General features: G+C 42.4%; 52 protein-coding genes and 2 pseudogenes (2 of these 54 cut by a window edge). 47 read left to right on the forward strand and 7 right to left on the reverse strand.

Annotation, left to right across the window (positions count from 1 at the left end; genetic code table 11):
• Window positions 1-87, forward strand: the 3' end of a protein-coding gene (locus tag QFZ77_RS09215; protein ID WP_307438716.1) for a hypothetical protein. It extends 1,017 nt beyond the left edge of the window; 87 of the gene's 1,104 nt are visible here — the last part of the coding sequence; its start codon lies off the left edge, out of view; its stop codon occupies window positions 85-87.
• Between the two features lie 596 nt (window positions 88-683).
• Here the strand turns inward: QFZ77_RS09215 and QFZ77_RS09220 are convergent.
• A complete protein-coding gene (locus QFZ77_RS09220; protein WP_307438718.1) occupies window positions 684-1,304 on the reverse strand; it encodes a GntR family transcriptional regulator in 621 nt (206 codons plus the stop codon).
• Window positions 1,305-1,607: 303 nt separating this feature from the next.
• On the opposite strand from QFZ77_RS09220, the gene garR reads away from it, so the two are divergent.
• The 5 genes from garR to glpX are packed head-to-tail and all read left to right on the forward strand — an operon-like array spanning window position 1,608 to window position 7,199.
• Window positions 1,608-2,501, forward strand: coding sequence for a 2-hydroxy-3-oxopropionate reductase (garR, locus tag QFZ77_RS09225; RefSeq protein WP_307438720.1), 894 nt, complete (start codon window positions 1,608-1,610; stop codon window positions 2,499-2,501).
• Between the two features lie 3 nt (window positions 2,502-2,504).
• Window positions 2,505-3,935: a four-carbon acid sugar kinase family protein gene (locus QFZ77_RS09230; RefSeq protein ID WP_307438721.1), complete on the forward strand. Its 1,431-nt coding sequence runs from the start codon at window positions 2,505-2,507 to the stop codon at window positions 3,933-3,935.
• A gap of 42 nt (window positions 3,936-3,977) precedes the next feature.
• Window positions 3,978-4,811 carry a class II fructose-bisphosphate aldolase gene (locus QFZ77_RS09235; RefSeq protein WP_307438723.1) on the forward strand — a complete coding sequence of 278 codons (834 nt, stop codon included), beginning with the start codon at window positions 3,978-3,980 and terminating at the stop codon, window positions 4,809-4,811.
• 47 nt (window positions 4,812-4,858) lie between these two features.
• Window positions 4,859-6,217, forward strand: a complete 1,359-nt coding sequence (locus QFZ77_RS09240; RefSeq protein ID WP_307438728.1) for a GntT/GntP/DsdX family permease — start codon at window positions 4,859-4,861, stop codon at window positions 6,215-6,217.
• Window positions 6,218-6,230: 13 nt separating this feature from the next.
• Window positions 6,231-7,199 carry a class II fructose-bisphosphatase gene (glpX, locus tag QFZ77_RS09245; protein ID WP_307449353.1) on the forward strand — a complete coding sequence of 323 codons (969 nt, stop codon included), beginning with the start codon at window positions 6,231-6,233 and terminating at the stop codon, window positions 7,197-7,199.
• 69 nt (window positions 7,200-7,268) lie between these two features.
• Here the strand turns inward: glpX and QFZ77_RS09250 are convergent, their stop codons facing one another.
• A complete protein-coding gene (locus QFZ77_RS09250) occupies window positions 7,269-9,221 on the reverse strand; it encodes an ABC-F family ATP-binding cassette domain-containing protein (protein WP_307438730.1) in 1,953 nt (650 codons plus the stop codon).
• 151 nt (window positions 9,222-9,372) lie between these two features.
• Between QFZ77_RS09250 and QFZ77_RS09255 the strand changes: the two genes are divergently transcribed.
• From QFZ77_RS09255 to groL, 9 genes are all read left to right on the forward strand, one after another.
• Window positions 9,373-10,212 carry an endonuclease/exonuclease/phosphatase family protein gene (locus tag QFZ77_RS09255; protein WP_307438732.1) on the forward strand — a complete coding sequence of 280 codons (840 nt, stop codon included), beginning with the start codon at window positions 9,373-9,375 and terminating at the stop codon, window positions 10,210-10,212.
• 65 nt (window positions 10,213-10,277) lie between these two features.
• The gene (locus QFZ77_RS09260) at window positions 10,278-10,907 is read left to right on the forward strand and encodes a 5-formyltetrahydrofolate cyclo-ligase (RefSeq protein WP_307438734.1); all 630 of its coding nucleotides are present in this window, start codon (window positions 10,278-10,280) and stop codon (window positions 10,905-10,907) included.
• A gap of 16 nt (window positions 10,908-10,923) precedes the next feature.
• Complete coding sequence (gene moaC, locus QFZ77_RS09265) at window positions 10,924-11,412, forward strand: cyclic pyranopterin monophosphate synthase MoaC (RefSeq protein WP_307438737.1); 489 nt, start codon at window positions 10,924-10,926, stop codon at window positions 11,410-11,412.
• 111 nt (window positions 11,413-11,523) lie between these two features.
• The gene (locus tag QFZ77_RS09270; protein WP_029197035.1) at window positions 11,524-12,015 is read left to right on the forward strand and encodes a MogA/MoaB family molybdenum cofactor biosynthesis protein; all 492 of its coding nucleotides are present in this window, start codon (window positions 11,524-11,526) and stop codon (window positions 12,013-12,015) included.
• Between the two features lie 14 nt (window positions 12,016-12,029).
• Complete coding sequence (locus tag QFZ77_RS09275) at window positions 12,030-13,025, forward strand: molybdopterin-binding protein (RefSeq protein WP_307449356.1); 996 nt, start codon at window positions 12,030-12,032, stop codon at window positions 13,023-13,025.
• 216 nt (window positions 13,026-13,241) lie between these two features.
• On the forward strand, window positions 13,242-13,802 hold the full coding sequence (tatA, locus tag QFZ77_RS09280; protein WP_307438747.1) for a twin-arginine translocase TatA/TatE family subunit: 561 nt from the start codon (window positions 13,242-13,244) through the stop codon (window positions 13,800-13,802).
• 70 nt (window positions 13,803-13,872) lie between these two features.
• On the forward strand, window positions 13,873-14,631 hold the full coding sequence (gene tatC, locus QFZ77_RS09285; RefSeq protein WP_307438749.1) for a twin-arginine translocase subunit TatC: 759 nt from the start codon (window positions 13,873-13,875) through the stop codon (window positions 14,629-14,631).
• Window positions 14,632-14,858: 227 nt separating this feature from the next.
• A complete protein-coding gene (gene groES / locus QFZ77_RS09290; RefSeq protein WP_028553854.1) occupies window positions 14,859-15,140 on the forward strand; it encodes a co-chaperone GroES in 282 nt (93 codons plus the stop codon).
• Window positions 15,141-15,234: 94 nt separating this feature from the next.
• Entirely contained in the window at window positions 15,235-16,863 is a 1,629-nt protein-coding gene (groL, locus tag QFZ77_RS09295; RefSeq protein ID WP_056830967.1) for a chaperonin GroEL, read from the forward strand.
• A gap of 245 nt (window positions 16,864-17,108) precedes the next feature.
• Here the strand turns inward: groL and QFZ77_RS09300 are convergent, their stop codons facing one another.
• Together QFZ77_RS09300 and QFZ77_RS09305 are read right to left on the reverse strand one after the other, a co-directional pair.
• Window positions 17,109-17,327: a hypothetical protein gene (locus tag QFZ77_RS09300; protein WP_307438757.1), complete on the reverse strand. Its 219-nt coding sequence runs from the start codon at window positions 17,325-17,327 to the stop codon at window positions 17,109-17,111.
• A gap of 108 nt (window positions 17,328-17,435) precedes the next feature.
• The gene (locus QFZ77_RS09305; RefSeq protein ID WP_307438759.1) at window positions 17,436-21,671 is read right to left on the reverse strand and encodes a GGDEF domain-containing protein; all 4,236 of its coding nucleotides are present in this window, start codon (window positions 21,669-21,671) and stop codon (window positions 17,436-17,438) included.
• Window positions 21,672-21,941: 270 nt separating this feature from the next.
• Between QFZ77_RS09305 and QFZ77_RS09310 the strand changes: the two genes are divergently transcribed.
• The 31 genes and pseudogenes from QFZ77_RS09310 to QFZ77_RS09460 all read left to right on the forward strand — a co-directional run bounded on the left by QFZ77_RS09310 (window position 21,942) and on the right by QFZ77_RS09460 (window position 54,952).
• The gene (locus tag QFZ77_RS09310; RefSeq protein WP_307438761.1) at window positions 21,942-22,259 is read left to right on the forward strand and encodes a hypothetical protein; all 318 of its coding nucleotides are present in this window, start codon (window positions 21,942-21,944) and stop codon (window positions 22,257-22,259) included.
• A gap of 133 nt (window positions 22,260-22,392) precedes the next feature.
• Window positions 22,393-22,851, forward strand: a complete 459-nt coding sequence (locus QFZ77_RS09315) for an SWIM zinc finger family protein (RefSeq protein ID WP_307438763.1) — start codon at window positions 22,393-22,395, stop codon at window positions 22,849-22,851.
• Window positions 22,852-23,297: 446 nt separating this feature from the next.
• Entirely contained in the window at window positions 23,298-23,504 is a 207-nt protein-coding gene (locus QFZ77_RS09320) for a hypothetical protein (protein ID WP_307438765.1), read from the forward strand.
• Between the two features lie 38 nt (window positions 23,505-23,542).
• Window positions 23,543-23,923: a hypothetical protein gene (locus tag QFZ77_RS09325; protein WP_307438767.1), complete on the forward strand. Its 381-nt coding sequence runs from the start codon at window positions 23,543-23,545 to the stop codon at window positions 23,921-23,923.
• Window positions 23,920-26,953, forward strand: a pseudogene (locus tag QFZ77_RS38140) (DEAD/DEAH box helicase). The gene QFZ77_RS09325 and the pseudogene QFZ77_RS38140 overlap by 4 nt, the downstream one beginning before the upstream one ends.
• Before the next feature lie 565 nt (window positions 26,954-27,518).
• Window positions 27,519-27,740 (forward strand): Wzz/FepE/Etk N-terminal domain-containing protein, encoded by a 222-nt coding sequence (locus QFZ77_RS37750; RefSeq protein ID WP_373462579.1) that lies wholly within the window; start codon window positions 27,519-27,521, stop codon window positions 27,738-27,740.
• Window positions 27,741-28,059: 319 nt separating this feature from the next.
• A complete protein-coding gene (locus QFZ77_RS09340; protein WP_307438774.1) occupies window positions 28,060-28,458 on the forward strand; it encodes a hypothetical protein in 399 nt (132 codons plus the stop codon).
• A 160-nt stretch (window positions 28,459-28,618) separates the two neighbouring features.
• Window positions 28,619-30,529, forward strand: coding sequence for a polysaccharide biosynthesis protein (locus QFZ77_RS09345; protein ID WP_307438776.1), 1,911 nt, complete (start codon window positions 28,619-28,621; stop codon window positions 30,527-30,529).
• Window positions 30,530-30,557: 28 nt separating this feature from the next.
• Entirely contained in the window at window positions 30,558-32,954 is a 2,397-nt protein-coding gene (locus QFZ77_RS09350) for an O-antigen ligase family protein (RefSeq protein WP_307438778.1), read from the forward strand.
• 171 nt (window positions 32,955-33,125) lie between these two features.
• Window positions 33,126-34,238: a DegT/DnrJ/EryC1/StrS family aminotransferase gene (locus QFZ77_RS09355; RefSeq protein ID WP_307438780.1), complete on the forward strand. Its 1,113-nt coding sequence runs from the start codon at window positions 33,126-33,128 to the stop codon at window positions 34,236-34,238.
• Between the two features lies 1 nt (window position 34,239).
• Window positions 34,240-34,872 carry a sugar transferase gene (locus QFZ77_RS09360; RefSeq protein ID WP_307438782.1) on the forward strand — a complete coding sequence of 211 codons (633 nt, stop codon included), beginning with the start codon at window positions 34,240-34,242 and terminating at the stop codon, window positions 34,870-34,872.
• Window positions 34,873-34,876: 4 nt separating this feature from the next.
• Entirely contained in the window at window positions 34,877-35,500 is a 624-nt protein-coding gene (locus QFZ77_RS09365; protein ID WP_307449358.1) for an acetyltransferase, read from the forward strand.
• Window positions 35,497-36,729 (forward strand): glycosyltransferase family 4 protein, encoded by a 1,233-nt coding sequence (locus QFZ77_RS09370; protein WP_307438785.1) that lies wholly within the window; start codon window positions 35,497-35,499, stop codon window positions 36,727-36,729. Before QFZ77_RS09365 ends, QFZ77_RS09370 begins: the two co-directional genes overlap by 4 nt.
• A complete protein-coding gene (locus tag QFZ77_RS09375; protein WP_307438787.1) occupies window positions 36,730-37,752 on the forward strand; it encodes a polysaccharide biosynthesis protein in 1,023 nt (340 codons plus the stop codon).
• On the forward strand, window positions 37,749-38,858 hold the full coding sequence (locus QFZ77_RS09380; protein ID WP_307438789.1) for a capsular polysaccharide biosynthesis protein CapF: 1,110 nt from the start codon (window positions 37,749-37,751) through the stop codon (window positions 38,856-38,858). The genes QFZ77_RS09375 and QFZ77_RS09380 overlap by 4 nt, the downstream gene beginning before the upstream one ends.
• A 3-nt stretch (window positions 38,859-38,861) precedes the next feature.
• A complete protein-coding gene (wecB, locus tag QFZ77_RS09385; RefSeq protein WP_307438792.1) occupies window positions 38,862-39,989 on the forward strand; it encodes a non-hydrolyzing UDP-N-acetylglucosamine 2-epimerase in 1,128 nt (375 codons plus the stop codon).
• 86 nt (window positions 39,990-40,075) lie between these two features.
• Window positions 40,076-41,608: a murein biosynthesis integral membrane protein MurJ gene (murJ, locus tag QFZ77_RS09390; RefSeq protein WP_307438794.1), complete on the forward strand. Its 1,533-nt coding sequence runs from the start codon at window positions 40,076-40,078 to the stop codon at window positions 41,606-41,608.
• An 83-nt stretch (window positions 41,609-41,691) separates the two neighbouring features.
• Window positions 41,692-41,952: a hypothetical protein gene (locus QFZ77_RS09395; RefSeq protein WP_307438797.1), complete on the forward strand. Its 261-nt coding sequence runs from the start codon at window positions 41,692-41,694 to the stop codon at window positions 41,950-41,952.
• A gap of 88 nt (window positions 41,953-42,040) precedes the next feature.
• Window positions 42,041-42,913: a glycosyltransferase gene (locus QFZ77_RS09400; protein WP_307438798.1), complete on the forward strand. Its 873-nt coding sequence runs from the start codon at window positions 42,041-42,043 to the stop codon at window positions 42,911-42,913.
• A gap of 342 nt (window positions 42,914-43,255) precedes the next feature.
• Entirely contained in the window at window positions 43,256-44,341 is a 1,086-nt protein-coding gene (locus tag QFZ77_RS09405) for an O-antigen ligase family protein (RefSeq protein ID WP_307438799.1), read from the forward strand.
• A 234-nt stretch (window positions 44,342-44,575) separates the two neighbouring features.
• Window positions 44,576-45,569 (forward strand): annotated as a pseudogene (locus QFZ77_RS09410) (undecaprenyl-phosphate glucose phosphotransferase); the annotation flags it as partial.
• A gap of 82 nt (window positions 45,570-45,651) precedes the next feature.
• Window positions 45,652-45,777: a hypothetical protein gene (locus tag QFZ77_RS09415; RefSeq protein WP_307438800.1), complete on the forward strand. Its 126-nt coding sequence runs from the start codon at window positions 45,652-45,654 to the stop codon at window positions 45,775-45,777.
• Window positions 45,778-45,958: 181 nt separating this feature from the next.
• Window positions 45,959-46,504 (forward strand): dTDP-4-dehydrorhamnose 3,5-epimerase, encoded by a 546-nt coding sequence (gene rfbC / locus QFZ77_RS09420; RefSeq protein WP_307438801.1) that lies wholly within the window; start codon window positions 45,959-45,961, stop codon window positions 46,502-46,504.
• Between the two features lie 153 nt (window positions 46,505-46,657).
• Window positions 46,658-47,845 (forward strand): outer membrane lipoprotein-sorting protein, encoded by a 1,188-nt coding sequence (locus QFZ77_RS09425; RefSeq protein WP_307438804.1) that lies wholly within the window; start codon window positions 46,658-46,660, stop codon window positions 47,843-47,845.
• Between the two features lie 121 nt (window positions 47,846-47,966).
• Window positions 47,967-48,497 (forward strand): DUF6036 family nucleotidyltransferase, encoded by a 531-nt coding sequence (locus QFZ77_RS09430; protein WP_307438806.1) that lies wholly within the window; start codon window positions 47,967-47,969, stop codon window positions 48,495-48,497.
• Between the two features lie 11 nt (window positions 48,498-48,508).
• Window positions 48,509-48,967 (forward strand): hypothetical protein, encoded by a 459-nt coding sequence (locus tag QFZ77_RS09435; protein WP_307438809.1) that lies wholly within the window; start codon window positions 48,509-48,511, stop codon window positions 48,965-48,967.
• 85 nt (window positions 48,968-49,052) lie between these two features.
• On the forward strand, window positions 49,053-50,417 hold the full coding sequence (locus QFZ77_RS09440) for a YecA family protein (RefSeq protein ID WP_307438813.1): 1,365 nt from the start codon (window positions 49,053-49,055) through the stop codon (window positions 50,415-50,417).
• Between the two features lie 82 nt (window positions 50,418-50,499).
• Window positions 50,500-51,690, forward strand: coding sequence for an alanine racemase (gene alr, locus QFZ77_RS09445; protein WP_307438815.1), 1,191 nt, complete (start codon window positions 50,500-50,502; stop codon window positions 51,688-51,690).
• 232 nt (window positions 51,691-51,922) lie between these two features.
• A complete protein-coding gene (locus QFZ77_RS09450; protein WP_028553892.1) occupies window positions 51,923-52,204 on the forward strand; it encodes a CopG family ribbon-helix-helix protein in 282 nt (93 codons plus the stop codon).
• 3 nt (window positions 52,205-52,207) lie between these two features.
• Window positions 52,208-52,558, forward strand: coding sequence for a type II toxin-antitoxin system PemK/MazF family toxin (locus QFZ77_RS09455; RefSeq protein WP_028553893.1), 351 nt, complete (start codon window positions 52,208-52,210; stop codon window positions 52,556-52,558).
• Between the two features lie 135 nt (window positions 52,559-52,693).
• Window positions 52,694-54,952: a Tex family protein gene (locus QFZ77_RS09460; RefSeq protein ID WP_307449362.1), complete on the forward strand. Its 2,259-nt coding sequence runs from the start codon at window positions 52,694-52,696 to the stop codon at window positions 54,950-54,952.
• Between the two features lie 717 nt (window positions 54,953-55,669).
• On the opposite strand, the gene QFZ77_RS09465 is transcribed toward QFZ77_RS09460, so the two are convergent.
• From QFZ77_RS09465 to QFZ77_RS09475, 3 genes are all read right to left on the reverse strand, one after another.
• Window positions 55,670-56,299: a hypothetical protein gene (locus tag QFZ77_RS09465; protein WP_307438821.1), complete on the reverse strand. Its 630-nt coding sequence runs from the start codon at window positions 56,297-56,299 to the stop codon at window positions 55,670-55,672.
• A gap of 293 nt (window positions 56,300-56,592) precedes the next feature.
• Entirely contained in the window at window positions 56,593-56,757 is a 165-nt protein-coding gene (gene cmpA / locus QFZ77_RS09470; protein WP_090818813.1) for a cortex morphogenetic protein CmpA, read from the reverse strand.
• A 119-nt stretch (window positions 56,758-56,876) separates the two neighbouring features.
• Window positions 56,877-57,230 carry a hydrolase/acyltransferase gene (locus QFZ77_RS09475; protein WP_307438824.1) on the reverse strand — a complete coding sequence of 118 codons (354 nt, stop codon included), beginning with the start codon at window positions 57,228-57,230 and terminating at the stop codon, window positions 56,877-56,879.
• Window positions 57,231-57,344: 114 nt separating this feature from the next.
• On the opposite strand from QFZ77_RS09475, the gene QFZ77_RS09480 reads away from it, so the two are divergent.
• Window positions 57,345-57,671, forward strand: partial view of a SprT family protein gene (locus tag QFZ77_RS09480; protein WP_307438826.1) — the 5' portion only. The gene runs 147 nt beyond the window's last position; the window shows 327 of its 474 coding nt (coding positions 1-327); it begins with the start codon at window positions 57,345-57,347; its stop codon lies beyond the right edge, outside the window.

Here is a 57,671-nt window from a genome sequence, read left to right on the forward strand (position 1 = left end):
TCCGGCATTGTTGCAGCGGCGACGTTGATCATCTTCGTCGCTGTACCAATGCAGCTCCTGAGATTGCAGGAGCTCGAAGCTTCTTAACGTCTTCATGATAAATCTCATTGGATCGGCCGGAGTAAGGCTCACACATTTGAAAATAAGAGCCCCTAGAAGCTTCTATTTCAACAAAAAGCGGCTAATTGTGGGCAATAAGAGTCTCCAGAGACTCTTATTTGATGCCGAACACAGCAATACGGAGCATTCCGCGCAAATAAGAGCCCCTAGAAGCTTCTATTTCAACAAAAAGCGGCTAATTGTGGGCAATAAGAGTCTCCAGAGACTCTTATTTGATGCCGAACACAGCGCATACGGAGCATTCCGCGCAAATAAGAGCCCCTAGAAGCTTCTATTTCAACAAAAAGCGGCTAATTGTGGGAAATAAGAGTCTCCAGAGACTCTTATTTGATGCCGAATACAGCGCAAACGGAGCACTCCGCGCAAATAAGAGCCTCTAGAAGCTTCTATTTCGACAAAAACTGGTTAATCGATGGGCAATAAGAGCCTCCAGAAGCTTCTATTTCAACAAAAAGTGGAAGAAGCGGCCGGAACCCCATACCCAATCTCCTCCCCCCTGCTCCAAAAGTATGCAATAGACAAATGGACCTGAGGCAAAGCCTCAGGTCATTTACAATGATTTATTAGCAAATTAAGTGCAAGCAAAAATCTAAATCCGCTTGTAAATGTTGTTTCATCAAAACTTCTGCTTGGTCTCCATCTCTTGCTTTAATGGCCTCATAGATATTCTCATGTTCATCAATTAAGAAGGGCCGGTTGTAGTAGACAACGGTACGACGAAAAAGATAGATGATGGATTGCATACGATCAATAATATCAATCATGAACGGATTGTTACTTGCCTGTACGATGATCTCGTGAAATTTCTCATTAGCCTTCATAATGTCTTCCAATGCCCCTGTACGGCCAATCCTGACACACTCAAGAAGAGACTGTAATTCGCTTTCGGGAAGATAAGTTGCAGCACTTCGAGCAGAGTATCCTTCTAACAACATACGTACCTGAAACGTATTTCTCAAATCCTTCTCAGAAGGATTAATGACCATTTTATTTGCTATAAGTCCTTCTTGCTCCAATTTACGTATGGATTCCCGTATCGGGGTCCGGCTAACTCCTAATTCAGAAGCAAGCTTTTCCTCAACAATTTTGGTTCCGCGAGGAATTTCGCCTTTTAAGATCATATCACGAATAATTTCATAGGATTGGTTGTAAGCAGGACGAGATTTTTCATTGTTCTTGGCCAAATTGTCCACCTCTTCGCAGGCCCAAAATCTTAAACTAAAATAATTACTATACAACTTTTTTTCGAAAAAGTATAGACTAGCACTTTATTTAAAATAATATTAAGATATTCGTATCCGAAATAAACAAAATTGTATACAATTTATAAATCAATTGAATACATTCGGTGTTGCATGACAGGTTAACCCGTTGCATCTGTTAAGGAATATAGCTTTGATTTTTATCATAAACACATGTTCGTCAAAACATTCATGAGAAGCTATGCGGCAGACATGTGAAAGCGTAATCAAATAGGAGGAATAGAAATGAGTAAAAAAATTGGGTTTATAGGCTTAGGCATCATGGGAAAACCAATGGCTATCAATCTTTTGAAAGCCGGATACGATGTAACTGTAACCGATTTAAATAAAGAGGCTGTAGAACAAGTTGTTAAGTCCGGTGCTGTTGCTGCTGCAACTCCCCAAGAGGTAGCGGAGAATGTTGACGTAATTATTACCATGCTTCCGAATGCGAACATTGTCAAAGGTGTTATTTTTGGAGAAAACGGCATTCATAAAGGTGCAAAAGTAGGAACGGTAGTGATTGATATGAGTTCCATCTCTCCCGTAGTTTCCAATGAAATTGCAAGTGAACTGGCTAAACAAGGGATTGAAATGTTAGATGCGCCTGTAAGCGGAGGAGAACCTAAAGCTGTAGACGGTACCTTGGCCATTATGGTAGGCGGTAAGGAAGAAGTTTATGAAAGCGTGAAAGATGTGCTTTTCAGCATGGGAAGCGCTGTAACCTTAGTAGGCGGAAACGGATGCGGCTCTACAGCTAAATTAGCTAATCAAATTATCGTAAATCTCAATATTGCTGCTATGTCGGAAGCGCTTGTTTTGGCTGCAAAAGCCGGAATTGATATCGATAAAATGTATCAAGCGATCAGAGGCGGGCTTGCTGGAAGCGCTGTACTGGATGCAAAAGTTCCGTTGATCCTCGATAGAAATTTTGTTGCCGGAGGCAGAATCGATATTAATCTTAAGGATATTACCAATGTCATGGAAACAGCGCACGCAATTGGTGTTCCACTGCCGCTATCCAGCCAGCTTCTTGAAATTTTCCACGCGTTGAAAGTCGATGGCAAAGCCAGTCATGATCATGGCGGTATTGTTCAGTATTATGAAAAACTTGCACAAGTTGAAGTAAGGAGGGCGTAAGAGATGAGTACGAGTATAATAAGTGTCTCATTCCTTGAATCGCAATTGCCCCCGGAATGGAAAGGCAGCGATCTTCGTGGGCAAATCAATCAAATCAATCAATCCTGCAACAAGAAGATTATCGTGCTGGACGATGATCCGACAGGAGTTCAAACGGTACACGACATTGACGTATTGACGCAGTGGGACAAGGAATTATTACGTGAAGCTTTTAATAATCCGGAAACAGTTTTCTATATATTAACCAACACACGCGCCTATCAAGCGGCCGAAGCGGAAAGGATCAATCGTGAAATTGCCCAAAATGTACAGGCTGTAGCAAGTGAGACGGGAATCGACTTCGTCTTCGTCAGCAGAGGCGACTCTACATTGCGCGGGTATTATCCATTGGAAACCGATACGCTAACTGATGAGATTCGTCGAATGACAGGACTTGAATATGATGGGCATTTGATTATCCCGGCTTTTTTTGAAGCAGGCCGTATGACTTATCACAACACCCACTACCTAAAAGAAGGCGACGCGCTGCTTCCTGTTCACGAGACAGAGTTTGCCAAAGATAAGGTCTTTGGCTATGAGCATAGTGATTTAACGCAGTGGGTTGCAGAAAAAACGAATGGACGAATTAAGCCTGAAGATTGCGTAGTGATCACGCTCGAACAGGTGCGCCGCGGGCCGGATGCAGTTGAAGAAATGCTGTTACAGGTTAATGGGAATGTTCCGGTTATTGTAGATTGTTTATCCTACGCTGATCTGGATGTCCTATCCTTAGCGCTATTGCAAGCTGAGAACAAAGGCAAGAAGTACATTTTTCGAACGGCAGCCTCTTTTGTAAAATCTTACGGGGGCATAGCAGATCAAGATATTTTACCGAAAGAAAAGCTTGTGGCCAAAGGGCAAGAATCACACGGAGGACTTGTGGTGGTCGGCTCCCATGTGCAAAAGACAACACGCCAATTGGAGAAATTGCTTGCAGGTACTGATATTATTTCACTGGAAATGGATGTAAATAAAATTTTAAATCCGACTGAAAAAGCAGATGAATCGAAGCGGCTCATTTCGAAAGTGAATGAACACATTGCCAGAGGACAAAATGTGGTTGTATTCAGTAGCCGCAAACTGGTTGCCGCCCAAACCTCGGATGGAAATTTAAACATCAGCCAAACTGTATCTGAATCACTGGTTAAAATTGTGAGTTCCTTAGATATTGTACCTAAATTCATCATTGCAAAAGGAGGAATCACCTCAAGCGATGTCGCCACCAAAGGACTTGGCATTCGTAAAGCGAGAGTCATTGGACAGGCTGCAGCGGGGATTCCAGTTTGGCTCACGGGTGAAGAAGCTAAATTCTCAGGCATTCCATATATCGTGTTTCCGGGTAACGTAGGAAGCGATACAACACTGCTGGAGACTGTTCTGAAAATTGAAGGCTAGCATTTGTGGGGGCGTATATTGAAATGAAAGGGGTCTATAAAGATGCTTGTGAATACCAAAGATGTATTAAAAGAAGCCCAAAGTAAAAAGTATGCTGTGGCCGCTTTTAATGTATTTAATCTGGAAACCGTTCAAGCCGCTATACAGGTAGCAGAACGTGAACATCAGCCAGTTATTATCGCATTGGGGGAACGCTATTTTCCAACCGTAGATGTTGAAGGATTCGCTGCGATGGTTCGAGCACTAGCTTCCAAAGCTAGCGTGTCTGTTTCGCTTCATTTAGATCACGCTTATGAGAAGGAATCTATTATCCGGGCGATTGAGAATGGTTTTACATCGGTGATGTATGATGGATCCAAATACGATCTTAATGAAAATATTTTACGGACAAAAGAAATCGTAGACCTTGCTCATCAGGCAGGCGTATCGGTGGAAGCTGAGATTGGATCCTTGGCAAGAGGCGCTTTTTCGGACGAAGAAGAAGGAGATGGAACCCTGACAGATCCGCAATCCGCGAAAGAATTCGTCGCAGCAACAGGAGTGGATTTCTTGGCAGCGGCGATTGGCACGGTACACGGTATGTATCAAGGGGAGCCTAATATTAACCTTCCGCTTTTGGAGAAAATTCGTGAAGTTGTTGAAATTCCGCTTGTCCTTCACGGGGGGTCTGGAACACCCGATGAAATGATCAGGCAAACGATAAAAAGAGGCATTTGCAAAATTAATGTCAACACGGAAGTATCGATGGCGGCAGTTAGCTATTTGCAAAATGTGTCTGATAACCAATCAATGGTACATCTTTCTTCCATAATGTCAGAGTTGCAAGCTTCCATGGAGCCTGTGATGACGAAATTCGTCAAATTATTCGCTAACTAAGATGCTTCAATTGGTAATCGCTTACAAATGAAAAGGGGGCAAAAAAAATGGTTTCTTTGTTTGGATTAAGTCACGACACTAGTTTATTGCTATATGCTTTGATTTCCATTGTAGGTTTAATTGTATTGATTGCAAAGTTTAAAACAAACCCATTTATCGCACTGATCGTCGCTGCGTTGTTTATGGGATTGATTTCGGGAATGAAGCTGCCCGACATTGTTAAGTCCTTTCAAGATGGGGTTGCCGGCACGTTAGGTTTTATTGCCATCGTTATCGGACTCGGAACGATGCTCGGGAAGATGATGGCCGAATCAGGGGGAGCTGAACGTATCGCCCGTACGCTTATACGCGTTTTTGGCGAGAAGAATGTCCACTGGGCGATGATGGTAGTGGCTGTCATTTGCGGAATTCCTGTATTTTTCCAGGTTGGGGTTGTCTTGTTGATTCCGCTTGTATTCGTGATTGCCAAGCATACAGGTACTTCGCTAGTCAAAATCGGTCTTTCTTTAGTTGCCGGACTTGCCGTTGTCCACAGTCTTGTTCCGCCGCACCCGGCTGCGATGCTGGCGGTTGGTATTTTTCACGCAGATTTGGGTAAGACTATCCTGTTATCTATTTTTGTAGCGTTTCCTGCTGCTGCGGTAGCGGGTCCGATATATGGCTCGTACATTGCCAAGAAAGTTCTTGTAGAACCAACAGGTGAACTGGTTGAGCAATTCACCAAGGCTCAGCAAAAGGAACTGCCTGGTTTTGGCATCACGCTCTTTACTATTTTACTTCCAGTTATTTTAATGCTGCTTGCTACCCTCGTGGATGTCACGCTACCTGCTACGAGCGGATTACGCATCGTCGTTGATTTTATTGGAAGTCCGGTCGTAGCACTTCTAATTTCGCTGATATTTGCTTTTTATTCATTTGGCTTTGCCCGCGGCTATGATAAAAACGACCTTCTAAAGTTTACAAATGATTGTCTGGGACCTGTCGCTTCCATTATACTAATCATAGGAGCAGGCGGCGGCTTCAATAAAATATTGATTTCAAGCGGAGTGAGCGACGCGATTGCTAAACTGGCTACAGGCGCACATATTTCGCCTCTTGTATTGGCCTTTGTAATCGCCGGTATCATTCGAGCTGCTGTTGGATCTGCCACTGTCGCTATGACAACATCAGCAGGCATCGTTGCCCCGCTTGCCGCTACTATACCCGGTACTAGCCCGGAACTGTTAGTGCTCGCAGTAGGAGCAGGTTCTATCATGCTTTCTCATGTGAATGACTCTGGATTCTGGTTGATTAAAGAGTTCTTTAACATGTCGGTAGCCCAGACGTTAAAAACGTGGACCGTCATGGAAACCATCTTGTCCTTCGTAGCTTTTGGCATTGTTTTGCTCCTCAGTCTAGTTATATAAGGGAGGGATCCATATCGAAAGAGAACTTGCATTAGAAATCGTTAGGGTCACAGAGCTTGCCGCATTGGCAGCTTCCAGATGGATGGGAAGAGGCGATAAGCATAATGCGGACGAGGCTGCCACTTCGGCAATGAGGGCTATGTTCGACTCCGTATCTATCAAAGGCACGGTCGTTATCGGAGAAGGGGAAATGGACGAAGCTCCTATGTTATATATTGGGGAGCAGGTAGGCAATCAGGACGGTCCCGAAGTTGATATCGCAGTCGATCCTTTGGAAGGAACGGAACTAGTGGCGAAGGGAATTAACAACGCTTTGGCTGTTGTCGCTGTTGCGAGCAAGGGGAATTTGCTGCATGCTCCGGATATTTATATGGAGAAACTGGCTTGCGGACCTCTGTTAAAAGGACGGCTTCGATTATCAGAGCCATTAGAAACAACATTGCTCAAGGCTTCCCAAGTTTTAAATAAATCGATATCAGAGTTAACAGTTTCTATTTTGGATCGGGAAAGACATGCCGCACATATGGAGACGCTGCGTCGTTTAGGAGTTCGCATTAAGCTTCTCAGTGACGGAGACGTTGCCGGAGCTATGGCACCGGCCTTTCCTGAGTCAGGCGTTGATCTATATGTAGGCTCCGGGGGTGCGCCGGAGGGAGTGCTTGCCGCAGCAGCATTATCATGTCTCGGCGGTGAAATTCAAGGCCGATTAATGCCGTCTTCTCCGGAAGAAGAGCAGCGTTGCCGGGAAATGGGGCTGCATGATCCGCTAAAGATATTATCGATGGAAGAAATGGTCGGGGACGGCGATGTCATTTTCGCAGCAACGGGCATAACACCCGGAGATTTTTTGGGCGGGGTGCTTTTTTTACCTGGACATCGTGCCGAAACACAATCTATCGTCATGCGGGCAAAAACAAAAACGATTCGCCATATCCGAACCAGTCACTTCTTGCCCAATAAACCGTTTCTAAACCATGTCTGATTTTATTGATCGCAGATACAAAAAAAAGTTTGGTTGAATTCTCAACCAAACTTTTTTTGCGTACCCGCTCTATGCGAGGAGCGCCTCCCACTCCTCATAACAAGCAGCGAGCGCACTCTTCCGCTCATCAACCGCAGCGGTCTTCTCCTGAACGAGCACATAGTTGTTGTACACAGCTGGGTCAGCAAGCTCCGCCTCCAAGGCGGACACTTCGTCTTCCAGACGAGCGATGTCAAGCTCAAGCTGCTCAAGCTTACGCTGGCGGCTGCGTTCTTCGCGTTTCGCCAGCTTGTCCGCTTCATACCCACCACCGCTTGCGGGATCACTCTTTCCAGCACCGGCGCTGCTGCCTCCAGCGGCCTTCTTCTCCGCTTCTTTGGCCAGACGCTTCGCTTCCATCTCGGCAAGCTCGGCCTTTTTCTCCACATAATCGTCGTAGTTACCGAGATAGCTCGTAAGCCCATCCTTCTGCAGATCAAGCATGCTCTCAGCCATCTTGTTCAGGAAGTAACGGTCATGGGAGATGAAGAGTAGAGTACCCTCGTAATCCATCAATGCCGACTCCAAAACCTCTTTGCTGTACAAATCCAAATGGTTGGTAGGCTCATCGAGGATCAAAACATTCGCTTTTTGCAGCATCAGCTTGGCTAAGGCTACTCGGGCTTTTTCACCGCCGCTTAAGGCAGCGACCTTCTTGAATACATCTTCGCCGCTAAAAAGAAAGCTCCCGAGCACCGTACGAATGCGTGCTTCTTCCAGATGCGGGTACGTGTTCCACACTTCCTCCAGCACATTGTTGGTCGGGGTCAGTCCTGTTTGCTCCTGATCATAATAGCCAATCGTGACGCCAGCACCCCATTTGAAGGTGCCTGCGTCTTGTTTGTGCTGACCAATTAATGTTTTGAGCAAGGTGGATTTACCTACACCATTGGGTCCAATGAGTGCAGCGGTTTCCGAACGACGAAGCTGGAAGGAGACGCCACCCAGCAATCGGTTCTTTCCATCATAGGAAAGCGCCAAACGGTCAACCTGCAGCACTTCCTTGCCGGAGGTCTGCTCGATTTCAAAAGAAAACGAAGCCCGCTTCAAATCCCCCATCGGCTTGTCGAGTCGATCCATTTTTTCCAGCTGCTTGCGGCGGCTCTGCGCTCTCTTCGTCGTGGAAGCACGCACAATGTTGCGCTGAACAAAATCCTCCAGCTTGGCAATTTCATCCTGCTGCTTTTCGAACTGCTTCATTTCGATCTCATAATTAGCTTCTTTAATTTCGATGAATCGGGAGTAGTTCCCGGTATATCGTTTGGAAGCATTTCGCTCAATTTCATAAATGGAAGTCACTAAAGCATCCAGGAAAAAACGGTCATGAGATACGACCAGAATAGCGCCCGGATAACCGCGTAAATACCCTTCCAGCCAAGTTAGTGTAGGGATGTCTAAATGGTTCGTAGGCTCATCGAGCATGAGTAGATCAGGTTCTTCGAGCAGCATTTTGGCAAGGGCAAGCCTTGTTTTCTGACCGCCGCTAAGCGTTTTAACTAACGTATCCGGAGGAAACTGTCCAAAGCCCATCCCGTGCAAAATGCCGCGGATTTTCGCTTCAATTTCATAGCCCCCATGTTCACGGAACCATTCGGAGCGCTGAGCATAACGATTCATCGTGGTTTCGTACTTTTTTTCATCCGAGATTAGATCAGGATCTGCCATTAACGCTTCAAGCTCACGAAGCTCTCGTTCTGTCTCCAGTAAGGAACTAAACACGCTGAGCAGCTCGTTCCAGATAGACTTGTCCGTTTGCAATCCGCTGTTTTGCTTCAAATAGCCGATTTTCGTTTCCTTCGCCTTGAATAAGTCGCCGCTGTCATAGGACATCTCGCCGGCTATAATTTGGAGCAATGTCGATTTACCCGCGCCATTCACGCCAACTAAACCGATCCGTTCCCTGTTTTCGATCTGTAGCGTTATATTGGAGAGTACGGAACGTACCCCATAGCTTTTTGAAATGTTAGAAACCTGTAATAGCATCTGCTGCTACCTCCTGCTTATTAATGAAAGGACCTGATCTTGACCGCCCTTTCGTTGGCTTATAAATCCCATCAATTCACTAGTATACACCATGCGAGGCGGCATCGTATGCTTAATTTTGCATAGATCAGAATAGGTGGGGGATGGGTAAATGGTACTTTTGAGGCATGCTAAGCATGTAGTCTATACGTTCTTGCCCCTGCTTCTATTGATATTTCTATGTAAAGGAGTAACAAGCTCATCAGACATTGGGAAGCAGGCCATATCTGCAATTCCTGCATCTATTTCAACCACTTCCCCAGCAGCATTCACGATTATGACGTTTAATATCCACCACGGTGAAGGTTTAGATGGTAGAGTAAATATAAAACGTATTGCTGATCTCATTCAAAATGAAAAAGCCGACGTCATCGCCTTGCAAGAAGTGGATCAGTATCGCTGGCGCAGCGGGTATGTGGATCAAGCGAAGGAATTGGCCGAGCTTCTTGGGATGGATATGCGTTTTGCACCTAGTTTAACCTATACGGCCGGGCAATATGGCAATGCGATTCTGAGCCGGTATCCCATTGAGGACAGCAGCTACACGCTGCTTCCAGGCAATAAGGAAACTAGAAGTCTGTTAGAGGTAAAAATCAAAGTTAATTCTGAAACTGTTCGGATAGCCACCACGCATTTGGGACTGTCCAAAGAGGAGCGAAGCCTTCAACTTGCTCGCATTTCAGAAATGGTAACAAACTATGATGACCCACTTGTTGTCGCGGGGGACTTTAATATGGAATTAGACGCCTTTCGGTTCAAAATAGACACAGATCAGCTCACCAATGTGCCATTACGAGCGGGTGTGAAATCGACATTTGTGGATGGAAAAAGGATCGATCACATCTTCACGAATAGGAAAAATGTCCAATCTTCATGGGCGATTCCGACGATATTCTCGGACCATTTCCCCGTAATAACGCGCATTCGACTGGGGTCACCAGTGCAAGTATAGTTTTTTTCCTTGTTTATGTTAAAATGGGGGAAACCACTCCTCGTTAGGGAAGGGCTGAAGCTAGTATGAACATCCGAGAGCGGAAAATCGAATTACGCAAAGAAATGGAAGAACTGCGCTCCTCCATCATGTCTGAAAAACGTGAAGAGAAGCAGCAGCGCATAAATGAAAGATTGAAAAAACTATGCAGCGATAGGCTTCTTGGGCATGGACAGAATGAAACGTCCGCTCCGCCTACGATCATGAGTTATATGCCTTTTCGGTCTGAGCCGGATGTTGCCCCTCTGATGGAATGGTGTTGGCAGCAGGGAATTCGTGTGCTTGTGCCGAAGGTTGTAGCAGATACGAAGACAATGAATTTACATGTCATAAGCAGCTATGAAGATGTGGAAAGCGGGGCATGGGGCATCAGAGAACCTCGCAGCGAGGTGCCGATTGAGCACGATTTGTCCACTTTATCTATGATCTTAGTGCCTGGGCTTGCTTTTGATTTGGATTTCGGAAGACTGGGCTATGGGGGCGGTTTTTATGATCGCTTCATGCAGCTATTTGCAGCGCGTGGGCTTAAGAGACCATTTGCGGTTGCGGCCGCTTTTGATAATCAATTGATTCCTGCAGTCCCTTCATCCTGGCATGATTTCCGAGTTGACGGGATCGTCACCGAGAGCAAAATGGTCTTCAAATCAGAATCCTAAAATAGAGGTGAGTGCTTTGCCCGATTCTTCCCCATTAACCCATTTTAATGAGCAGGGACGAGCACGAATGGTCGACATTTCGGACAAAGTAGAGACGAAGCGTACGGCTACCGCGCGTTCCACTTTAATTATGAAGAGCGAGACGCTCGATTTAATTAAGCAGGGTAAAATGAAAAAAGGCGACGTCCTCGCCGTTGCGCAAGTGGCTGGCATCATGGCCGCCAAAAAAACGTCAGACTGGATTCCGATGTGTCATCCGATTGCGCTGACGGGCATTGATATTCAGTTTGCTGATAATGGCAACAATGAACTATACATAGAAGCAACTGTCCGGACGACGGGTCCGACTGGCGTTGAGATGGAGGCTTTAACAGCCGTATCCGCCGCTGCTCTAACCGTCTACGACATGTGCAAAGCAGTAGAGAAGGATATGATTATCAGCTCCACGCTGCTTGTCCTCAAAACAGGCGGCAAAAACGGGGATTTTCACAGACAAGATAGTTGACAGTGACGCGACCAGACAGATAAAGCAGTTTTTTTCATAGAAATGAAAGTCGACGATCACTCAGGTTAGTGGGGTTATCTCATTCAGTTAACAAGGGAGAGGTGACGAAGGATGCACTGGAAAGTTGCGATTTTGACAGCCAGTGACCGCGGTTACCGAGGAGAACGAGAAGACACTAGCGCTCAGGTAATCCGCGAGCTGATTGAAGAGGAAATTCAAGGCGAGATCATCGAATACCGTGTTGTTCCGGATGAGATGGATGAAATCATGGCTTCATTAATAGAAATGACGGATTATTATCAGGCAGATTTGATTTTAACGACTGGCGGTACGGGACTAGCCCCCCGAGATGTGACACCGGAAGCAACGCTCAATGTGATTGATCGGGTAGCACCGGGGTTTGCAGAAGCCATGCGGATGATTTCGATGCAAAAAACACGGAAAGCGATGCTTTCCAGAGCGGTATCCGGCATTCGCGGGCGCACGTTGATCATTAATTTGCCGGGCAGCCCCAAGGGCGTGCAGGAGAATCTGATGGCGATTATCGATCAGCTCCCGCATGCGCTGGGGATTCTGACAGGCAAAGAAGGTGACCATGGGTGAGCGAACGTGAATCGATGCTACGTGAAGTCAAAGTCGAAGATGCCATCGGCATGATTTTGCCTCATGATCTGACTCAGATTTTGCCCGGTGAGTTCAAAGGGCGCCTGTTTCGCAAAGGCCATCAGGTGACTGAGGCCGATATTCCTGCGCTTCTGAGCATCGGCAAAGAGCATATCTATGTGATAGAGCTGCAGCCTGGCTACCTGCATGAGGATGAAGCTGCGCTGCGCATGGCAAATGCGATAGCTGGAGAGCACCTCACGCTGACAGAGCCGCATGAGGGCAAAGTGAACGTGAAATCGGCGATTCACGGCTTGGTCAAGATCGATAAGGCGTTCGTTGACAGTGTGAACGCCATCGATGAGGTCGTGTTGTCGACAATTCGCAGCAACACGGTCGTTCAGGCAGGCGCTTCGTTAGTCGGCACGCGGGTGATCCCGCTGATTGTTGACGAAGCGAAGGTTGCGGAGGTCGAGCGCCTAGCTGCCGCTCGCCGTGAGGAGGGCTTCACCTTGCTTGAGGTGAAGCCGTTTCGCAAGCTGCGCGTCGGCGTTATTACGACGGGCAGCGAGGTCTTCAAGGGCCGAATTAAGGATAAATTCGGCCCGGTTGTGAAGGAGAAGCTTGCGCAGCTCGGCTCCGAGATCATAGACCAACGCTTCGTGCTCGATGACAGCGAAGCGATTGTGGGTGAGATCCACGCGCTGCTAGCGCTGGGCGTGGATCTGGTTTTGGTCACGGGCGGCATGTCCGTGGACCCGGATGATCGCACACCGGGTGCGATCAAGCAGGCCGGCGCCCGCGTGGTCAGCTACGGCACGCCGATGCTGCCGGGCTCGATGCTGATGATCGCCTATCTGGGCGATGTGCCGATCATGGGCTTGCCGGGTTGCGTGATGCACGACCCGTACACGTCCTTTGATGTGCTGCTCCCGCGGATTTGCGCGGGCGAGACCATCGTGCGCAGCGACATTACGGAGATGGGGTACGGTGGGTTTTTTCAGTGCTAGCTGGTGCTGCTACTAGCGGTAGCAGTAGCAGTAGTTGATGAGAGATTGCAAGGTATGTATCATTTTCGATTATGGATTTGGTTCCTTTATCAGCGATATGATTGTACGAGGTTTAGTGTTTGATTTTGTTGTGTGAGTTGTTTTAAAGGTTGCAAAACTGATTTTGCTTTTTAAAGCATATTCGGACATTTTGCTGCATTTTGTGCAGGAAATTAGATGAATTTACTACGCAGCTTGCAATTTACTGCAAAATCTGCAATGACGCAACAAATGATGGAGATGAAGTCCATGTTTCAAAATATCGGTTTCACCGAGCTCTTATTAATAGCAATCGTTGCTCTTGTGCTATTTGGACCGCAGAAGCTGCCCGAAATTGGCCGCGTGCTGGGGCGCACGATCAGGGATTTTAAGAAAGGCGCTCACGCCCTGCTGAACGATGAGCCTGAAGAAACGCCGAAGCCGGCAGCCCAGGTCAAACCGGCTCCGCAGGTTTCGACGCAAGGCAGAGCTGCCTCGTCAAACGCTGTCGAAGCAGGTGCTCCTTCCGAGAGACCGGCAGTGGAGTTTGTATCGGCAGCAGTCTCTGCTGTGGAAGAACCGTCCGTCACTCCGACGGCACCCGCTCGGGCAGACGCACAATCTGCCTCTCCGGCAGCAGTCTCCGCTGTGGAAGAACCGTCCGTCACTCCGACGGCACCCGCTCGAACGGACGCACCACCTGCCTCCTCGGCAGCGCCTATCGCGCCGCTTAGCAACACGCGGCGTCTACCGGACTAGCCGCTTTCTTTTCAGCATAACAAGTGCTTCAGCCGTATAGGTTTGATCCACTAGATCAGGTTGGTGAAATATGACAACGAACGAAGAAATGTCACTCGTAGAGCACCTTGGTGAGCTGCGCAAACGAATCATGTGGGTATTGGTCGTCCTGGTCATAGGGATGGTAGGCGGACTAATCTGCGCGAAGCCGATCATTCGTTACCTCAAAAACATTCCGCCCGCTGATACCATCAGTTGGAACGTTTTTTCCCCGTGGGATGCCCTGCGCTTGTATATGAATTTTGGATTGGCCGTAGGTATTCTTATTACCCTGCCGGTTATTCTTTATCATATATGGGCGTTTGTTAAGCCTGGCTTGCGTGAGGCTGAGCAGAAGGCTTCGATTATTTATATTCCTTATGCATTTTTGCTATTTTTGGGAGGTCTTTCGTTCGGTTATTGGGTTGTTTTTCCGATGGCCTTTTACTTTACTTCCTCCATTAGCCGGAGTCTAGAAATCACGGAGATGTATGGCGCGGCGCAATATTTTACATTCATGTTCAACATCATTCTTCCACTGGCTATTGTGTTTGAGATGCCGATTGTCGTGATGTTCCTCACGAAGATTCGCCTTTTGAATCCGAAGCGTCTGCACAAGTTCAGAAGGTATGCTTACATGCTGCTCGTTATTTTATCTACGGTTATCACGCCGCCGGATGCGATATCGGCTATCTTAGTGGCTTTGCCGCTTATTGTTTTGTATGAGTTTAGCGTATTTATGTCGGGATTCATCTATCGCAAACAGTTGGCGAAGGATGCTGAGTGGGAGCGGGAGTTCGGTCCTAAATGATAAAACAGTCTGCGTAATGTGCAGGCTGTTTTTCTTTTTTTAAAGGGAATATTTGTTTTTCATTTGGGTAGAATGAGGGGGGTGTCCAAAAGTATGAAAAATGTGTAAAAGGACTTGCAAATTACTCCCAGAATGAGTATCATAAGAATTGTTGTTAGCACTAAACACATTCGAGTGCTAATAATCGACAAAACCATTACCAATTTTCTAAAGGAGGCTATTTTTCCATGATCAGACCGTTAGGTGATCGAGTAATCATTGAAGCCGTTGCGAAAGAGGAGACTACAGCAAGTGGCATCGTGCTGCCAGATACAGCTAAAGAAAAACCACAAGAAGGTAAAGTTGTAGCCGTAGGCGCAGGCGCGTTGAAAGATGGCGTACGTGTTCCGCTTGAAGTAAGCGAAGGCGACCGCATCATTTTCTCCAAATACGCTGGAACTGAAGTGAAATACGAAGGCCGCGAACTGTTGATCTTGCGCGAAAGCGACATTCTCGCTGTATTAGCCTAAATTTAGCAGGATATAGATCGGCAACAAGCATACTTAGTTTTTCCGTTTTACTACTTACTATGTACAGGTTCTAAATTAGAGGAGGTTTCCTATCATGGCAAAAGAAATTAAGTTCAGTGAAGACGCACGCCGCGCGATGCTTCGTGGGGTAGATGCTTTAGCTAATGCTGTAAAAGTAACCCTCGGTCCTAAAGGCCGTAACGTTGTTCTTGAGAAAAAATTTGGCAGCCCGTTGATCACAAATGACGGTGTTACTATCGCGAAAGAAATCGAGCTTGAAGATGCTTTCGAAAACATGGGAGCACAACTTGTTAAAGAAGTTGCTACCAAAACAAACGATGTTGCTGGTGACGGTACGACAACTGCAACGGTTCTAGCTCAAGCTATGATCCGCGAAGGTCTGAAAAACGTAACTGCAGGCGCTAACCCAATGGTTATCCGCAAAGGTATCGAGAAAGCTGTTAAAGCGGCTGTAGAAGAGCTTCAAGCTATCGCGAAGCCAATCGAAGGCAAACAATCCATCGCACAAGTAGCGGCAATCTCTGCTGCTGACGAAGAAGTAGGCGAATTGATCGCTGAAGCTATGGAAAAAGTAGGTAAAGACGGTGTTATCACAGTTGAAGAATCCAAAGGATTCCTTACTGAACTAGAAGTTGTAGAAGGTATGCAATTCGACCGTGGTTACACTTCCCCATACATGATCACTGACACGGATAAAATGGAAGCTGTCCTTGACAACCCATACATCCTGATCACTGACAAAAAAATCTCGAACATCCAAGAAATCTTGCCTGTTCTTGAAAAAGTGGTTCAATCCGGTAAACAACTTCTGATCATTGCTGAAGATGTTGAAGGCGAAGCACAAGCAACGCTTGTTGTAAACAGACTTCGTGGCACATTCACTTGCGTAGCTGTTAAAGCTCCAGGTTTCGGTGACCGTCGTAAAGCTATGCTTGGCGATATCGCTGCTCTAACTGGTGGTCAAGTGATCACTGAAGAGCTTGGTTTGGATCTGAAATCCACGACTCCTGACCAATTGGGTAGCGCGCGTCAAATCCGCGTAACCAAAGAGAACACAATCATCGTTGATGGCGCTGGCGACAAAAAAGACATCGGCGCACGTGTTACTCAAATTCGCGCACAATTGGAAGAAACAACTTCCGATTTCGATAAAGAAAAACTTCAAGAGCGTTTGGCTAAACTTTCTGGCGGCGTAGCTGTTATCAAAGTTGGCGCAGCGACTGAAACTGAGCTGAAAGAGCGCAAACTTCGTATCGAAGATGCTCTGAACGCAACTCGTGCAGCTGTTGAAGAAGGTATCGTTTCTGGCGGTGGTACAGCCCTCGTTAACGTGTACAACGCAGTAGCTAAAGTAGTAGCTGTTGGCGATGAGCAAACAGGCGTAAACATCATCCTGCGCTCCCTAGAAGAGCCAGTTCGCACAATCGCAGCTAACGCTGGTCAAGAAGGCTCCGTAATCGTTGAGCGCCTCAAGAACGAAAAAGTAGGCATCGGCTATAACGCAGCAACTGGCCAATGGGTGAACATGTTCGAAGCAGGTATCGTTGACCCTGCTAAAGTAACTCGTTCCGCACTGCAAAACGCAGCGTCCGTAGCAGCTATGTTCCTAACAACAGAAGCTGTTATCGCTGACAAACCAGAAAAAGACAAACCAGGCATGCCTGACATGGGCGGCATGGGTGGAATGGGCGGCATGATGTAATAAAGGTTAAAAACCCTTATATATCAAGGGTTTAGAGTGAGTCATATACCAATTTGACCTCATTCTGACCGCATCGCTCTGAAAATAGAGGTTTTTCAGGAGTTCTCCGAACTTTTGAGAGACCTCTTTTTTCTATCTTATGGTGACATGCAAGATAGATGTAATTGGTCGTGTCATCCTCCTATTATCTATGTTCGGATATTATTATTTTCAAAAAAAAAGCCCATCTGGGCTTATTGTGAAGGTTAATGTTTTTGTTTTAAAAGATAAATTTCTTCCTCAGTCTTTGAAATCTTATCACGTTGGAAGTCAAGACGCTCATTTGTGGTCTGGATCGCTTCAAGTAACTTATTGTCGGTTTCGATGTTCTCAACATGGTGTGCATCTAAGGTTTGTTGGATTCGGTCGATCTTCAAATCCATCACTTCTAATTTAGTTAATATCTGCTTTAACAATTCTTCCATAGCATTCACCTCAGTGAACATTATAACATTTTTCTACTTTTTATTTATTAAAATATGTAGATTTATACTTATTTATATCTTATCTACAGTTATAACTTTTTCATAACTTCAAAGCTCCCAAGCCGCAACAACCTTATTCTTCCCCGTCAGCTTCGCAGTAATCTCCGCCGTATCGGCCTGTTCAATCAATTCCTCTATCGAAGTTGGACTACAGAGCTCTAGGGAAGATACGCCCACACTGATGGTGATTTGGTAAGGGCGCCCGAAGGCAAATTCTCTTTCAATTTCGCCTCGCAGTTGATGGGCAATCTTGAGGGCTTCTTTCCCGTCCGTTTTAGGTAAAATTAGAATAAGTTCCTCACCGCCATATCGTCCAGCGATATCGCTTTTTCTTAAATTAAACCGGAAAATATCTGCGATTTCTCGTAAAACGCGGTCCCCTTCCGGGTGTCCGAACTCATTGACCCTGCGGAAATTATCCACATCGATCATGATCACGGATAAGTCGAGGTTATAACGTCTAGAGAGCTCGAATTCTTCCCTCAGCTTTTCCATGAAATAACCGCGTAAATAAAAGCCGGTTAGGTTATCAATCACCATCTCTCTATGCAAGAGAACGTTGATAATATGCGGTTTGATGAAAGAAAGAAAATGCTCCATATGTTGAAGCTTTGTTTTGGTCATACCATCTACATAAACCTGGAGCGTAATAGCTTGATCACCTCGCTGAAAGAGAGTGAAAGTGTGGGCCCAGCTATCTTCACTTCGGCTTTGGTAGGCAATCAATTCATCGTGGTCTCTGAGTCCGGAAGCCGTAACGAAAACCTTTTGCTTATAATGCAGCAGTTTGTAGGTGATGGCCAGTTGAATAACTGGAAAGTAGTCAAAAAGTGCCTTGGTCAACCGCTGCATCGTTGTCATTAGATCCAAAGTTTCGGTAACCTGTTCACTGAGCTCGATGATGATTTGTAAATCCAAGGAGAGAAGCAACCATTGCTCGCGGTCCGCAATCATTTTTTGAACAAAATCATCCTGCATGATAGCGGGTGATGCCGGGGCAAAGGTGGGTCGAATAACCCGTTCCATGCAAGCGGTCAAGTAGGGACGCCAAGTTTCCTTTTGAATAATCTGATAACCATTTAACGCCCGTCGCAAATACAGCATCGCATTTTGTACATCGCCCTCATACATGGACCTCTCAGCCGAAAGTCTATAATAATCTGGCCAAAAGATATCAAAAGAGCATCGTTTGAGATAAGCTTCAAAGTTTTCGAACCAAATCCCCGTATTCTCCGAGCGAAGCTCTAAGAGGAGCGTAAGCAATTCTCGATAAGCCCAACCAGCGTACATCCCTGAGTTATTTTTCGAAATAAATTGTTCAAAAAGCTTGCAGGCTAGCTCCAGATTTCCCTCTCTAGTTTGGAACAGTGCCTCCAAGAAGAATGAGGTGTTCTCATATTTCAAGAAGCCCGGGACGGTGATAGGTTGATTTTGACGGAAAGCGACATAACCTTGAAAAACGGACAATAAAGCCATACTCGACTCTGTGATTTGCTGCTCGAACAGTTGGGTTTCTAATTCTTGAAACAGTTCCCACTGCCCCCATTCAAGTGCGTATAACAACTGATTCGTTAAATAAGTCTCGGCCAAATCCTTCCGCCGCAATTCGTCAACCTGCAGGACACGTTCTTTATGAAAGTGGAAGCTGGCCAAGTCTCCTTGATTTAATGAAAACTCCATGGCGTTCAGATGGCCTACTTGTTCCTTGATCGTGTAGCCAGAGCGCTTGGCACCTTCAATCCCGCGATATACATACGTATTGATCAGCTTATTATTACTCTGATAGGAATATAAATCATAGAGACGGAGCATGAGGTCCGTATGAGGTGACGTTTCCAGAAGCGGCTCTAACTTAGCTGCAATGGATAAAGCCCACTCCTCGGTTTCAGGAAAATGAATCAACATATTAATCGTATAATAGTTCGTAATCTCCGCAAAATGGCGAAGTGAAAGCAAATTTCTCTTTGGATAGACGACATCGGTATAGAAGTCATGAAGCTTACGCACCTCTTCATCCTGTAGAGGGAAACAGAGATTGCTGGTGTTGAGTAAAAAGGCAGCCCGTACCCGGTCTTCTAATGCCTGACTTTCGTCGAAAATAAAGGGGAACAGCTGCTCACGTAAAATATAAACATCCAAATCATTTTGCAAGATGCGGATATACATCCACCCGAAGCGATCCGTCACTTTGCTTGTTCGTTCGTATACAGTTAGTGCCAATTGTTCGGAAAGAGCAAATTGATTAAGCAGTAGATACATTCTACTTAGCAGCCTGTCTAGGAAAATAAGATAAGGCCTTTCTAATTTTTCATATAAATATTTGATGCGTTCTAATAATTCAACCTTTTGCCCATATGAGAGAAGGGAACGGATCTGTTTATAATATTTTAAAAGCAAATAATATTCGACTTTATACTCACTCGCTTGACTGGACAGTGTAATGAGTTGAGGTAAACCGAGTGGACGGAATTGATACTGGTAATTCAATGCTGTTTGGTAGTAAGACATTAGTTGAACGGCCGGCAGCTGCTGTAAGACCAATTCGGTAATTTCAGTTGAGATAAATAAGCTATCGTTGTGACTGACATGAACAAGGCCAAGCTCTGCCAGCTTCGTAACCGAAGAGAGGATGATTCCTACATCCATTTCATTAGCCTTAAACAGGGAAAACACGCTTATTGGCATAGGCAAACAACATAGGAGCCGTAATAGCTCTATTTCCTCATTGTCCAAAAGGGAGATGCGCTTAGAAAACAAGTGAAGAGAGTGGAGCTTTTCATAATCAAGATGGAATGCAGTTGTTTTGTGCCAGCCCTTGTTGGTTAGATGAATACTTCCAGATTGAATAAGCTCCTCTAAAATGATGCGGCAGTGACTAAAGTTGATCTTGTGCTCATAAAACCAATTTTTCAATTCGGATATTAACGTGGAATCGGCTCGTCCAAATTGTGAAGACAACAGCTGTTCGTAGATCGCTTGGTCCGAATGATGGATTTCAAGCGTTTGAAAGGATATGCCAGTAAATTGAGAAGGTATCTGGCTGCCGCTGAAAATAATATGCAAACCAATCATCTCATGACCATGCTCTCTCCAAAAATTGAGGAGAATATGCTGGGAATCTTCATCAAAGTTTTCGCTGTTTTCAAAAATATAGAAAATGTTTTGAATAGGGAACATCGGGATAATGGAAGAGAAAAATTGATACAACCAATCGGTTAGCAAATAAAGGATATCGTCGCCTTCATAGTGCTTTTTAAGAAGCTGGTCAAATTTACGAGAAAGATTCCGCAGCATGGTGATTGATTCAGGAAATAAGCCATAAGCGAGATGTAAGGTTCGGGAGACCACTTCACGCAAAGTTGAGTAAGGAAGTCCTTGAGAGACAATCTTGAAGAAATAGCCTCTTTCTAACATCTCATTGACATGCTGTGTATAAACATCAAATCGAATAGCCTCATCCTCACAAACGAGCCCTAATAAACGTTTCTCATTTGACTGTAAAAAATTTCGAAAAAGCTTTTGATACTCTTGCGTAATTGGCGCAGCGGCAGGGTGCAGCCATTGTGGGCTGCTATGGGAAATAAGCGGTTGCACCTGCTCAGGCAGTTGAAAGGATGCTCGAATGATATCGGCAATTTCATCTGCGAATAACATAGTTTCTGGCTCAGTACGAAGACGCTCTGATAATTGCACCAGGTTATTTGGCACGGAGTCGGAGCCATATATCGTATGAATCAGCAGATGGATAGCTTCAAAATCAGCAGCTCGGGAAAGAAGAAATCGCCGTGCATAACGCGGAAATGAAGTGAATGAAAAGTCCGTTAATAAATGATTAATAAATTCGATAGCGGAAGGGAATGGTTGGACATCGATGATAATGGCTAACGTTTTTGGATCGAAAAAAAGCTGCTCTGGCAGTAAAAAGCCCATATAAAACTGCTCTTCATGCAGAATGGAAAGTGCTCTACAAATGGAGATCAGCAATTTTCCTTTGGATTCATCACTTAAATCTGCTTTTTCTATATGTAAAAACGGCAAATAGCCTTCTGGTAATGGAGAAAGCTGAACGACGAGATTGCCCTCAACAAGCTTCCAATCCAGCAGCTGACGGAAACAATCTCCTTTAGCGGCTTTGGTCCAAGAGCGCAAACGATTCTCGATTTGTTTTTCGTGGAAATAATTCCAAAGCTTGTGATGGAGATGCATCTCAGAATAATCAGGAGCATGAGAGTATATTAAATGACGAAAGTCGGATTTCGTGTTTTGAGTTGTATGATTCATCATACTCCCTCCTCCTTCTAAGGTATGGGAATTCAAGACGCAGGGGATGGATGACACCATCAAAATACTTCATTTCTCAATTGTAACAAATATATGGAGCAAAAGGGAGAGGCATCATTGTTCTGTTAGCCTGCCTTTTTGGGGCCTGCTTGGACATTTAACCTGCTTGGCTCACAAAATCCGCCTAATTATTGGATAAATAGGCATTGGTACATTCATTGGACTAGGGATAAACGTATATTAACATAAACCTATAGAGGAGTTGACCCATCAATGGATCATTACAAACCTAACCAACTCAGCCCGCTTAGCCAACCGTTCCAACCTAGTCAAATCAGCCCGTTTAGCCAACCTAGCCAACCTGGCCCAGGCAAACCATATCAATGTCCACCGACTGACCCGATCATGACAAGTCCAGAAAGAATAGTAAGAGACTTCTACCACCCACAGAAAGTTCAAGTTATTCATCCTATTCAAATCGTTAACCGCCACCACTGCGTTCCTGTCTATGAGCATGTGTACACTTGTTCTGAGGAAGATGAGTATTGCGGCACTCACCCGCATCCGCATCAGGGTATGCTGCGCGACTAGTTGATAAAAGAGCCCCTGGAATGAATCATTGATGATTCTTTCGGGGGTTATTTTATATGGTGTGGTGTTCCTTAACCAAGGTATTTAGTATAATTGAACAGAATAAATTGTCGATACACGGAGGACCACATATATGTTGGAGTTAAAGATAGACTGGGACCATTGGACGGAGCGGATTCGGTCCTATTTTGACGAGACGATTCTCCAAAGAGGTTGGGAATATTATACGATTGGCGTCGTAAGGGAAGTTTCAACAGAAGGGACGTCTGTCATTCATGCGCGAGTTATGGGATCGAAAATCTACAAGGTACATATAGATCTGAAAGCTTTTACTCGGAGCAGCTGCAGCTGCCCATATGGCTCTTATTGTAAGCATATGGCTTCCGTTCTTTTTGAGGTTGCGAAGCAAGAAGGTTATAACACAAAGGAATTGTTAACTCCTAGCAAGGCTAAAGTTTTGACACATCCTAAATTTGATTTAACGCCAAAAAAAGCAGTAAAGCTACCCAAAGCGACGGATACCTGTGAAGAGTGGCGGATCTATTTGAAAAGCAATACGCGAATTCCAAGGTTTATAATGCATTTAGTGTAGAGGAAGTGTACGCGCGTGCTTGGGGGCAGCTGAATAAGCTGGCGGATGACTGGGAACCGACAATCAGGGGCATTTATGACATTCAGGTCGTGCTGTATTTTATGCTGCTTTGTGATGCTTGGCGGAATCGAAGTCAGGTATGTATGATTTCTTTTATAATGGTGCGTACTATTTCTCTATAATAGCGAAAAACAGCTGGGGACAGCTCGCTTCTGCATTGCGGGAGATCGATAATGAAAAAGCGCAGATGAAATACCTAAGGCATTTGAAGGAACAATTCACATATGAATTGGGCTGAGGTCAAGAAGCTGCTGTGGACAGGGCTGCTGTATGAAAAGAGTCTGGTAGCGGACGAGCTTGCTAAATTGTAGCTAATTGCTGCCGATCAAAGCAGGAAAAGCGATGCTCCTGAAGCAGCGGTTATAAGGTTAGCGCATTTTGACATTATGAGTGAAAATCACGAGAATGCTTGGGAGCGGGTTACAACTGGGGTTGATGTGATCGAACCGGAGGATTGGTTTGGCTATTTGCATACCTTTGTTGTGGAAGAGCAATGGGATCGGTTATTGAAATGGCTCCGCTGGCTTGGGCCCGAGGTACGCAAAGATGCATGCTTTATGCGAGTGATTACCTTATTTTATGGAAAGAAGTAGCTGGGCATTTAGAAGTTGAAAAAGAACATAGGGAGGCCATGGTAATACTTTTACCGGCAAGTTATCGGGATTATTCTAGCTTCCTGCTGGAAAAAGAGGAATACAAAGCATGGGCTGACTTATGTTTGCTGTTAAATTTATCACCGATTCATATTGCATCCTCCGAGTTAAAAATAGTCGAAAAAGCTGATGTACGTGTGCTGCTTCCGATCTATCACTATGCGGCTGAGGAATGTATTCATAGTAAAAATCGCGACGCTTATAGACAAGCTATCAAATTGCTTAAAAAGCTGGCGGCTGCCTATAAAAAGCTGAAGCAAACGCCTCGTTTCGAGGACTATGTTCAGCAGCTAAGTAAACAATATTCGCGCTACCGCGCGTTTCAAGAGGAATTGCGGAAAGGGAAGCTAATTACATGATCAGCTTGTCACAGATACATATCAGAGTACAGAGACTCCCTTCGGGGAGCTTTGTCTGTTACGGAGAAAACGAACAGGCTAACGAGGTTCCTGGGTATATGCTTAGAAAGCTGCTTTTTGCTTGGCATGAGCGGTCCTATTATGGGACGCAGATCGAAAGCATTCAGTCCGAATACGGGGAGGGCTTAGTTCTAACTCCATATATGGCGATGGATTATTTGGCTGCGCCGGGTATTTTATTGCATGGGAAATTATCGTGGGATGAGGATGTACGATTGCTGCAGCGAGGGGCCGCTTTATATAAAGAGGCGTTGGCTTATGGGTGGTATTTACCCTCGTATGAACATTGGTGCTCAGGGAAGATGGGTTGGAAGCTGCAGCTTCCTGAGGAGAAGCAGGAGGAGTTTCAGCGACTTGCAGAGGGCAATCGGCTGGACGAAGCTTTTTGGCAGGAATGGTTCAATGCAGTTATCGGGGAGTTGCTGGTTCTTGATCCTGCTTCGGAAATAAGTACGGCCTGGAATCGATTGCTAGAAGGGAATGTGCTGCTTCGGGTGGATGACGAAAAGTCTGCGGCGGCAAGGGCCAATTTAAGCTGGATGCAAGAAGAGGATTGGCTTCTGGCGATTGGCTGGAAGCAGGACGATGCTCCGTACCGCATATGTGTGCAGTTGGTGGAGCCCTATGCGGAGACGTATGTAGATGGGACGACGACTGCCAAAGATGATGGGGCAGATTGGCGGCTTAGATTCATTGTGCAGGATCGTAAGGATACCAATCGATTCGTGGAGTTTAGTACGACGGGCAACTGTTTAACTGGTCAAATTCCTATGGCTTGGCAGGAAGGAATTTGGGAAAGGATACAGGAGCAAACAGATCGCATTCTGCGTATTTTACCTTTATTGGAAAGCGAATATCAGAAGAGGAAGATTATGGAGAAGTTGTCTGATGATCAGGCGTGGGAGTTTCTCACTGAAATGAGTTTGCAGCTTGTTACGGCTGGCATTTCTGTCTTCTTACCATCTTGGTGGGAGGAGCTTCAACGTCTGCGCCCGCAGCTTCGGGCCAAGTTGCGAAGCTCAGTTGGTACTTCGCGTAAGTCCATGTTTGGGATGGATCAGATTATCAAATTCGACTGGAGGGTCGCCTTAGGCGGGCTGGATCTGTCCGAGGAAGAATTCCACCAATTGGCGGCGCAGAAGAAGCGGCTGATCTACATTCGGGGCAAATGGGTGCAGCTTGATCCCGCCTACTTGGAGCAGATCAGGGCCGCGATGCGGCAGGTGGAGAGGAAGAAGGGACTTTCTTTCCGGGATGTTTTAGAGATGCATCTGTTAGAGGGTGGCGGAGAAGAGGATCTAGGGGCTGCTGAGGATGGGAAGTCGAGAGCTGAGGAAGAAAAGCTGAAATGTAAGGATGAAAAGAAAGAAACACTTAAGATCCGCGTGGAGCTGAACAGCAGCTTGCGGACCTTGATGAAGCAGTTGAATCAGACGAAGTCCATTCCACTTGTTGAACGGATTGACGGCCTAGAGGCCGATCTAAGGCATTATCAGGTTGAGGGTGTGTCCGTAGTTCCTTTTTCTGCGTGAGATGGGTCTGGGCGGGTGTCTGGCGGATGATATGGGACTTGGGAAGACGGTTCAGTTTATTGCTTATTTGTTGGCTGCAAGTTCAAGGTCAGTAGGGAAGGATTCGGTACCATCCCTGCTGGTTTGTCCAACCTCCGTACTTGGGAACTGGCAAAAAGAGCTCGCGCGTTTCACGCCATCTCTTAAGGTGCATCTCCATTACGGGGCGCAGCGTGCAAAAGGGGAAGAATTCCAGACTTCTATTCAAGGGACAGACCTGGTGATGGCATCATATAACATCGCTCAGCTGGACGAAGAAGAGTTATCAGGCGTGACCTGGAACGCGCTTTGTTTGGACGAAGCGCAAAATATTAAAAATGCTTACACGAAGCAGTCCCAAGCTATTCGGGGTTTAAATGCTCGCCAACGCGTTGCTTTGACAGGGACGCCGATTGAGAATCGTTTGACCGAGCTGTGGTCGATTTTTGACTTTATTAATCCAGGGTACCTAGGGACCCTGAGTCATTTCAATCATCAATATGTGGGACCCATTGAGAAAAGCAGCGATGGCTCGCCGGAATTGACCTCCCGTGTACAGCGTTTGGTTCGTCCGTTCCTTTTGCGACGAGTAAAGAAAGATCCGGCCATTCAGCTTGATTTGCCAGATAAGTATGAGTCTAAAGCATATGTTGCTTTGACCCCTGAGCAGGGGGCGCTGTACGAGAACGTCGTGCAAAGCTTGATGAAGAAGATTGATAGCCTCAGCGGCATGGAGAAAAAAGGATTGATTCTGGCTTCGCTTATGAAGCTGAAGCAGATCTGTGATCATCCTTCATTGTTTCTGAAGGATGGGGATGGAACGGGGGCAGTTAGTGCCGCCCCCGCTGTGGAGAGAGCAGTGCGCTCAGCCAAGCTGGAGCGACTGCTTGAAATGATCGACGAACTAAGGAGCGAAGGAGGCAGCTGCCTCATCTTCACCCAGTTCGTAGAGATGGGCCACCTCCTGCAGGCTGTGATCTCGCAGGAGCGGGGTGAACCCGTGCAGTTTTTGCACGGGGGACTGACTAAGGCGAAGCGCGATGATATGATCGCGCGCTTCCAAGATGACGCGCTCCCGAATGCGGAGCGCTGCAGGATCTTCATCCTCTCGCTGAAAGCAGGAGGAACCGGTCTCAACCTCACCGCGGCGAACCATGTTTTCCACTTCGACCGCTGGTGGAATCCCGCCGTGGAGAACCAGGCAACGGATCGCGCCTTCCGCATCGGCCAAACCCGCGATGTGCAGGTGCACAAGTTCGTCACCCTTGGCACGCTAGAAGAGCGCATCGACGAGATGATCGAGCGCAAAAAGGGACTCAGCGACCAAATTGTCGGCACCGGCGAGAACTGGGTCACCGAGATGTCCTCGGGCGAGCTTCGTGAGTTGTTCGCTTTGAGGCAGGAGTGGATGGAGAAGTGAATGTGAGTTAGTGCAGGTGCTTACTTTGGTTGTAGGGATACCTCCATTTTACCATTTCTCACATAGGTGCATTTTTGTTTTTTATCCGATTTTATGAGCTTTTTGAAAAGGCTCTAATAGGGCGATTTGACATTGAGCCTCTGCGGGAATGATTTCAAGCTAAAGGGGCGAACCCTTGTGGTTTCGTAGTCTACTTTATCTATTCAGAGTAGCGATCAAGAAAATTCTGGAATACCGACCTTTCACATGACGACAATGCTCCGTGATTCCTATTCCTTTAAAGATTTACCCTCATGGTCCAGCTTCTAAGCAACGCTATTCCTTAGTTTTGTCAAGATCAATCTGGCATGGTTATCGCCGAAACTATCAATAGCATGCCGCACATCCTCCAGGTTACCGATACGACTTCAAGTGGGAGTTTTCGACACCTTGCCTCCGATCAACTATCTATGTATACTAATTACTATAAAATAATAGTAGGATTCTGTCGTAAAACGTTGAAAGCACATCATGAAAATACATACAAACAAGAAGGAGAGCGGTCAGTGTACAAGAAGAAATTAGTTTGAGGGAGATACTTGAAGCCTTTTGGAGCGGAAAAAGGATTATTTCAGTGATAACTATATTATCAATCTTAATTGGTGTTGTATTTACTTTTTTCATGCAACCAACCATCTATGAAACGACTGCAATGGTTCGAATCAATGACAATAATAGGATTACAAAGAAAAAAATAATAATCTTAAAGCAATCAATTCCTCTAATGAATCCACTAAGACAGATGTAGTATTGAATCGCATGATTCAGGAATTGAACTTAGATAAAAATATTTATTATGCAAGTAGCTTACGTGATGATATTAAAATAGCCTAGGTGAAAGATTCAAATATAGTTAAGTTTCAAGTAAAAGATACTGAGCCAACACTAATTACTGAAATCGCCATTTTTATGCCATTTGAAATGGGAACCAAAATCGAGATTTCCGATCATTTTGATACGATTGTAAACTTTTAATATAAATATACTAAAATTTGGATGATGGTATTTCTGTAGTATAAACAGAGATCAACGAGGCCAAGAAACAGTTAGAAACGTCTCCTGAGAAATTGATTACAAAGAAATCACTTGCAGATGACCCGAATCTTCAGTCTGTTTTATCTGACAGTGGAAGCAAAAGCAATAAACAACTCGGAACGCTACAGTTAACAAATGAGGAGATTAATCCAGTAAGCACGAGTCTTCAAACTAAAGTTTCGGAAAAAAATCTCACATTGTCTAAGCTGAATGGGTCTAAAACAGTTGAAAATAATAAAATTACAGCAATTGATACGATTTTTGCTGATTTGGAAAAGCGACTTAATAATGAAAGTATCGACTCCAGTGAATCTCGACGACTGCTAGATGGTTTGCATGCTAGTTTCGTTATACTAGCGCTAGAGCTTTTTGAACCGATAAGTCCAAAGAAGGCGCTGAATCTTGCTTTATCATTTGTTATTGGCTGCTAGTGTGTTTCGTTGTGTTCTTTGAGTGTTATTGGAAGAAAGCCAGGCTCCAAGACACCAATATATAAATCAGTATAGAACATTAGAAGCTCATAATTACCCAATATCTGGATGATTGTGTAATGAGTTTTTTTAATGAGGATTAGGTACAGGGGGTTTCCGTATGAGTAGAGTTGTTAGAACTTTAATACTAATGCTTGTAGATACTATTTTAATATGTTCTTCCATTTATTTGGCGTATTTGTTGCGGTTTGATTTTGATATTAAGCCTGTTTATGCCGACAAAATACCATATGTGATGATTTTGACCGCCATACTCGTGCTTAATAGTCTATATTATTTCAAAGTTTATAGAAAGCTTTGGCAGTATGCAAGTATAGGTGACCTTATATCTATAATTAAAGGAGTAAACGTTGGCTCCATTCTCTTCTTTACGATTCATCATCTTGGTGTTCTTTATTATTATCCTGAACTTGTTGTTCCAAGAAGCATTTATGCATTATCTGCTCTAATTATGATGTTGAGTATAGGGGGGTCAAGATTTGTATGGAGAATACTTCACGACAACTACATTAAAATTCAACCACATCATCGACGGACTCTAATTGTTGGAGCCGGCAGTGCAGGGACTATGATCGTGAAGGAGTTAAAGCATTCAAATTCGGAATATTATCCTGTTGCTTTTATAGATGATGATGCGAATAAAACGACATTAGAAGTGCTGGGTGTACCTATTGTTGGAAATCGTATGGATATCCCGAAAATAGTAGAGAAATATCATATTCAAGATATTATTATAGCTCTCCCTTCTTTATCGAAAGCAGAAACGGCAGAAATATTAGCTATATGCAAAGAAACACATTGTATGATCAAAATTATACCTAAGATGAAAGATTTAATTAATGGTAAAGTTGCTATAAAAAAAATTCGGGATGTAGGTGTGGAAGACTTATTAGGCAGAGATCCAGTGAAGGTTGATTTAGTGGAAATGTCTAATTATTTATCGGGACATACGGTTCTCGTTACAGGTGCTGGAGGATCAATCGGCTCAGAGTTGTGCCTCCAATTGGCAACGTTTTCCCCTAAAAAACTTATACTACTAGGTCATGGGGAAAATAGCATCTATGAAATTGAATTGGAATTAAGGAATAAATTCCCTGATTTACAAATCGAAGCAGTAATCGCGGATATCCAAGATAAGTATCGTTTGAATCAGGTTTTTGATATTCAAAGACCAGAAGTGGTCTTTCATGCCGCCGCGCATAAGCATGTGCCATTAATGGAACATAATCCGATCGAAGCAATCAAGAACAACGTTATTGGAACGAAGAATGTTGCAGAATGTTCTCATGAGTATAAGTCTTTAAGATTTGTTATGATATCAACAGATAAAGCAGTCAATCCTACGAATGTCATGGGGGCATGTAAACGTATTGCCGAAATGATTGTGCAGAGTCTTGATAAAATTAGTGAAACGCAGTTTGCTGCTGTACGATTTGGCAATGTATTGGGTAGCAGAGGCAGCGTAATTCCTATTTTCAAAAAACAAATTGAACAAGGTGGTCCAGTCACGGTTACTCATCCGGATATGATTCGGTATTTCATGACGATTCCCGAAGCGGTTCAACTTGTTATTCAAACAGGTGCTTTAGCTCGGGGGGGAGAAATTTTTATCTTGGATATGGGGAATCCAGTGAAAATCTCAGATTTGGCTAAAGATTTAATACAACTTTCAGGCTTTGAACCAGGCAAGGATATTAAGGTAGAGTATACAGGGATTCGTCCAGGAGAAAAGTTGTTTGAAGAAATATTAACACGCGAAGAAGGTGCGGTTGCAACGAAGCATAACCGAATCTATGTAGGACAAGCATCGGGTATGAGTTATGATGAGGTAATCAATAATGTTCGAAAACTAGAGCATCTTATGAAACTGTCACCTAGTGTAGCAGAAGTTAAACAAGTGTTGAAGGAAGTTGTGCCAACATATCAATGCAATGAACAAATTGGAGTTCAAGCAGTCAAAGAGTCTGTACGTGCGTCGCTCGAAATGGTAGCTACTATTGGGACGAAATAAATGGATAAATTTGTGGGAGATGGTAAGGTTGTCTAATAAAGGTTATAAAGAACATTTATTAAAGAAGCAAACGATTCCTGTGTTGTATTGGACAATAATAAGTATTGTTAGTCTAATTTTATTTATTACTCCATATTTTAAAGGACTTTTTAATGGTGGAAGTATTACGTTTCAACTTCCAATAAATATTACCTTAATAAGTTGTATGGTTTTGTTAATGTTAGTTTCAGTTTTTTTCTATAAAAATTGGAAGTTAGAAAGTTTGCGAGACATATTTAGCTTATTTATTTGGCTGATCCCTTTATCATATTTACTCTCACAAATAAATGCAGCCTCACCTTTTCAAGCAAAATTTTCATTTTACATTAGCATTTCTTATGTTGTAATGTTTCTAGTTGGGGCATATTTTAGTAATACCAATAAAAGCTTACAGTTTATTAATTATAGTATTCTATTTTCTGGTTATATAATTGTATTGTTTGGTTTATTAAACTGGTTCGGACAAGTTCATTATCAGGATTCTGTACTAGATCTTCGTTTGTCAAATGTATTTCAGTATGCGAATGCATATGCTGCATTTTTACTAGCATTAATTGTATTAACAATTTTTAATATTTTAGTGTCAAAAAAGCTACTCTGGCGCATGTTGCATTCATTCATGCTTGTGCCCGTCTTATTGTCATTTCTTTTAACGTTATCCCGAGCAGGATACATACTTCTGCCAATATTAATATTGTTATGTTTGCCTTTATTTACATTATTTCAACAAATAAAGTTAATAGTTAATTTATTAATGGGTATTGTTCTATCGATTTCTATTTATAACAAAGTTTGGCAAATTGGTTTGGCTATGAATAAGAAATTTTCACTCTATGAAAGTCTCCAAGGCTGGGCATTTATAGGGATAGCTTGCTTAGTAGGTGCGGCATTAATTTTATTAATTCAAAAAGTATATGACTGGTACGAGGGAAAATACATCATTGGTTCTGAACATAAAATGTATAAAAATTTCATAATACCAGCAATATTGCTGGTATTAGGTCTTTTTCTGATTTGGTTTATATTTAATAATTCTAATTCCGATCTTAGTCGGTATAAGTTTTTGCCTGATTTGCTAATACAAAGAATAAATAGTATAAGTTCTGGTGACTCAAGTTTTTCGTATCGACTTTGGTATTATGGAGATGCAATACAAGTAGTAAAAGATTATCCGTTTTTTGGCGCCGGTGGTAATGGATGGTCTGGTCTATACGAATTGTATCAGACGGCTCCTTATACAAGTAGACAAGTTCATAATTTTTACGTTCAATATTTGGTTGAAACAGGTTTGTTTGGTACTTGCATTTTACTTGTGCTGTTGTTTGGAGTATATAGTTTTTTTCTCATCAATCACTTTAAAAGAAATGAAAATTATAACTATAGGATTCCTTCGTTTATTGTTGTTACAGCTATACTTGTGCACAGCATGTTTGATTTTGATATGAGTTTCCTTTATTTGGCCATGTTGGTGTTTCTAGGTTTAGGTATAATGGTTTCTGAGAGTAGAAACATGCTTCTTAAAAACAAATTGAGCAATATTTTATCGAAATTTTCCAGAGCTAATGCGATCATTCTAAGTATAGCTGTTTTAATACTATTCTTTAATTCTATTAAATTATTGAGAGCAAATACTATGTTTGAGAATGCGCAAAATGAACTAAAAGAGCAAAAAAGATTTTCGGTTATAATGGAAAATTTAAATAAAGCTATAAGTTTAGAACCAAAGCAATTAGAGTATGTATTGTTAAAGATTAATCTTTTGAAATCCATATATTCCCAAACGAGAGACGAGAAATATTACATTGAGGCATCTAATACTGTTTCTCAATATTTAAGTCATGAACCACAGAACAGTGCTATGCTTGAACAACAATATTCACTCTATATTGCAAAGTCTGATCTTCAAAAAGCATTACAAAATGTTATAAATCAATTGGAATACAGGCCATGGAATATATCGTTGTTTGAAAGAGCAATCGTACTTTATAATGAATTGGGTAATGCACAAATGAAGCAGGGGCATCTGCACAATAGTTTTTGGGAGTCCGCTTTAGATTTGTATAATAATACATTATTGATGAAAATCAACGAATTTAACAACATGCCGGCAGGCATCCGTAGTGGAACTTCTTTTGTGATAACTTCACAGATATATTTTGCTATAGGGAAGATTGAATTTTTTAATAAAGATTTTGAAAAAGCTACTGAATTGTTAAGGGCTAGTGTAAGCAGCAGCAGCGATGAAAAATTGCAAAGCGAAATGTATCGATGGTACATAGCTTCATTGATAAAAGCTGAGAAGCCATATAAAGAGCTAATGGATTCATTTGTGTTGAAGTATCCTGAGGCGAAAGCACAAATTGAAGAAATAGTATCTACTCCTTAAGTAACTTACTTTTCAGCTAGGTCAGCACGAGAGCGAATAAGTGGTCTGTGTCGGTAATCGCAATGGTTTTCAGCTATTGCCGTGGTTAAAAGAATCGACTGATGTACCTCATTCTATTGGCGATACATTTGTAACCCGTTTATATAACATTGATTAGGGGAAGTGAAAAATATGGCTGAGAAAATTTGGTTGGCCTCACCTCATATGAGCGACGAGGGATATGAAATCCAGTATGTACAAGAAGCGTTTGATACTAACTGGGTAGCACCACTTGGACCGAATGTTACTGGCTTTGAAAATGAACTTGCGGCAAAAGTTGGGGCAAAAGCAGCTTCGGCAACTACTACTGGAACTGCAGCTATCCATTTGGCACTTAAATCAGTGGGTGTAACAGAAGGGGACATCGTGTTTTGTCAGTCTTTGACCTTTTCAGCTACCGCTAATCCGATAATTTATGAAAAGGCGATACCAGTATTTATCGATAGTAATTTTGAAACTTGGAATATGAATCCGGATGCTCTTGAAACAGCCTTTAAGAAGTATCCAAATGTAAAGGCTGTTATCGTAGTTCATTTATACGGGCTTTCTGCGGACTTGGACAGAATCGTAGAAATCTGCAAGAAGCACAATGTACCACTAATTGAAGATGCAGCAGAATCGCTTGGAACTTACTATAAAGGAAAATATACAGGAACTTTTGGGGAATTTGGAATATTTTCATTTAACGGAAACAAAATCATTACCACTTCAGGCGGTGGTATGCTAGTATCAGACGATGAGAAAAAAATTATTAAGACTAGATATTGGGCAACGCAGTCTCGAGACCAAGCAAGACACTACCAACATAGTGAGTTAGGGTTCAATTACCGGATGAGCAATGTTGTTGCTGGCATTGGTAGAGGACAGCTAAAAGTACTTGATCAGAGAGTTGATAAAAAGAAATATATCTTTGAGTATTATAAAAGAGCGCTAAGTGAGCTGGAAGGTGTTCAGTTCATGCCAATTAACGAATGGAATGAGCCGAATTATTGGCTTTCATGTATGATGCTTGGTGGAAAAGTTAGACCATTAGATGTCATGATCAGGCTTGAGAAAGAAAACATTGAAGCAAGACCTGTCTGGAAACCAATGCACATGCAGCCTTTCTTTGAGGAATTTGATTACATTGGTGAAAATGTTAGTGAAATATTGTTTGAGAATGGTGTATGTCTACCATCTGATACGAAGATGACAGATGAGGATTTGGATAGAGTTTGCAAAATAATTAAGGGGCTCTGGCAGTAGGATGAAGCATAAAAAAGGATTTTATGTAAATTATATTAAAAGACCTCAAGATTTGATTCTTACTTTGATAGCTCTTATTATTATTAGTCCGATACTTTTGGTTGTTGCTATTATGGTGCGATTTAAACTAGGAAGTCCAGTATTATTTACCCAAGAACGACCGGGAATGAATGGGGAAATATTCAAAATATATAAATTTAGAACTATGACTGATGAGAAAGATGAAAATGGAGAGCTATTTCCAGATTCGATAAGACTTACTAAGTTTGGTAGGTTTTTAAGATCTACAAGTCTTGATGAACTTCCTGAACTCTGGAATATAATTCGTGGAGAAATGGCGATAGTTGGGCCGAGACCTTTATTAAATCAATATCTGCCTTTGTATAGTGAATATCAAAAGAGAAGACATGAAATGAGACCTGGTCTATCTGGACATGCTCAGATTAACGGACGTAATGCAATAAGTTGGGATGACAAGTTTAAACTAGATGTTGATTATGTAAACAATGTGAGTTTTATTGGAGATTGGAAGATCATTTTCCTTACGTTTAAAATGGTATTCATGAGAGAAGGAATTAGTTCAAATACATCAGTTACAATGGAGCCTTTTAAGGGTTCACAACAGGAAGTTTGAGATGATGAACAAAATACTATTGATTATCGGTGCCAGTGGACATGGGAAAGTTGTCGCTGACATTGCGATAAAAATGAATAATTGGCAAAGCATCGCATTCCTTGATGATAACGAGTCTATTAGGACATGTGTTGGTTTAGGAGTCATCGGTAAGTCTGATGATGCTTTTAGATTCAAAGATGATGCCGAATTCTTTGTTGCTATTGGGAACAATAGCACAAGAAAGAAGATTCAAGAGAAGCTAGAAACAGATGGCGCTTCGGTGGTGTCACTGGTTCATCCTCGTGCTGTGATTGGAACTGATGTTGAGATTGGAGCCGGTACTGTTGTTATGGCTGGTGTTGTAATAAATAGTTCTACGAAAATAGGTAAAGGATGCATCATAAACACATGTAGCAGTTTGGATCACGATAATGTTATGGAGGATTATGTGCATATTTCTCCAGGTGTGACGACTGCAGGTAGTGTGATAGTCGGGCATGGTTCGTGGTTAGGTATTGGAAGTACAGTAATCAATAATATAACCATCTGCAGTGCTTGCATAGTAGGTGCAGGGGCTGTGGTGGTTAAGGATATTACTGAGTCTGGGACTTTTGTGGGGGTGCCAGCAAGGAGAGTAGACTCTTGAATGTATTGTTTTTAACGTTGTTAGATTTTTCTTCTATTGATGAGAGAGGAATTTATACTGATTTAATGAGGGAATTTGTCAAAGCTAATCATAACATTTACATTATCTCGCCTACAGAAAAAAGGAAAAAAGAGCCAACAAGATTACTTGACAGCGTGAAAGTCAAAATATTAAAACTGCAAATTGGAAATATTCAAAAAACAAATTTGATTGAAAAGGGCATATCAACCTTAACACTCGAATCAAAATTTAGAGAAGGAATATCTCAATTTTTCAATGACGTAGCGTTTGATTTGGTTTTATATTCAACCCCACCTATTACACTGCAGAAAGCTGTTGAATTTGTTAAAAATAGAGATAATGCAAAAACATATTTATTGTTGAAAGATATTTTTCCGCAAAATGCAGTTGATTTAGGGTTACTTAAGAAAACTGGAGTAAAGGGTTTAATTTACAAATATTTTCGGTCAAAAGAAGAAAGACTTTATAGGATATCTGACTACATTGGATGTATGTCAGAGGCAAATGTAGAGTATATTTCGAAAAATAATTTGAATGTTAAATCAGAAATTGTTGAAGTTTGTCCTAATAGTATAGAACCCGAGAATGTTAAGAAAGACGAAACAACAACATATAATCTAAAAAACAAATATGGAATATCTATTGGTAAAACTGTATTTATTTATGGTGGGAATTTAGGGAAACCGCAAGGAGTAGACTTTCTTTTGGAGTGCTTAGAGGCAAACGAGGATAACGAGCATTCATTTATTTTAATAGTTGGATCAGGGACGGAGTTTGGTAAATTAGAAAACTATTTTGAAATTAAAAAGCCGAAAAATGCTAAATTATTACACCAACTTCCGAAAAATGATTATGAAGAATTAGCCAATTCATGCGATGTTGGATTGATTTTCTTAGATAATCGATTTACCATACCTAATTTTCCGTCAAGATTACTTTCATATATGCAAGCATCAATGCCAGTATTAGCAGCAACTGACGGGAATACAGATATCGGGAGGGTGGTAGAAGATGGTATATTTGGATTTTGGTGTGAAAGTAAAGATGTGGAAAAATTTAATAAATTAGTTAATAGTTTGTGTGATTTAAATTTGAGGAAAGAATTAGGTGCAAACGCTAGAAATTATTTAGAGAATAATTATACAGCGAAACATTCATATGAAATTATTATAAATCATTTTAAAAACATGGAAAAGAGGAACTGTTAGATGTTTGATGGGAATACGTTATTGATTACAGGTGGTACAGGTTCCTTTGGAAATGCCATAATGAAAAGATTCTTAGATACTAATATAAGGGAAATTCGCATTTTTTCTCGTGATGAAAAAAAACAAGATGATATGAGGAAACAATACAATAATGAGAAATTAAAGTTTTATTTAGGCGATGTTAGGGATTTAGCAAGTGTAAAAAACGCGATGCACGATGTAGATTATGTTTTTCATGCGGCTGCACTAAAACAAGTACCTTCGTGTGAGTTTTTTCCTTTAGAAGCGGTTAAAACAAACATATTGGGTACGGATAATGTTCTTACCGCAGCTATAGATTTCGCAATAAAAAAAGTTATTTGTCTTTCTACAGATAAAGCAGCTTATCCGATCAATGCAATGGGAATCTCGAAAGCGATGATGGAAAAAGTTCTTGTCGCAAAATCAAGGACAGTATCACGAGATAAAACAATGATTTGTGGAACAAGATATGGCAACGTTATGGCCTCCAGAGGCTCAGTAATTCCACTCTTCATCGAACAAATAAAAAGTGGAAAGCCGTTGACAGTGACAGATCCTAATATGACAAGATTTCTGATGAGTCTCGAGGAGGCTGTTGAGCTCGTAGTGTTTGCTTTTCAAAATGCTGACACAGGAGACATTATGGTTCAAAAAGCACCTGCTTGCACTGTTGGTGAACTTGCTCAAGCATTGAAAGAACTATTTGATGCTGATAATGAAATTAAAGTAATTGGTACTCGACATGGTGAAAAATTATACGAAACCTTGCTTACTAGAGAAGAACGTGTGATCGCACAAGACATGGGCGGGTTCTACAGAGTTCCAGCTGATCAAAGAGACCTGAATTATGAAAAGTATTTTGTAGAAGGTGACGAGAAGCTAGCTACAGAAGATGAGTATAACTCTCATAATACCCACAGACTAAGTGGTGAGCAAGTAAAAGATAGGCTGCTGGCGTTAGACTATGTAAAAGAAGAGCTGAAGGGCTGGAATAATCGGTGAAAATTCTTGTAACAGGTTCACAAGGATTTATAGGAAAAAACTTAATAGTAGAGCTAAGAAACAGAGAATATAATGATATTTTTGAGTACAACAAAGATACTGTCCCAGAACTTCTTGATGAGTATTGCAAGGAAGCAGCCTTTGTATTTCATCTTGCAGGGGTAAATCGACCCAAAGATAAATCAGAGTTTATGGAAGGAAACTTTGAATTTACTTCAATTCTGTTAAAAACTCTATATAAGCACAAAAATACCTGCCCAGTGATGATTTCCTCTTCTATTCAAGCTGAGCTTGATAACCCTTACGGTGATAGTAAAAAAGCAGGAGAAGAACTTCTATTTGAATATAGTAAAGAGACCGGAGCAAAGGTGCTAGTATATAGGTTTCCTAACGTATTTGGTAAATGGTGCAGGCCAAATTATAACAGTGCAGTTGCGACATTTTGCCACAATATCGCGCATGATTTGTCTATTCAAATGAATGATCCAAGTGTTGTGATGAATCTTGTTTATATAGATGACGTTGTGAAAGAGCTAATTAAAGCTCTTGAGGGGAAAGAAAACAAAGTAGATAAATTTTGTGAAGTGCCTGTAAGACATACCATCACTGTCGGTGAAATTGTTGAGCAAATTTACTCATTCAAGAAAAGTAGAAATGACAGATCAGTTCCAAAAATGTCAAATATATTTACAAAGAAGTTATATAGCACTTACTTAAGCTACTTACCTGAGGATCAGTTCAGCTATGATCTTAAAATGAATGTAGATCAACGAGGGTCCTTTACAGAGTTTATTAAAACCTCCGATAGAGGTCAGGTATCTGTGAATATCTCAAAATCTGGTATTACAAAGGGAAATCATTGGCATCATACGAAGAATGAAAAGTTCCTCGTAGTTAGTGGTAAAGGGGTTATTCGTTTTAGAAAAATAGATTCAGATGTAGTATTGGAGTATTTCGTTAGTGGTGACAAGATGGAAGTAGTGGACATTCCAACAGGATACACACATAATATTGAAAACCTTGGGGATACAGATATGGTAACGATTATGTGGGCCAATGAACCATTTGATCCAGAAAATCCTGATACATACTTTTTGGAGGTATAGCTTATGAAGAAGTTAAAAGTAATGACAGTCGTAGGGACTAGACCTGAGATAATTAGACTGTCAGCTGTTATCAGAAAACTAGATGAATCAGAAGCAATAGATCATGTGCTTGTCCATACAGGACAAAACTACGACTTTGAGTTGAATGAAGTGTTTTTTCAGGACTTTAAATTAAAAAAGCCAGATTATTTTCTAAATGCCGCTTCTGGATCGCCTATGACTACCATTGGTAACATATTTATTAATATTGAAAATGTCTTAGAGGAGGTAAAGCCAGATGCGTTTCTTGTTTTAGGGGATACAAATAGCTGTTTGTGTGCAATTGCAGCAAAACGAAGACACATTCCAATTTTCCATATGGAAGCAGGAAACAGGTGCTTTGACCAACGTGTTCCCGAAGAAACAAACAGAAAAATTGTTGACCATATTTCAGATGTAAATTTAACCTATAGCGATATTGCAAGAGAATATTTACTAAGAGAAGGTTTGCCTGCAGATAGGATTATCAAGACTGGTAGCCCAATGTTTGAAGTAATCCATTCCAGAATGGATGATATAAATAATTCAGATGTTCTTAATAGATTGCAATTGATGGAAGGGCAATATTTTGTTGTATCTGCCCATAGAGAAGAAAATATTAATTCGGAATCCAACTTTCTAAGTTTAGTTGAAAGTCTCAATGCCATTGCTGAAAAATACGAACTTCCGGTTATTGTCAGCACACATCCGCGAACACGCAATATGATTGATTCTAAAAAAATAGAATTTCATCCGTTGGTTTCACTTCTGAAACCACTTGGTTTTAATGAATATGTTAAACTTCAAGTTAAATCCAAGGCTGTTTTAAGCGATAGCGGAACAATTAGCGAGGAGTCCTCAATACTAAAATTTAGGGCGCTTAATATTAGACAGGCACATGAACGCCCTGAAGCCATGGAAGAAGCATCAGTCATGTTGGTTGGATTAAACAAAGAGCGAATTTTGCAAGGTTTGGATATTTTAGAATCACAAATACCCGCAACGTTGAGGACTGTCAGTGACTATAGTATGCCAAATGTTTCGGAAAAGGTACTGAGGATTATTCTTTCTTATACGGATTATGTGAATAGGACTGTATGGGGCAAGCAATAATAAGGTCAATTCTCGCACAAATGGAATTTTAGAGTATTGTGTATAAATAAGCATGATTTCCGTCATGCAATAGTTTGGGGGATATTGTGCGAAAAAGATCGGTATTAAGAGAAACGTTGTTTTCATCAGGCGTTTCTGCCATTGCTAAGGTATTGGCTTTTATAAGAACGTCGGTTACTGCTTCGATTTTCGGTGCGACTGGGGTGACCGATGCATTTTATATGGCATCAGATATAATAACCCTGCTTTCAGGAGTAACAAATAGCCTAACAACCGTAATTGTTCCAATGCGAACTAAGCTTAGCGCAGAAAAAGGGGGTAAATATGCCGAGCAATATACAAATGCATTATTATGCGCAATGCTTTTGTTTTCATTGTGTTTCGGTGTTCTTATATTTATTTTTGCGCATTTCTTTGTAAATCTATTTGCCCCGGATTTTACTAAAAGCGCACATGACCTTACTGTAATTGCTTTACGTATTTTTTCTCCTATCATCGCGGTAACAACAATCGTATCTCTTTTTTCAGGGATTCTTAATGCACAAGAAAAGTATGTTCCCGGACAGCTAACAGGGATTATGTTGAATTTGGTTTCCATGATTTTCCCGCTAATTCTTAATAAATATTTTGGCATATATGCAATGATTTTCGGATTTTTAGCAGGCAGTGTCTTACAGATTGCTGTATTAATTCCGTTTTTTAAAGGATCATACAGGCTTTTTTTTGAATTTAAATGGAAAAAATTTCCAATCAAGAAAACAGTCTTAATGTGCGTTCCTGTTTTTATCGGATCATTTGCCTTTTCTATTAACCAGGCAGTTAACAAGGCGTTGGCGTCTAGTCTACAGATAGGAAGCGTAACTGCTCTAGGCTATGCAAGCCAATTGATTTTCTTTATTCAAGGGGTAATTATAATCCCTATAACTACAACATTATTTACCACTCTTTCTATTCTTGTCACCAACAATAGAAATGACGAGGTCAAAACACAGCTAAATAAGGCTTGCTCGATCCTTATGCTTTGTTTAATTCCAATTACAGCAATTAGTATGCTATACAGTGAAGAAATTGTGAAAATTGTTTTTATGCGTGGAAAGTTTGACGAATCGGCAAGTATATTAACAAGTCAGGCATTTTTATTTTACGTTATAGGACAATTACCTGTTGGCATAAATTTGGCTTGTACACGACTTTTTTACGCATTACAGGACACAAGAACACCTTTGTATGTCAATTTATCAAGCGTTGTGGTTAATATTATTCTTAATCTCATTTTTGTCAATTTTTTTGGAATAGCCGGTCTTACTCTATCAGCTTCCGCTGCTTCACTTTTGTCATGTGTAATAATAATGTATTTACTAAAACGAAAGTTAGGACCAATGGGATATAAAACAATTTTAATCGATGGACTGAAAATGCTTAGCGCTCTACTTGGAATAATTGTTGCAGCGTACCTTATCAATAATTTGTTAGATGCTGGGGCTATATTTTTAAGGCTGGTTTTAGTAACTATAATTGGTACATCTCTATATTTGATTGTTTTATATTTTTTAAAGCAACCACAAATTGTTTATATTTTTAATTCATTAGTAAAACAATTACGTCGTCAAGTATCTTGAGTAAATACTGTGAACTTAATGAACCAGCATAAGATTCCGAGTTTTACATTGGGGATCAAGTATTGCCTAAATAGGAGATTATTATGAAAGTTGCCATGATTTGCGGATTACATCCATCAAATGATAGTGAACTTATTAAAAAGAGCATTATTATGCCGCAATATGCTGCACATAGGACTGCTGCCGCCTTGGCAGAGGGCTTTTATTTGCACATGCAGGATGATTTTACTATTTTAAATATTCCGTTTGTCGGGTCTTATCCTAAACAACATAAAATGCTACACGTACCGTCATATGAGTGGGTGTTTATGGGGGAAAAAACAGGCACCGACAATCGCTTTTAATAATTTGTTTGGATTTAGGCAGATATCAAGAAAAAATGCAGTCGCAAGTAGTCTACTCAAATGGGTTTATGAAAATCAAGACGAGGACATGTTTGTAATTGTTTATGCTTTGACAACACCATTCCTTCAAGCAGTTAAACAAGCAAAAGCAATAAACAGTAAGCTAAAAGCTTGCTTGATTGTTCCTGACCTTCCACAATATATGGACGCAGATTCAAGCCTAGTCTATAGAACACTTAAATCGATTGATATAAAAAAACAAAAAACGCTGCTGAAAGAAATTGATATGTTTACTTTAGTTTCAAGTCATATGGCAAGTGCACTGAATATTGACAAGCCCTTCATCGTTATTGAGGGTGTTATTGATACAAAAAAATTGCCGATCAGTTTAAATAGCCCAATGCCTGAGCACGAATTTGTTATAAAAAAGATTGTGTATACGGGTGGGGTTAACACAGAATATGGAATTGAAGGCCTATTGAAAGCTTTTTCATTAGTCAAAGGACAAGATTATGCCCTTATAATTGCTGGAAGTGGAAATGCTGTACAGATGGTAAAGGAATACGCAGAAAAAGACAGCCGCATCCAGTTTCTTGGAACGCTCAGCATTGAAGAATCCATAAAGTTGCAAGGCGAAGCAACTTTACTGATTAATCCACGCCAACCAGATAAGGATTTTGTCAAATATTCTTTTCCTTCAAAAACACTTGAATATATGATGGCAGGAAAACCTGTGCTTATGTTTAAATTAGATGGGATTCCAAATGAGTATGACGAATTTTTATACTATTTTGAAAACAATAATGACTATGAGGGCATGGCTAAAAAAATTGTAGATATTTGCAGTCTGCCTGCTAAACAAAAATTTGAGCGCTGTAGAAAAGCTATTGAATTTCTGAGAAATGAAAAAAATGTTTTAAATCAAACGGATAAAATACTAAAATTATTATCCCAAATTTGATAGGAGAGGATTATTATTTTTATTAAAGCAGAAAATCGTTTATCGTTTTACGATGAATTAAAAGCTTTCATAGCAACAAATTTTGTTTTTGTTTTAATTGTTTCAAGTTTTTGGATTTTCACACTCAGCATTCCGTTGATAAATAAAGGTTTTACAATCAGTATTTCAGAAATTATTGTTTTATATCTATTTTTTTTCATGTTGTTTAAAATAATAAGAAAAAGTTATAAGCCATCCGTGGTTTTAAAACGGCAGCTAATTGTAATAGGGATATTTTCTGTTTATTTTATATTACTCGTTTTATTTCGATTTTATCTACACAATCTTAAACTGGATATGTTTTTGTTTGCAAAAGTTACTTTTCCTGTGATGGCTTTATTTTTTTACTTTGACCATAAGAAATTTGATTATTCAATAATTCTTGCAAATATTGTATGTGCTGGTCTTGTGGCTAACATAATTCAATTATTAGTTGGTGCTACTCTTGATTATCCATTTGTTTTACCTTTAAGTACATTAATGATTAATATAAATATCTTTAATTGTTTTATTGTCTCAATTCTTCCTTTATGTTTTATAATTCTATACCGACACTATGTGAAGACGCGCCTTACTTCAAAATTTATACTTAGTGTTAGTTTCACAAATATTATCATAACGCTTGCTTTGCTTACGATATCTGGTTCCCGAACTGGATTTGCTCTAGCAATGTTTTTTACCGTACTTACGCTAGCACTTTCATTCAAATCAAAAAAACTATTAAAAAACTATTTTTTCTCAATACTTTTAAGTCTGGTTTTGATTGTGTCATTTATCTCCATTGAACATGTTAGTGGTTTTTTAATCAGAGGAAGTATGTTAAATAATACTAGCGTGCAGAGCGCTGTAGCAAACGCGGTAGTAAGCACAGATACTGTATTAAAAAATAATAAGAATCTTTCAGAATCAAATACTCCAAATGAAAAAACAAAAGAAGAGAAATTCGGGTTTAATTTCAAAACTGAAAACATTGTTATTAGTAATAAAGAAAATGATGGCTTCAGATTTGCAATGTGGAAGATTGCCTTTGATAGATTAATTAAAAGTCCGTTTATTGGAACCGGAGAGTTATTGTTTAGTGTGACATCGAGTGGAAAAGCCGTTCCTTCTCAATCAGTCCATAATTTTATCCTTGAAATTCTGCTAGCTTGTGGAATGATTGGTTTATGCCTGTATGCTATTGTTATTTTGCTACCGATTGTTAAAACTATAGTTATACTAATACAACAAAAAAATATTGTTATACCTTCACTACTTATGCTTTCAATCTTTTTTATAGTATCTTACAGTATGTTCCAGCCCTTTTTCCTAACTCATTCTATCATCCTCATACTTTGGTTGATAATAGCATTCATTTACCAATATGGAGTACAAGAAAAAGGGAATTAATTAGTAAATGTTTCGCAATCCACCCAAAAACCCAGCAGTGGTAATGGAGATCACTGAACTGTAATTGCGATTTTAAAAAGGTCAGTTCCTCAATTTTTTGGGGAGGATGACCTTTTTCGACATGCTGAAGCTTATGCATTTATAGATGCAGCCGACTTCTTTTTGACTATTGGAAATAATAGTACAATAGAGAAGGTTTAAAAGAAGTTTGTACCGCTACATGATTAAAATCCGTTAAGGCAAAAGGGCTACAACAAGCAGCTCATTCTTATTCTCGGTGCAGGCACACTCGGTCGTCAGTTCTACACGAAGCTGAGGCAGCATCCTGAGCTTGGGTACGAAGTCGTCGGTTTCCTGGATGATTTTCAGGAGAAACATGAAGTTTCTTTCCAGAGCTATAAGCCGATTATTGGGAAGATAGACGATCTCGAAGACATTCTGAACGATCTCATTGTCGATGAGGTTTTCATCGCTCTTTCGTTAGATGCACACCGTAAGTTCGGCAGGATCATCAATGTCTGTGAAAAAATTAGTGTCAAACCCTGATCATACCGGACTTTTACGACTTCTTGCCATCTCGTCCTTATTTTGATAATTTTGCTGATATGCCGCTTATTAACGTACGAGATATCCCGCTGGATGAGTTCCGGAACCGACTTTTCAAGCGAGCTTTCGATATTGTTTTCGCCTCTATGGCTATTCTAATTACTTTGCCCGTTATGATTGCTTCCGTTATTGCTATTAAGCTAACTTCTCCAGGTCCGATCATTTTCAAACAAGAGCGTGTAGGTCTAAACCGCAGAAGGTTTATGATGTATAAGTTGCGTAGTATGAATGTGTTGGCAGAGAGTTCCTCTAATACGGAGTGGACGGTTAAAAATGACCCGCGGCGAACGAAGGTCGGTACTTTCCTTCGCAAAACGAGTCTTGATGAGCTGCCGCAGTTTTTTAATGTGCTTTTTGGGCATATGAGTGTTGTCGGTCCAAGGCCAGAGCGTCCTTATTTCGTGGAACAATTCAAGGAAGAAGTTCCGAAGTATATGGTGAAGCATCATATCGTCCTGGGATTACGGGGTGGGCTCAAAGCAACGGTCTCAGAGGAGATACCTCTATCGAGGAACGAATCAAGCATGACATTTTTTATATTGAAAATTGGACTTTTCTATTCGATATTAAAATTATTTGGAGAACGATTATTAATGGTTTTATTAATAAAAATGCGTACTAAAATTTTTTTCGCCTCAACCGCATGATTCGTCAACATCTTCCCCATACTATGCATATACTAAGTATGCGGGGAGGTTATTCTTATGATCGATCATGAAGACGCTTACCAGGATGATCATTTGTCAGTTGGCAAAGGATTGATTGTTGGTGTTGTGTTCGGCTCCCTGATCTGGGCGGCCATTATTGCCAGTGTTGTGTATATGTGGTAAAACGTAATTCATAAATGAAGAGGCTGCTGAGGCTATTTATAGCTCCAAGCAGTCTCTTTTTTGTTTTCAAAATGTCGAAATCTGGAAGTTAAAGTGCTGGCTGCGTATATTCAATGAAGGCGCAAGTTAGAGACAATTCCAAATAATCATGCATACGTTAGTTACAGAGGTGATCTAGCTGATGAATGTTATTGCCACAAAACTGCCAGGATTATTTATTATTGAACCTGATGTCCATGGGGATCATCGGGGTTTTTTCATGGAAAGTTATCATCGTGCGAAATTGGCGGAGCATGGAATTGATGTTCCTTTTGTTCAAGACAATCATTCTTTATCTTTAGAAATTGGAGTTTTGCGGGGGCTTCATTATCAATTGAATCCAAAAGCACAAACGAAACTAGTTCGGGTTGTTTCAGGTTCTATTTATGATGTGGCGGTAGATATTCGTAAAAACTCTTCTACCTTCGGTGAATGGGTGGGCGTCACTCTTAGTGCGGCTAATAAGCGCCAGCTTCTTGTTCCTCAAGGATTTGCTCATGGGTTTTGTACGACTGAGCCCCAAACTCAAGTGTTATACAAGGTGGATGAGTATTACTCTCCTGTCCATGATAGGGGAATTTTATGGAGCGACCCGGCTATTGGCATTGATTGGCCGACAGCTAATCCCATTTTATCGGATAAGGATCAGAAGCACCCGTTGCTTAAAGATGCGGAGATTAATTTTTAGCAGCATTCAAAAGAGCTCATTAGGGCCATTCCATTTGGAGTGGCTATTTTTGTTGCTTTATTTAGCCAAGCCCCAACTCGTCTGCATAATCGGCCAAGTCCCCTCATATGCATGTACTATGTTGATGTTAATCATGAGTGAGGGGATGATCGAATGCGCCGGGTCACATGGGTGGTAGCAGTGGTGATGTGCTTAGCATTGGTTCTCGCGGGATGCGGGATGGGCAAAAAGGATGCAGGATCTATTGTAAAGGATTTGGATCATGTGATCAGCAAGTCGGGCAGCTATCAGGCTTCAGGAAGCATGATTTTGAACACGGGGCAGCAGCCGCAGGAGTATCAGGTGGAGGTGGCTTACTCGCCGGATCATTTCTACCGTATTTCGCTTACGAATGCGGGGAAGGATGTGACGCAGATCGTACTGCGTAATGAGGAGGGCGTGTTCGTGCTGACGCCGCATCTCAAGAAGAGCTTCCGCTTCCAAAGCGATTGGCCGGAGAATCAGGGGCAGGTGTATTTGTTCCAGTCTCTTGCGAAGAGCATAATTGCCGATAAGGATCGCCAATTTACGACGGATAATGATACGTATGTGTTCGATGTTGCAGCCAATTATCAAAATGAGCAGCTGTCACGCCAGAAAATTTGGCTGAATAAGAAGACATTGGCGCCTAAGCAGGTTCAGGTGTCGGATGCGAATAAGAATGTGTTGGTTCAGGTGAATTTTACGAGCTTTGAATTCGATGCTAAGTTCGACAAGGATTATTTCCAAATGGAGCGCAATATGACCAGCTGGAATTTGAAGTCTTTACCTACGATGGCTGACGTTGGCGTTACGGATGCCAATCACCCAGCAACAGGTGGTAAGTCTGTAACAGATAAGAATCTGTCAGCAACAGGCGGTCAATCCGATCAAGCTGCAGGCCAAGCTCAAGATGGGCAAAAGGCTGCAGCGACTAAAACAGGTACTGATACGACGAAGCCGACTGCCGCGGCAAGCAAAGCTCAGAGTATCGGTATTATCGAGCCGTCCTACCTGCCGAAAGAAGTGGTGAAGCAGGATATCACGGATATGAAGCTTGGTGAGGACGCAGCGGTCCTTTTGAGATACAAAGGGAAGTACAACTTCAGTCTCATAGAGGTGAGACCACAGGCCAAATCAGTGTCCTTGCAGCCGGGTACGATTGTTGATCTTGGATTCACTATCGGCGTGCTCACGGGGGATGAGAAGAAGACGCTCACTTGGACGAATGACGGCGTAGAGTTCAGATTGTCGACTGGCGATTTGCCTACGAATGAAATGATCAAAGTCGCTATGGCGACTGAGGGGCAGTCTGGGAAATAAGATGATCATAGAATCAATATAAGTCGAAAAAGGGAAGCACTGCTCGAAATGAGCAGGTGTCTTCCCTTATTTTCATTACCAATTTTGTGAAGTATAATGAGTAATAAGAGGTGATGAATGAATGGACTTATTGAATTTATTTGACAAGGATGACGGTCTAACTAAAGAAGATATTTTGAGCAGATTAGAGTTATTTGCCAAAGAGCTTCGTTCTGGAACGACCATCATCGTTATTGGCGCTGCATCCATTATTCTCACGATTGATTCATCTAGGAAAACAACGGATGTTGATATTTTAAATACGACTCGGGTGGCGAGCTATTCAAAGTACGATATTCAAATCGTTAATGAAGGTATACTTTTTCTCTGTGAAGATTATCGAGATCGGTTGATATTAAAGGCGGATTTTGGAGGTATTCTAGTGTTCACATTAGGGTTACTGGATGTTGCCTTGGTTAAGCTTGGTCGAGGTTTAGATAAGGATATTGAGGATATAAAAGAAATATTAATATCAGGTGTTGTCTCAATAGAGCAATTTAAATCCAAATATAGAGAGTTTCGTTACGGTTACGGGGGAAGCTTCGAAATTTTAGACAATAACTACTTGGCAGTTGTTGGTGAAAAATACCTATCGAATGATAGGATGTTTTGAGGGGGCTAACCATGGATAAAATGTTATATTTGGATTATCTTCGTCAATATCTGAGCAGCTATGTAAGACGGATGTTTGATATGGAGCTTTCCTTGGAGAATCTAGATAAACTCTTTGAATTCAAGGGAACTGAACGTCATCAGTATCCCTTATATTTCATTTGGATGTTGCCTGAGTATACAGATTGGTACATACAGCATGATAAGCAGTCTTACATACTATTAGGCGATAATTTTGCGCAACATATGAAGGATTTATTTCCATATAATTCGTTTGTTTTGACGGACTTATTGAAAGTAGTTCGATTTCCGGAACAAATTCGTTCCGAACAAAAACTGCTTCAAGCCAAGCTGTCATTAGGTTCAAAAGTTGTACATATTTTAGAAGGAAGTCAGAAATTTCTTTGGAGTTTTATCTCTAAATTAGAAGCTATGAAGAAGGAAATAGGTGCAACGATAGCAAATTCATAAACAAGAAGATTTAACCAACTCCCCATAAAGGGAGTTTTTTTGGTATAATGCAACTTTGGAGTAATTAGTTATTGGAGTGTCTTTGATGAAAACAACGAATAAATTAACAATGGAAGAACTACAACTATTTTGGGAAAATGAAACAGCCTTGTTCAGTAAGTATCTTACGGAAGAAGGCAAATTAAAAGCAGAGACAGTAGCAAAGTATGTTTATAGCATACGATTTGTGACGACGGAGTATTTTGTTCGTTATGAGTTGGATTATGCACAGCTGCAGGGCGAAACGATTGTTGATTTTCTGGGTTATTTCTATATTAGCAAAATGCTGAATAGTTCGAAGTCTGATGTCGATATTTATCTTCCGGCTATCATAAAGTGGACGCAATATCTTCTGCAAGCAGCCAAGATTTCGGCTCTGCAGGGGGCTGAGGTATTAGCAGTGTGTAATTATAAGGAGTTTTTCGCTGACAGGTTTGATCAATATATGAATGCGAAAAGTGATAAGGCCATGAAAAAGTGGCTTGATTCCAATGATATCGACGCTTACTTGGCTCAGCAAAAGCCTAGATCCGCATCTGTACAGCTAAAGCCTATTGTGGTTGATAACAATCTACTTGAGCAATGGATGGATAACAAAACCGCTGTGCCTCAAATTGTTGCGGATTTCAGGGAGTTCTTGGCTTTCCTACAGGATGCTACGAGCATCAAAGTGACGCCGGCCAGACAGCATTTGCCACGGAAGTTTTGGAAAGAGCTCGACGAGAAGCTGCAATGGAATCTTTTTCGCAAACCGACTTTGAATCAGGATCAAGAGCCCTTGTTTCAGTTCTTTTTCTATGCAGCGGAAGCATTAGGGTTGATAGCAGAGCGTAAGCAGCAGTGTGAAGTTACGAATCAGGCCGTAAGATTTCTTGCTTTATCTGATAAGGAACAGGCAGTCGTTCTATTAGATTCGCTTTGGAATAACGTTGAATGGGGAAACTTGCAGGAATCTAACGAGGGCGGTTATCCTGAAGCGATCCAGGCCTTAAGAGAGCCGATTGCAAGTGTGCTAGCAAGTTGGCCTGTTGATCACGAGCATGATGTGCAAAAAGAATGGAAGAAGAATAGGGAATCTGGGAAGCTGCTTGACACTAGTGCAGATGTTTTTCTTCATTCTGTTGTAGCTGTATTGATACGTTTTGATCTGGTCAGTGCGCAGTATTTGCCGGAGTCTGAAATCAAGTATGCTTTTCAAAGAACGCCACGTATCATGACGGTAAAAGATTCGGGTATGCGCGTTTTCCGCTATTTTGCTAATGAAAATGTTCAACCTCAGCAGAAGCCGGCGGTAGTTCGTGTCATCCATTCTACGAATGATCTAAAGGCTGTTTCTGGTAATAGTAAAATCGGACGCAATGACCCTTGCCCATGCGGGAGCGGGAAGAAATATAAGAAATGTTGTTTATAAGTCTGTAAAAGTAAGGTTGACAGTTTTTTGTGATTAGGATTAACATAGGTTTACTTGTAATGGATAAATGAGGTGAACGCTGGTGGATGCTTTTTATCGTCCCACGTGGGTAGAAATTTCGTTAGATGCACTGCGAAGCAACATTGAAGGTTTTCAGAAGGTACTGCCGGCAGGAATGAAACAGATGGCAGTCGTTAAAGCTGATGCGTACGGACACGGGGCTGTTGAAGTATCCAAAGAGGTTCTCGCCGCGGGTGTGGATTACTTGGGTGTGGCGTTTTTTGATGAAGCGTTGGAGCTAAGGAATGCAGGGATCACCGCACCAATTCTGGTACTAGGCTATACGCCTCCAGAAGGGGTTGATAGAGCGCGTGAACTCGATGTGACGATTGCTGTCTATAGTAGAGATGTTCTCGAAAAGCTTTGTTTTCAGGGGCAAATGGAAGACGAGGCGCTACAAAAGAAGCTAAAGATCCATATTAAGCTGGATACGGGCATGGGTCGACTTGGTTTGCACACGGAAGAGGATGCTATTCCATTTATTGAGCAAGCGTTGACGCTGCCGAATGTGGAAGTTGAGGGTTTATTCACGCATTACGCGAATGCAGATGAAGTTGATAAGAGCTATACGATGGAGCAATATCGCCGTTTTGAGCGAATTGTGAGCTATTTTACGGATAAAGGTGTAAAGTTTCCTTATATACATGCAGGCAACAGCGCAGCGGCCATAGATTTGCCAGGTTTGACGTATTCGATGGTTCGTTTGGGGATTTCGATGTATGGTTTGTATCCTTCCGAGGATGTGGATCAAGCGAAAATTGAATTAAAGCCGGTGCTAAGTCTCAAAACAGGGATTGTTCATCTTAAAACGCTGCCTCCAGGCTCTGGAGTTAGCTATGGAACGATTTACCACACTAAGGGCGACGAACAAATTGGGACACTGCCGATTGGCTATGCGGATGGGTATTCTCGGATGCTCTCGGGTAAAGCGGAGGTTCTTGTTCGGGGCAAAAGAGTGCCGATCGTCGGTAAAATCTGTATGGATCAATGTATGATCAATGTATCGGATGTGCCGGAAGTTCAGTCTCTGGACGAGGTTGTGGTGATTGGGGAACAAGACGGAGAGCGCATTACGGTTGAAGATGTCGCTCGTCAGCTCGGTACTGTTAACTATGAAATCATTTGTATGATTTCACATCGTGTTGCGCGTGTGTATGTGCGTGACGGCAAACGTATAGATGCAATTAATCCTCTCATGCGGCATCGCTACTAAAAGTAAAAGTAAGTGTAAAAAATTGCTGTTTCAGATTAATTTACCATTAATTTTTTCTGCTATATGGAGAGGATTTTCTAAATAGGCTATCGAATACTATGTAAGTAGGAATCTTATATCCAAGTGTGTAACATATTTGATATACTAGATGCATATATCTATTGTATAAATTGGTTTTTGGAAAGACATACTGGTAATATTGTCTTTGTATCGTTTCTGGGGGTGCGAGAGTGTGAGCAATGCGCATAATACGAAAAGGATCATGATTAGCTTGCCTGACAATCTGTTGCAAGAAGTGGACGGTATTGTCGAGAAGGAGAATTCCAATCGCAGCGAATTTATTCGCCAGGCAATGAAGCTGTATTTAATTGAACGTAAAAAGCGCAGTCTACGCGAATCCATGCAGCGTGGGTATATGGAGATGGCGAAAATAAATCTCAGCATGGCATCTGAAGCTTTTCAAGCGGAGGAAGAAGCGGACGGTACGCTTGATCGCTTAGTAAGCGGGGTGTAAGCAGTGATTGTGAAACGTGGTGATGTATTTTTCGCAGATCTTTCGCCGGTTGTAGGGTCGGAGCAGGGAGGGGTTCGTCCTGTTCTAGTGATCCAAAATGATATCGGCAACCGCTTTAGCCCAACCGTGATTGTTGCAGCGATTACAGCTCAAATCCAGAAGGCGAAGCTTCCCACGCATGTTGAAATTGACGCGGAAACGCATGGTTTCGACAGAGATTCGGTGATTCTGCTTGAACAAATCAGAACGATCGATAAGCAACGGCTGACGGACAAAATTACGCATTTGGATGAAGAAACGATGCGCAAGGTGGACGACGCTTTGCAGATTAGTGTGGGACTGATAGAATTTTGAATAGGATCAGGAACGGACGAGGGTGATTGGTTCCCTCGTTTTTTGGTTTGTATACATACATAGGAATAAAAATGAATAGAAGTGGGGGAACTGTTTGTGGCAAATACGGAAGAGTTGAAGATAAAGGCTAATGAAATGGAAGAGCAAAAGTTGAGCGAGACAGAGGGAAAGAAGACAAAGGCTAGTGAGTATGAGGAGCCAAGGGAGAAAGTACAGATCTCTGAAGAAAAGAAAGCAGAGATCCAGGAGCGTATCCTGAAGCAGATCTCTGCTGAATTGCAGCTGCCCGCAGGCAAAGTGAAGACAACGATGGGGCTGCTTGATGAGGGCAACACGATTCCGTTCATCGCTCGTTACCGGAAAGAGATGACCGGGGAGCTAGATGAGAATCAGCTGCGAGATATCGAGGATCGGTTACAATACTTGCGCAACCTAGAGGATCGTAAGATCGAGGTTGTTCGTTTGATTGATGAGCAGGGCAAGTTAACGGATGAGCTGCGCAAATCGATTGAAGGCGCTGCGAAGCTGCAGGAAATCGAAGATTTGTACAGACCGTTCCGTCAAAAGCGCAAAACGAGAGCGAGCGTTGCCAAAGAGCGCGGTCTCGAGCCGCTAGCGGAATGGATCTGGAAGCAGCCTCGTCAAGGCTCGCTGGAGCAAGAAGCAGCGCGTTATGTGAACGCGGACAAGCAGGTAGGAAGCGCCGCAGAGGCGATTCAAGGCGCAATGGATATTCTTGCGGAGAATATCGCGGATGATGCTAAGATTCGAGCTTGGGTGCGTAGATATACGCATGATCAGGGGATTTTACGTTCCGAGGCAAAAGATGCAAAGGCTGAATCTGTATATGAGATGTATTATGCGTATCAAGAGCCTGTTAAACGCTTGCCGCCTCACCGTATTCTCGCGATTAATCGTGGGGAGCGGGAGGAAGTTCTGAAGGTTGGCTTGGATGTTGCCGTCGATAAAATTCACGATTATATGGTTAGGCAAGTCGTAAAAGGTGATTCAGTTGTTCGCGACGTGCTTCGCTCTGTTGTCGAAGACGCTTATAAAAGGTTACTCGCACCTTCGATTGAACGCGAAGTGCGTGGTGAAATGACTGAGATGGGCGAGGAGCAAGCGATTAAGATTTTCGCGGAAAATCTGCGGAATCTGCTGCTCCAAGCCCCAGTCAAAGGGCACGTGGTGCTGGGTGTCGACCCAGCTTACCGGACAGGCTGTAAGCTGGCCGTCATTGACGACACCGGTAAAATGCTTGAAATCGCCGTCACCTACCCGACGCCACCAAATAATAAGGTGGCGGAAGCTAAGGCGAAGTTCAAGCAGTTGATCAGCAAGCACAGCGTCGAGCTGATCGTGATCGGTAATGGGACGGCTTCCCGTGAAACGGAGCAGTTTGTTGCGGAGCTGATTGCCGAGATCAAGGAGCAGAAGCTCAAGTACTTGATCGTAAGCGAAGCGGGGGCGAGCGTATACTCCGCGTCGAAGCTGGCGCAGACGGAATTCCCGGAGCTCGACGTAGCCGAGCGCAGCGCGATCTCGATCGCGCGGAGGCTGCAGGACCCGCTCGCGGAGCTTGTGAAGATCGAGCCGAAGGCCATCGGCGTCGGGCAGTACCAGCATGACGTTTCGCAGAAACGTCTGGACGAGAACTTGAAGGCCGTCGTAGAGTCGGCCGTTAACCATGTCGGCGTGGACCTGAACACGGCGTCCCCGTCCTTGCTCTCGTACGTGTCGGGCGTGAACGCGACACTGGCGAAGAACATCGTCAAGTATCGCGAGGAGAACGGCAAGTTCAGCTCCCGACAGGAGCTATCGAAGGTTCCGCGCCTTGGCGCGAAAACCTTCGAGCAGTGTGTCGGGTTCATGCGGATTCCGGGCGGCCGGAACCCGCTCGACAACACCCCGATCCATCCGGAGTCTTACGACGTGGTGGATCGGCTGTTCAAGGAGCTGCGCCTGGAGTTGGCGCAGCTTGGCTCACAGCAGCTGCTAGCGCTGCTGCAGACGCTGGAGCCAGAGGAACTGGCTCCTAAGCTGGGCGTAGGTGTCCCGACGATGCGGGACATCTTAGACAGCCTGCAGCGGCCTGGGCGAGATCCGCGGGACGAAGTCCCTGCGCCGATCTTCCGCACCGACGTGCTGCAGCTTGAAGACCTTGTGCCGGGCATGGAATTGACCGGCACGGTGCGCAACGTTATCGACTTCGGTGCCTTCGTCGATATCGGCATTAAGAACGATGGGCTGGTGCACATCTCGCAGCTCAAGAACGGCTTCGTGAAACACCCCATGGATGTGGTGTCCGTTGGGGACATCGTCCAAGTATGGGTGCTTAACGTAGACGAGAAAAAAGGTCGCGTTGGCTTGACCATGAAAAAGCCTCAGCAATAAGAATCAGCAGCAGTTGGCAGCGTTATGCTCCCAGCTGCTTTTTTTGTAGGCTTATCGCTGGGCCAATTAGAGCTTCCAAAGGCTGCTAAACCTCAAGTATCTTTGCATTTTCGATAAATAGAAGCTCCTAGGGACCCTTATTCGGGGAAAAATGGGAATATTAATAATGAAATTTACAAATAAGAGCTTGTAGAGACTTCTATTTAAATATTTTTGTTCGAAATTGCTCAAATAACAGCTTTTAGAGACTCCTATTCGGGAACGAGGGGGTTTAGAGTGGGGAGTCACTCGTACGCCCAACCCAGAGGCATTACCGTTATCAACGAATCTCCACATCATCCTTCCTTAAGTTACTCGTACGCCCACACAAGAGGCGTTACCAACACCAACTAATCCCCACATCATCCTTCCTTAAGTTACTCGTACGCCCACACAAGAGGCGTTACCAACACCAACTAATCCCCACATCATCCTTCCTTAAGTTACTCGTACGCCCACACAAGTGGCGTTACCAACATCAGCCAATCCCCACATCATCCTTCCTTAAGTTACTCATACGCCCACCCAAGAGACGTTTTCGACATCAACCAATGTCCACATCATCCTTCCTTAAGTTACTCATAACGCCCACCTCCGAGCGTCATCTCCATCACTTACCCGACATCATCCTCTCCAACAAGTACTCATACATACTCCCCCATATAGGGGCAAATGTGTTTATTTATGAACTCGCCCCACATCCTTTAAAGAGTAAACCATTACATTCCGCTGACCAGCTACAAGAGAGATCATGCCCTCAAGGGAAAGGCGTTTTAGCCATTCTGCTGCGATACGAATATTTACATTGCATTCTGCAGCGACATCCCGCAGTCTAATTTTGCCACTACGATGCGTGGCTATTTGTATAATAAGCTGCTTCCTTAACTCCCACTTGTTGATTTCTAGGCTGGCGAGGGGGGAGAGAGGCGGTATTTGAGCAGTTGACTTCCTCGGCAGCATCACATAAACATTATTTTTCTGAACTACACTTATCTTGCCTTGCACTAATCCTGGATGTTCTTGAACTTCACTCATCTTGCCTTGCACAAATCCTTGTTGCTCATGAACAGGATTCATCTTGCTTTGCACTAATCCTGGATGCTCATGAACAGCATTCTTCTTGTGCACTAATCCCGATTGCTCATGAACAGCTTCGTTCCTGCCCTGCCGCTCTTGAACTACCGCCATCTCTCTTAAATTCCCCCGCTGAACCATCAATTCAGAACCACTCATCCAACCACCAAACCCGTGTCGCCCCAATCCAAGTTCACGCATTTTTCTTAACCAACCTCTTGTTTTACGTGGCATAATAATCGACTCCCCCTTTTTTATGTACGAAAAAAAGCACACCCGAACCGCAGAAATTCTGCAAGATCGAGTGTGCTTCACTCCGATAATCTATTACATTTATTTACAGTATAGAGGGCACATTTCAAATATGCAACCTTTTTTTAACAAATGTTTACTTTTCTCAGCAAGTAGTAAGTTGCTTTGGTTTGAATTCACTTTTCTCTGCAAGTAGTACGTTGTTCTGTTTTCACTATGTAAATGGACATTGCAAAAAAGCCAGCACCCGCTTCGCGCAAGTACTAGCTCTTTTATCAAAATTTACGCTTGCCCGGTCCGTCCGTCGATTGGGTGTCAGGCCACTCCTCTTGTGAGCGGCGGGTGCGGTAAAAGTACCAGCTATCATTCAGCAATCGGATTTGTCTGCGGTTTTTGTTCTGGAAGGCCCGCATTAATTGATTACAGAGCCATTGCGGCATATGCCCATCCCCTTCTTCGCCATGTAATAATAGCATATGAGGGATTGCTTCGATGGGTGCAGGTCCTTTTGATTTGTGTTACTTTTTTGCTAAGTGCTTTATAATCGCTCTCTTAAAGATTAACCCTCAAATTCCTCTTCATACCACTGTTCCAGCTGGGCTTGAAGCGCGCGAATTTCAGTTAATAAGGAAATAAGTGGATAAGACTTTTCCTGGATGCCAGCAAAGGTATTTTCCAAACGATTAATGTAATCTAAACCTTGAATTAGAGTATGCGCTGTGCCAATCAATTCCAAGTCGTCGCATTCTGCAATAACCCGTGGAAGCTGAGGGACAGAGTCAGCGGTCAATTTCTCTAATTCTTTGTGCAATCTTTGATTCAGAGCTGTCAATTGATATGAGTATGAAGATGGCATTTCAACGAATTCTACTTGTTGTTCGAACTTAAGAATGACATATCGCATTTGCGGCATAAGGGTTGTTCAAATCCTTTCTTTAGAAAGCTTTCGATCTTCTTTTCTACTTGACAGTATAGCCGTACATACGGTACAAATTCAAGTGAGAACTTGTCAAAGGAGCGAATGGGGATGGAGGATCGGGAGCTGCAGCAATGGATCGAGCAGATCTCTATGGCATCGTTTGGGAGGCCTTTTGTACATCAGGCGCGGTTTAACCGGAGATTAAGGTCGACGGGCGGGCGCTATTTTACCAAATCCCATGATATCGAAATCAGTTGGATGCAGTGGGAGACATTTGGACGAGATGAAATTGAGAAAATCATTAAGCATGAACTTTGTCATTATCATTTGCATATATTGAAGCGTGGCTACCAGCATCGCGATCATGATTTCAAAACCTTGCTGGCGCAAGTTGGAGGTACCAGGTTCTGCCGTTCGCTGCCGCGGGCTTCCCAG

It is taken from the genome of Paenibacillus sp. V4I3 (assembly GCF_030817215.1).
Taxonomy (GTDB): Bacteria; Bacillota; Bacilli; order Paenibacillales; family NBRC-103111; genus Paenibacillus_E.

Bases quoted from the DNA above. Each gene is read 5' to 3' on its own strand.
- QFZ77_RS09305 (WP_307438759.1), bottom strand. From the start codon at position 21,671: ATGATGAATCATACAACTCAAAACACGAAATCCGACTTTCGTCATTTA.
- QFZ77_RS09355 (WP_307438780.1), top strand. From the start codon at position 33,126: ATGGCTGAGAAAATTTGGTTGGCCTCACCTCATATGAGCGACGAGGGA.
- QFZ77_RS09375 (WP_307438787.1), top strand. From the start codon at position 36,730: ATGTTTGATGGGAATACGTTATTGATTACAGGTGGTACAGGTTCCTTT.
- QFZ77_RS09270 (WP_029197035.1), top strand. From the start codon at position 11,524: ATGCACTGGAAAGTTGCGATTTTGACAGCCAGTGACCGCGGTTACCGA.
- QFZ77_RS09365 (WP_307449358.1), top strand. From the start codon at position 34,877: ATGAACAAAATACTATTGATTATCGGTGCCAGTGGACATGGGAAAGTT.
- QFZ77_RS09475 (WP_307438824.1), bottom strand. From the start codon at position 57,230: ATGCCGCAAATGCGATATGTCATTCTTAAGTTCGAACAACAAGTAGAA.
- QFZ77_RS09430 (WP_307438806.1), top strand. From the start codon at position 47,967: ATGGACTTATTGAATTTATTTGACAAGGATGACGGTCTAACTAAAGAA.
- wecB (WP_307438792.1), top strand. From the start codon at position 38,862: ATGAAGAAGTTAAAAGTAATGACAGTCGTAGGGACTAGACCTGAGATA.
- rfbC (WP_307438801.1), top strand. From the start codon at position 45,959: ATGAATGTTATTGCCACAAAACTGCCAGGATTATTTATTATTGAACCT.
- QFZ77_RS09230 (WP_307438721.1), top strand. From the start codon at position 2,505: ATGAGTACGAGTATAATAAGTGTCTCATTCCTTGAATCGCAATTGCCC.
- QFZ77_RS09425 (WP_307438804.1), top strand. From the start codon at position 46,658: ATGCGCCGGGTCACATGGGTGGTAGCAGTGGTGATGTGCTTAGCATTG.
- QFZ77_RS09300 (WP_307438757.1), bottom strand. From the start codon at position 17,327: ATGGAAGAATTGTTAAAGCAGATATTAACTAAATTAGAAGTGATGGAT.
- QFZ77_RS09345 (WP_307438776.1), top strand. From the start codon at position 28,619: ATGAGTAGAGTTGTTAGAACTTTAATACTAATGCTTGTAGATACTATT.
- QFZ77_RS09465 (WP_307438821.1), bottom strand. From the start codon at position 56,299: ATGCCACGTAAAACAAGAGGTTGGTTAAGAAAAATGCGTGAACTTGGA.
- QFZ77_RS09440 (WP_307438813.1), top strand. From the start codon at position 49,053: ATGAAAACAACGAATAAATTAACAATGGAAGAACTACAACTATTTTGG.
- QFZ77_RS09325 (WP_307438767.1), top strand. From the start codon at position 23,543: ATGGTAATACTTTTACCGGCAAGTTATCGGGATTATTCTAGCTTCCTG.
- QFZ77_RS09250 (WP_307438730.1), bottom strand. From the start codon at position 9,221: ATGCTATTACAGGTTTCTAACATTTCAAAAAGCTATGGGGTACGTTCC.
- garR (WP_307438720.1), top strand. From the start codon at position 1,608: ATGAGTAAAAAAATTGGGTTTATAGGCTTAGGCATCATGGGAAAACCA.
- QFZ77_RS09240 (WP_307438728.1), top strand. From the start codon at position 4,859: ATGGTTTCTTTGTTTGGATTAAGTCACGACACTAGTTTATTGCTATAT.
- groL (WP_056830967.1), top strand. From the start codon at position 15,235: ATGGCAAAAGAAATTAAGTTCAGTGAAGACGCACGCCGCGCGATGCTT.
- QFZ77_RS09395 (WP_307438797.1), top strand. From the start codon at position 41,692: ATGAAAGTTGCCATGATTTGCGGATTACATCCATCAAATGATAGTGAA.
- QFZ77_RS09275 (WP_307449356.1), top strand. From the start codon at position 12,030: ATGCTACGTGAAGTCAAAGTCGAAGATGCCATCGGCATGATTTTGCCT.
- QFZ77_RS09460 (WP_307449362.1), top strand. From the start codon at position 52,694: ATGGAAGAGCAAAAGTTGAGCGAGACAGAGGGAAAGAAGACAAAGGCT.
- QFZ77_RS09255 (WP_307438732.1), top strand. From the start codon at position 9,373: ATGGTACTTTTGAGGCATGCTAAGCATGTAGTCTATACGTTCTTGCCC.
- tatA (WP_307438747.1), top strand. From the start codon at position 13,242: ATGAATTTACTACGCAGCTTGCAATTTACTGCAAAATCTGCAATGACG.
- QFZ77_RS09315 (WP_307438763.1), top strand. From the start codon at position 22,393: ATGTTGGAGTTAAAGATAGACTGGGACCATTGGACGGAGCGGATTCGG.
- QFZ77_RS09260 (WP_307438734.1), top strand. From the start codon at position 10,278: ATGAACATCCGAGAGCGGAAAATCGAATTACGCAAAGAAATGGAAGAA.
- QFZ77_RS09435 (WP_307438809.1), top strand. From the start codon at position 48,509: ATGGATAAAATGTTATATTTGGATTATCTTCGTCAATATCTGAGCAGC.
- QFZ77_RS09415 (WP_307438800.1), top strand. From the start codon at position 45,652: ATGATCGATCATGAAGACGCTTACCAGGATGATCATTTGTCAGTTGGC.
- QFZ77_RS09360 (WP_307438782.1), top strand. From the start codon at position 34,240: ATGAAGCATAAAAAAGGATTTTATGTAAATTATATTAAAAGACCTCAA.
- QFZ77_RS09235 (WP_307438723.1), top strand. From the start codon at position 3,978: ATGCTTGTGAATACCAAAGATGTATTAAAAGAAGCCCAAAGTAAAAAG.
- cmpA (WP_090818813.1), bottom strand. From the start codon at position 56,757: ATGCCGCAATGGCTCTGTAATCAATTAATGCGGGCCTTCCAGAACAAA.
- QFZ77_RS09310 (WP_307438761.1), top strand. From the start codon at position 21,942: ATGGATCATTACAAACCTAACCAACTCAGCCCGCTTAGCCAACCGTTC.
- groES (WP_028553854.1), top strand. From the start codon at position 14,859: ATGATCAGACCGTTAGGTGATCGAGTAATCATTGAAGCCGTTGCGAAA.
- tatC (WP_307438749.1), top strand. From the start codon at position 13,873: ATGACAACGAACGAAGAAATGTCACTCGTAGAGCACCTTGGTGAGCTG.
- QFZ77_RS09400 (WP_307438798.1), top strand. From the start codon at position 42,041: ATGTTTGTAATTGTTTATGCTTTGACAACACCATTCCTTCAAGCAGTT.
- QFZ77_RS09320 (WP_307438765.1), top strand. From the start codon at position 23,298: ATGAGTGAAAATCACGAGAATGCTTGGGAGCGGGTTACAACTGGGGTT.